This is a genomic window from Hespellia stercorisuis DSM 15480 (genome assembly GCF_900142165.1).
GTDB classification, from domain to species: domain Bacteria; phylum Bacillota; class Clostridia; order Lachnospirales; family Lachnospiraceae; genus Hespellia; species Hespellia stercorisuis.
The window spans coordinates 1-57,179 of sequence record NZ_FQZY01000028.1 but is presented as its reverse complement, the minus strand read 5'-3'; the positions used below and the strand labels follow the sequence as shown (position 1 = coordinate 57,179).

Below are 57,179 nucleotides of genomic sequence, written 5' to 3'. Positions count from 1 at the left end.
AGATATGTCCTTTCGAAAATATCTGTGTCGCGGAACTGTGAATGTCCTTGCGGAAAGTACCATGATCGCAATTGCTCATAACATCAATAAACTTCACAGAAAAATACAATCCGGTAAAATAGGACAGCATTTATTTGAACTTAAAACAGCATGATTTTTGAACTATCAAAATTCAAAACAACCTTTTCATAGAAGGTCTGGTTCAAGTACGCCCAAAAATCAATATGAATCAGAAATGGAATAAAAAGGACATTTCTGTAGGAAAAAAAGAGCTGCGCACCGCTGAATTTAATCAGCTAGTGCGACAGCCCCTTTTTTTCTTGCTGTGATTTGAGATACATGGTAGAATAACAGAGATGACTATAACGAAAATGGAGTGTGAAATAAAGTTGAAAACATTAATGATGACAATTACAAAAGAGATGGAACAGGCCTTTGAACAGGCAGGCTACGATAAGAAGCTGGCGAAGGTGACATTATCCAACAGACCTGATTTATGTGAGTATCAGTGCAACGGAGCGATGGCAGGTGCGAAGCTGTATAAAAAAGCACCGATTATGATTGCAAACGATGTGGTAGGACAGCTGAAGGAGAACCCGTATTTTGACAGTATTGAAGCGGTGAATCCTGGCTTTATCAATATCAGTCTTGCAGCACAGCCACTGGCAGACTATCTGAATGAGCTGGGGCAGGATTCAAATCTGGGACTGGAAACCGCGGAGAACCCGAAGACCATCATGGTGGATTACGGCGGACCCAACGTGGCGAAGCCCCTTCATGTGGGACATCTCAGATCTGCAATTATCGGGGAAAGTGTAAAGCGTATCGCGAGAAAGATGGGGCACCAGGTGATCGGCGATATCCATCTGGGAGACTGGGGCTATCAGATGGGACTGATCATTACGGAGTTGAAGAAGAGACAGCCGGAGCTGCCTTATTTTGATGAGTCGTTTGCAGGGGAATACCCGGCAGAGGCGCCGTTTACCATCGGGGAGTTGGAGGAGATATATCCCACAGCCAGCGCTTACGCGAAAGAGGATGAAGAATACAGGAAAGAAGCATTGCATGCGACGTATTTGCTGCAAAATGGTCACAAAGGATATACAGCAGTTTGGAAACACATCATGCAGGTTTCGGTCACAGACCTGAAAAAGAACTACGCGAATCTAAACGTTGATTTTGACCTCTGGAAGGGGGAGGCAGATGCCCAGAAATATATTCCGGACATGGTAGAACGCCTGAAGAGGGAAGGCTATGCACATCTTGATGACGGCGCTCTTGTGGTGGACGTCAGAGAAGAGACGGATGCAAAGGAAGTACCGCCCTGTATGATTCTGAAGTCCGACGGAGCGGCACTCTATGACACGACGGATCTTGCGACGCTCGTGGAGCGCGAGGAACAGTATCAGCCGGACGAAGTCATTTACGTGGTGGATAAGCGGCAGGAACTGCATTTTGTGCAGGTGTTCCGCTGCGCGAAGAAAACGGGGATCGTAAAGCCGGAGACTTCATTGAAATTCCTTGGTTTCGGAACCATGAACGGGAAGGACGGAAAGCCCTTTAAGACAAGAGAGGGTGGCGTGATGCGTCTGGAGAATCTGATTCGCGAGATTGACGAGGAGATGCTCAAGAAGATCACGGACAACCGGACAATCTCAGAGGAGGAGGCGGAGGCGACCGCGAAGGTGGTAGGACTCGCTGCAATCAAATACGGGGATCTGTCCAATCAGGCCTCCAAGGACTATGTCTTTGATGTGGATCGCTTTACCTCATTTGAGGGGAATACAGGACCGTATATTCTATACACGATTGTGCGAATCAAATCCATTTTAAATAAATATCAGGAGACTGGGAACAGTATAGAAGGTCTGAGAATGCACGCGGCGGGAAATGACAGTGAAAAAGCGCTGATGTTGGAGGCGGTAAAATACAATGAGGTGATTGCAACTGCATTTGAGGAGATTGCACCGCACAAAATCTGCGCATATATTTACGATCTGGCAAATGCATTCAACAAGTTTTATCATGAGACAAAGATCCTTGCGGAGGAGGATGAAGAGAAGCGTAAGAGTTATGTTGCATTGTTGATCACAACAAAGGATATTCTGGAATCCTGTATTGACATGCTTGGTTTCGGCGCACCAGAGCGCATGTAAAATCTGGATATTTCCAGACAGCTCATCGCTCCTGTTGTGCAAAGCATCAGATGGCGGGTGGTATGCTGGCTTCGGAATGGAGAACAGCAAGGAGAGTATGGCATGCGAAACAGCAGATGGCTAAATGATCACTTTAAGATAATTCTGACCGTACTGACAGCTTTGGTGGTGATTCTGGCAGTGTTGAACTGCTGGTTTGTATCATACGTGGAATCGGCAGATGGTGAAGCGGAAAAAATTGTTCGTGAAACCCGGGAAAACGCAGATGGAATGCAGGTGGAAGAGAGCGAGAGGGTGAGCTCTGATTGTATTCGGACGGAGGCCAGTGCGCAGAAGATTCCGGACAAGGTCAGTCTGGCTGTAAAAAGTATTGATCAGCTCCCAGAGCTTCCGACGGGGTGCGAGGCGGTGTCATTGACGATGCTCCTGCAGTATTATGGGTTTGATGATCTGGAAAAAACGACCATTGTGGATGATTATCTCGAATACAGCGAGGATAATTTTGCAGAAGGATACGTGGGAGACCCATACAGCTACGAGGGTGCAGGCTGCTATGCTCCTGGGATTGCAACCACGGCAAACAATTATCTGACAGAGGAAAAAGCAACGCAGAAGGCATTTGTTATATCCGGTGCTGATCTGGAGAAGCTTTATAACTATATTGCGGACGGAGATCCGGTGCTGGTGTGGTGCACAATGGGACTTGGCGAGGCACTTCCCACAGACAGCATCTGCGAGTACGAAGGCAGAGAATATACCTGGTACGAGGGAGAGCACTGTGTGGTGCTCAGTGGATATGACCGGAAGGCCGATACGGTGTGGGTCAATGATCCCCTGGAGGGGCTGTTGGAATATGATGCGGGAGAATTTACAAAATCCTACAAGGCATTGGGCGAGATGGCGATTGTGATCAAGTAGAAGTTTATGAATCACTGCAGAAAAGAAATGCGGGAAAGGGATTGTGAGTGTCCGCTTTACGCATATAAAAAGAATGGTACGGATAAAATGCCGGAACCATTCTTTTTGGGTTTTATAAAAAATTTTAAATTATGCGGTCGCCAATTTTATCTCCCACGGTACATTGGAAACAGGGGAGAATTGTTTATACTTTTTTTAGTTGCAAGAAAAGTCACATGGAAGTACAATGAGTAGTAATGCAGGAATGGTGTGGAAGGAGAATATTACACATGGAACAAAAGAACAAAAAGGGCAGTTTCTGGAGATTATTCGGCCCTCTGATATTATATTGGGTAGTCGGTTTTGCAGCGGAGGTTGTCGCGGAAGTGGCAATTCTGGGCGGGAAAATTCTCTCGGAGATGGATTACAAATCAATGTTGTCGATGTCAGAGACGGAGATGACCTCTTATCTAAATGAAATGATTGTGAAGATGTACAGTGTGCTGTCGCAGCATATAATGGAAATTACAGCGTTTACGGCACTCGCTTGCATCCCGCTGTCACTGTACTTTATCTTGAAGGACAGAAAAGAAGAAAAACTGACAGGGGCCGTGGCGATGGTGCGGGAACCGCTCTGGAAATATATTGCGGTGGCAGGACTGGGAGTGGTGCTGTGTCTGGGGCTGAATAATATTCTGAACATGGTGGATGCAGTCTTTCTTGACAGCAGCTATGCCTCTACAGGAGCGTCGATGTATCAGTCCAGTCTTCCGATGCAGCTGCTCTGTCTCGGCCTGCTCAGTCCGATATCGGAAGAATTGATTTACAGGGGGCTATTGTACAAAAGATACCGTGAGGTGGGAGGCGTTGGGCGTTCCATGATGTACTCGGCCATTTTGTTCGGATTTGCGCACTCCGGCTCGATCCAGTTCATTTACGCGCTGATTCTGGGTGCATTTCTGGCTTATGTCTATGAGAAGTATGGCTCGCTGCTTGCACCGATTCTTCTTCATGCGGCGGCGAATATCACGGCTGTGATCGGGACAAAAACGGATCTGTTTACGTGGATGATGGCGAATCCGCTTCGAATGGGTGGAATTACAGTGGCCTGTGCATTTGCGGGCTCATGCATATATGTATTTATGCGGGGAATAGAATCTAAGGGACCAAAGATAGAAAAAGAGGTATTGTCAGACAATTAAAAGAAGTGTCCATATAATGGAAACTATCAGACAATTTTAGAAAATTTCTTATTTACAAATGATTTATCTTGTAGTATAGTGGAAAAAGAAATTCGATAGAAAGGATAGTGGATATGGACAAAAGAATAGCGAATGAACCAGGGCTGTACCGTTCCCGGTTCGAACATGATAACTGCGGTATTGGTGCAGTGGTCAATATAAAGGGTGTAAAAAGCCATGAAACGGTAGCGAATGCATTGAAGATCGTAGAAAATCTAGAACATAGAGCCGGCAAGGATGCCGAGGGTAAGACAGGAGACGGAGTAGGAATCTTATTACAGATATCCCACAAGTTTTTCTCTAAAGTCTGTGAACCTCTCGGCATCTTTTTACGTTCTGAGAGAGATTACGGAGTGGGAATGTTTTTCTTCCCCCAGGATGAACTGAAGAGAAATCAGGCGAAAAAGATATTTGAAGTGATTGTGGAAAAAGAGGGACTGAAGTTCCTTGGCTGGAGAGAAGTGCCGGTACATCCGGAGGTGCTCGGGTCGAAGGCGCTGGAGTGTATGCCGTGTATCATGCAGGCATTTATTGAGCGCCCAAATAAAATCGAGAAGGGAATTGACTTTGACCGCAGACTGTATGTGGTACGCCGCATTTTCGAGCAGAGCAGTGACGATACCTATGTGGCATCCCTGTCAAGCCGCACGATCGCATACAAAGGAATGTTTCTGGTAGGACAGCTGCGCCTGTTCTTTGGTGACCTGCAGAGTGAGGACTATGAGTCGGCGATTGCACTGGTGCACTCCCGTTTCAGCACGAACACGAACCCGAGCTGGGAGAGAGCACATCCGAACCGGTTTATCGTCCACAACGGTGAGATCAATACGATCCGTGGAAATGCAGACAAGATGAGAGCCAGAGAGGAGACCATGGAGTCAGAGTGTCTGAAAGGTGAGCTCCATAAGGTGCTTCCGGCAATCAACACATCCGGTTCCGACTCCGCCATGTTGGACAATGCGTTGGAATTTATGGTGATGAGCGGAATGGAGCTGCCGCTGGCAGTCATGATTTCCATACCGGAGCCGTGGGAGAACAACCGCAGCATGTCACAGAACAAGAAGGATTTTTATCAGTACTATGCGACGATGATGGAACCGTGGGACGGACCGGCATCGATCCTGTTCTCAGACGGAGACTGCATGGGTGCAGTGCTGGATAGAAACGGACTGCGTCCATCCCGCTACTACATTACATCGGATGATAATCTGATTCTCTCCTCTGAGGTGGGCGTGCTGGATATCGATCCGACGAAGATTCTGGTGAAAGAACGTCTCCATCCAGGAAAGATGCTGCTTGTCGATACCGTTCAGGGAAAAGTGATTGACGATGAAGAACTGAAAGAATATTATGCGAACAAACAGCCGTACGGCGAGTGGCTGGACAGCAATCTGATTCAGCTCAAGGAACTGAAGATTCCGAATAAAGATGTTCCTACTTATACAAAAGAGGAGTGCATCCAGCTGCAGAAAGCATTCGGATACTCTTACGAAGACGTGAAGACTTCGATTCTGACTATGGCGCAGAATGGTGCGGAGGGAATCGGGGCCATGGGTATTGACGCACCGCTGGCCGTGCTGTCACAGAAGCAGCAGCCGCTGTTTGGATATTTCAAACAGCTCTTTGCACAGGTGACGAATCCGCCGATTGATGCGATGCGTGAAGAGGTCATCACATCCACCACCTACTATGTGGGAAAAGACGGGAATCTTCTGGAAGAAAAAGAAGAAAACTGTAAGATGCTGCAGGTAAATGATCCCATTCTGACGAACACGGATCTGCTGAAGATTAAGAACATGAAGGTGCCGGGATTCAAGGTGGCTGAGATTACCACGACGTATTATAAGAATACCAGTCTGGAAAAGGCCATTGACTACCTCTTTATCGAGGTGGATCGGGCAATTCATGAAGGCTCGAATATCCTGATTTTATCGGACCGCGGTGTGGATGAATATCACGTTGCAATCCCGTCTCTGCTGGCGATTTCCGGACTGCAGCAGCATCTGGTCGGCACAAAGAAGCGGACATCGGTGGCTGTGATTTTAGAGACTGGAGAGCCGAGAGAAGTTCACCATTTTGCTGCACTGCTCGGATATGGCGCCTGTGCAGTGAATCCGTATCTTGCGCATGAGTCCATCAAACAGCTGATCGAGAGCAACATGCTGCACAAGGATTACTATGCGGCGGTGGATTCTTATAACGATGCGGTGCTTCACGGAATCATCAAGATCGCATCCAAGATGGGAATCTCCACGATTCAGTCTTATCAGGGGGCCAAGATTTTTGAGGCAATCGGTTTGAAGGAAGAATTTATCAATAAATATTTTACGGATACGGTCAGCCGTATAGGCGGAATCGGAATCGAGGAAATTGCGAAAGACTACACCGAATTTCATTCACAGGCATTTGATCCGCTTGGACTGCAGGTGGATATGTCTCTGGACAGCGTGGGACGCCACAAGGCAAAAAGCGGCGGGGAGGAGCACCTCTATAATCCGCAGACAATCCATATGCTGCAGCAGGCTACAAGACGCGGAGACTACGATATGTTTAGAAAATATACGGAGATGGTCAACGAAGAGGGCAGAGACATCAATCTGCGCGGTCAGCTGGACTTTAGTTATCCGAAGAAAGGAATCCCGATCGAAGAGGTCGAGAGCGTGGATGCAATTGTCACCAGATTTAAGACAGGTGCCATGTCCTATGGATCCATCTCCAGAGAAGCACATGAGACATTGGCACTGGCAATGAACCAGCTCCATGGAAAGTCGAACAGTGGTGAGGGTGGCGAGGATATCGAACGCCTTGACAGCGACCGGTGCTCCGCAATCAAGCAGGTTGCCTCCGGACGTTTTGGTGTGACCTCCAGATATCTGGTCAGTGCGAAGGAGATTCAGATCAAAATGGCACAGGGCGCAAAACCGGGTGAAGGCGGACATCTGCCGGCGGGAAAGGTATATCCGTGGATTGCCAAGACCCGTCATTCCACGCCGGGTGTGGGGCTGATCTCTCCACCGCCGCATCATGATATTTATTCGATAGAGGATCTGGCGCAGCTGATCTATGACTGCAAGAATGCCAATAAGGATGCGAGAATTTCCGTGAAACTTGTCTCGGAGGCAGGAGTCGGCACGGTAGCGGCAGGAGTTGCCAAAGCAGGTGCAGGTCTGATTCTGATCTCCGGCTATGATGGAGGAACCGGCGCGGCGCCGAGAAGCTCCATTCACAATGCGGGACTTCCGTGGGAGCTTGGTCTTGCGGAGACGCATCAGACTCTGATCCAGAATGGACTGCGGGAATGTGTGCGCATCGAGACGGACGGAAAGCTGATGAGCGGCCGTGATGTGGCAATTGCTGCAATGCTCGGAGCGGAAGAATTTGGATTTGCCACGGCACCACTGGTGTCGATGGGCTGTGTGATGATGAGAGTCTGTAATCTGGATACCTGTCCGGTCGGAATTGCGACACAGAATCCGGAGCTCAGAAAACGGTTCGCGGGCAAACCAGAGTATGTTGTAAACTTCATGCGGTTTATCGCAGAGAACCTGAGAGAATACATGGCAAGACTGGGTGTGAAGACAATAGATGAACTGGTCGGCCGTACCGATCTGCTGAAGGTGAGAGATGTGGCAAACTCAGACAGAGCGGCAACGCTGGATCTGAGCGGCATTCTTTACAACCCGTATCTGAAATCAAAGAAGGGAATGACATTTAACCCGAAGAAAAAATACGACTTTAAGCTGGAGACGACACTGGATGAGAAGGTGCTCTTAAAGCAGCTCATGCCTGCTCTGGAGAAGAAACAGAAACGAAGTCTTGAGATTGATGTCAGCAATGTAAACCGGACCTTCGGAACTATTTTCGGATCCGAGATCACAAAGCGTTATCCGGAGGGGCTGGATGAAGATACTTTTGTGATCAAGTGCAAGGGTGCCGGCGGACAGTCTTATGGCGCATTTATCCCGAAGGGACTGACACTGGAACTTACCGGTGACAGTAATGACTATTTCGGAAAAGGGCTTTCCGGCGGAAAACTGGTGGTATGCCCGCCGCAGGGGATCCAGTTCAGACAGGATGAAAACATCATCGTTGGCAATGTGGCACTCTACGGTGCAACCAGTGGAAGTGCCTATATAAATGGTGTCGCAGGAGAGCGGTTCTGCGTGCGTAACTCCGGAGCGACTGCAGTTGTCGAGGGAGTGGGAGACCACGGCTGTGAATACATGACCGGCGGACGTGTGGCAGTTCTTGGTAAAACCGGAAAGAACTTTGCGGCAGGTATGAGCGGCGGTATCGCTTATGTACTGGATATGGATAGTGAGCTGTATAAAAAGGTCAATAAAGATATGGTAAATATCGAGAAGGTGACGGAGAAGTTTGATGTGATGGAACTGAAGAATATGATTCAGGAGCATGTCGCTTATACGAACTCTGAGCTGGGAAAAGAAATTCTTGATCACTTTAAGGATTATCTTCCGAAGTTTAAGAAAATCATTCCGGAGGATTACGAGAATATGCTTACGGCGATTCTTCAGATGGAAGAAAAGGGTCTGAGCAGTGAACAGGCAAAGATCGAGGCATTCTATGCAATAAAAAACGGTACGCTCCCGGCAGTTTCACACGGGCGTGCAAGATAAGGAGGCGAATAGAAAATGGGAAAACCAACAGGATTTATAGATTATAAAAGACAGGATAAAGCAGCAGAAGAACCAAAGAAAAGAATCAAACATTTTCGTGAGTTTCATACGCCTCTGCCGAAGGAAGAACAAGAGCTCCAGGGGGCGAGATGTATGGCGTGCGGAGTTCCGTTCTGCCAGTCCGGACAGATGATCTCCGGGATGGCGAGCGGGTGCCCGCTCCACAATCTGGTGCCGGAGTGGAATGATCTGATTTATCACGGAAACTGGGAGGAGGCGTATTATCGTCTCATCAAGACGAACAATTTCCCGGAATTTACATCCCGTGTCTGCCCGGCACTCTGTGAGAAGGCATGTACGTGCGGTCTTCACGAGGATCCGGTATCGACGCAGGCAAACGAGTATGGCATTATTGAAAGTGCGTACGACCTGGGATATGCGAAAGCGAGAATCCCAAAGGTGAGAACAGGCAAGAAGGTTGCCGTGATCGGCTCCGGCCCTTCTGGGCTTGCCGCAGCAGACCAGCTGAACAAGCGCGGACATCTGGTGACGGTGTTTGAGCGGGATGATAAGGCGGGGGGACTTCTGCGCTACGGTATTCCGAACATGAAGCTGGAGAAACAGGTCATTGACCGCAAGATCGCAATCATGGAAGAAGAGGGCGTGGTGTTCAAGACCGGCTGTAATGTGGGGAAAGATATCAAGGCTTCTTCTATATTAAAAGAGTTTGACCGGGTGATACTCACATGCGGTGCATCAAACCCGAGGGATATCAGGGCAGAGGGACGCGATGCAAAGGGAATTTACTTCGCAGTGGATTTCCTGAAATCGACAACGAAGGCTCTCTGGGCCAACAATATGGAATTGAAAGACGGCACGTACATTTCCGCAAAAGGAAAGCGCGTGATGGTCATCGGTGGAGGGGATACCGGAAACGACTGCGTGGGAACCTCCATGAGACATGGTGCAAAATCCATGCTCCAACTGGAAATGCTGCCCAAGGCACCGGATGAGAGAGCGGAGGACAATCCATGGCCGGAGTGGCCGAAGGTCTGCAAGACGGATTATGGACAGGAAGAGTCGGCGGCGGTGTTCGGCCAGGATCCACGTGTCTATACGACCACCGTGAAGGAGTTTGTGAAAGACAGCAAGGGGAATGTGTGCAAGGCAGTTCTGGTGAAGCTGGATTCAAAAACTGATGAAAAGACCGGACGAAAGATGATGGCAGAGGTTCCGGGAAGTGAATATACAGTGGAAGTCGATCTTGTGCTGATCGCAGCCGGATTTCTGGGCAGTGAGAGTTATGTCACAAAAGCATTTGGCGTGGAGGTCAATGAGCGGACAAATGTTGCTACAAAAGACGAAGAATACGAGACAAATGTAAAAAATGTGTTTGCGGCAGGCGATATGCACCGGGGTCAGTCACTGGTTGTCTGGGCTATCCGCGAAGGCCGGGAAGTGGCGCGGGAAGTGGATTTGAGCCTAATGGGTTACACCAATTTATCAGTCCAGTAATTATGAAAAAATTATGAAATGTTACAAAAATATTAAATAATTGTTGAATTATGATGATAAATCCTTTATACTGTACAAGACAAGGGATACATTTTTGAAATAAATGTTGAAAAGGCACAGGAAATGGTGTATGCTCAAACTATATATGTGGGGGCGTATAAATAATATAGTATAAGGATGGGTGACCAAATATGAAAAGAAGTATAGTAAGAGGTCTTGTTGCAGTGGTTGTTACAAGCTCTTTAATCGCAACGCCGGTTTTTGCAACAGACGCTACGACGGGCAGCTTGGAGAGTCAGAAGGCAGCAGCTCAGAGTCAAGTGAGTGATTTGCAGACACAGTTGAACACAATTATTGGTAACTTGAATGATTTAGAGATTCAGGGGCAACAGAAGGCAGATCAGATTGCACAGGCGCAGACAGAATTAGAGCAGACCCAGCAAAAAGAAGCGGAACAATATGAGAGTATGAAGCTTCGAATCAAATACATGTACGAGGATGGCAATACAACGGCCATCGAGAATATTATTTCATCCGGTTCCTTCACAGAGATGCTGGAGCAGGTTGAATATGCAAATTCAATCAGTACATATGACCGTAACGCTTTGAACGAGTATCACGAGACAGTTCAGCAGGTCAGCGATATGAAGTCAACATTGGAAGATGAGCAGGCACAGCTTGAGGAGATGGAGACAGAATATCAGGCACAATCAGAAGAACTGAATACGATGATCACAGAAAAAAGTGCAGAGGTTTCAAATCTTGACGGCATGATTCAGGCGGCAGCGGCTAAGGCGGCGGCAGAGGCAGCAGCGAAAGCGGCAGCAGCGCAGGCAGCGGCAGCAACACAGGTTGCAAGTGCACAGACAACAACGGCACAGACCGGGGCTGGACAGGCAGCAGCAACGCAGCCGACAGCAGATACTCCGGCGGCAGCAACACCGGCAGGTGAGACTCCGGCACCAGAAGCACCGACACCGGAAGCACCGGTAGCGGAAACTCCGGTCGATGACGGCGGTTCATATAATCCAACTCCAGAGCCTAGTTATGATGGGGCAACCGGAAATGCGATTGTAGACCGTGCATATGGTTGGGTTAACAATGCAGAGTACGTATGGGGGGCATGCTCTCCTGGAGCGTTCGACTGTTCTGGATTTGTAAGCTACTGTCTGACAGGTGCATATTCCCGTCTTGGTACGACGTATACGTTCCTTGGATGGCAGCAGGTAAGTGATCCGCAGCCTGGAGATGTTGCGGTAAATGCAAACCACTGTGGTATCTATATCGGTGGAGGTCAGATGATTCATGCGGCTACAGAGGGAGTCGGAGTTATCGTAGGACCGGTACAGGGCGGAATGATCTTCGTGCGCTATTAAGAAAATAAAATAAATTCTACAAAAGATAAAAGCATCCGGATGGTCAGTCGATCATCCGGATGCTTTTTTATGTAATACGAGGAAAGTTCTCTGAACTTTCCTCGTATTACATAAAAAACCTCCGGGGGATGCGCGAAACTCTTTGTTCTGGAAATGTTCTGGGGCGTTGAAAGGCGATTTGCAGAGTGTTATAATGAAAGAACAGTAATGGGTCAGTGAGAGAAGAAGCATGCCGGCGGCAACGGGCGGGAGATGTGAGGAGTGGAAAGATTATGAAAATTGCATCGTTACAGTTGAAGGTATACAGGGAAAAAGAAAAGAACCTGGAGCAATTGGCCGAGTGGATGAAGTGTGAAAAATTGCAGGACGTGGATATGGTGACACTTCCGGAGATGTTTACCTGTCCCTATCAGACGGAATTGTTTCCGCTATATGCCGAGAAGGAGGGCGGACCATCCTGTCGCTTTTTTTCAGATCTGGCGAAGAAGTATGGGATTTATCTGTCAGCCGGAACCATACCGGAGGTGGATGAAAACGGCAGAATTTACAACACCGCATATGTATATGACCGAACCGGAAATCAGATTGCAAAACATCGGAAAATGCATTTGTTTGACATTGACATTCAAGATGGTCAGACATTTCGAGAGTCGGATACCTTGTCGGCGGGAGATGAGGTCACGGTGTTCGACACAGAGTTCTGCAGGATGGGAATCTGTATCTGCTATGACCTGCGTTTCCCGGAACTGGCCGGGCTGATGGCACAGGAGGGTGCGAAGGTGCTGCTTGTACCGGCGGCGTTCAATATGACAACAGGTCCGGCGCACTGGGAACTGCTGTTTCGACAGCGGGCGGTGGACAATCAGTTCTATACCATCGGCACGGCGCCGGCGAGAGACATGGGGGCAGAGTATCATTCCTGGGGACATACGATCGCGGTGGATCCGTGGGGGACGGTCGTACATGTCTGCGGGGAGGCAGAACAGATACAGATCACAGAAATCAATCTGGAACTGGTAGATAAGATCCGGCGGGAACTGCCGCTGCTTCGCCATCGGCGCGGGGATGTCTATGAGGTGAGAAAGCGGTAAAGCATGGGGGACAAGGCAGAACGGCAGTTGTAAAAGGGGAGATAAAAGGCATAGATAAAATGTACAAATAAAAAGCGCAGAACAAAAAGAAAGGGTGAACGGTATGAGGAATCATGAAGTGACTACGGTACAGGAGCTGCTGGATGAAAACGGGGAACTGCGGGAGCCGGGATGGTCCAGAAGGATGGTACAGCAATATCACAGAAGCCAGGTGAAGGCGCCGGGATTCCGTATCAAGGAGTGGGACTATTATCTTGTACTGAACCAGGAGTTTGCAGCTGCATTTACCATATCGGATGATGGATACATTGGATTGCAGTCGGTTTCTATCCTCAATTTTAAGGAGGGATGGGAGCACACAAACACCGTATTGAATCCATTTCCAATGGGCAGAATGAAGCTGCCGGAATCCTCTGTAAAGGGGCATGCGGCCTATAAGGACAAAAATCTGCAGATATATTTTCTAGTAAAAAAGGGAAACCGAAGGCTGGTGTGCAAATGGAAAAACTTCTATCAGGGCAAGACTTTTCAGTGTGATATCACCTTGGAACAGCCGGAGATGGACACCATGGTGATCGCTACACCATGGAAGAAAAAACATGCATTTTACTACAACCAGAAGATCAACTGCATGCCAGCATCCGGAACCATGACATTTGACGGGAAAACGTATACATTTTCACCGCAGACGGATTATGGAACACTGGACTGGGGCAGAGGTGTGTGGACGTATGACAACATGTGGTATTGGGGATCTGCAAATGCCACGGTCAATGGGAAACCGTTTGGATTCAATATTGGATACGGATTTGGCGATACATCGGCCGCAACAGAAAATATACTTTTTTATGATGGCGTCGGCCACAAGCTGGACGATGTGACGTTTCATATTCCGGAGGACGATTATCTGGCACCATGGACATTTACTTCCAGTGACGGGCGGTTCGAGATGGACTTCAAGCCGGTGCTTGACCGGGCGGCAAAGACATCAGCGGTGCTTATCGTGACGGATCAGCATCAGGTATTTGGACACTTGAGCGGAAGAGCGGTCCTAGATGACGGGACGGTTCTGGAACTGAAGGATGTGATGTGCTTCGCAGAGCAGGTACACAACCGATATTAGCGTAAGCATTTCTGTACATGAATATCCGATTAGGAAAAGCCAGTGAAATGGGTCAGTAAAATGACTGAAAATCCTTGCAATGCCTGCAATCCTATGCTATACTAACAAGGTCGCAAAAAAACACGTATGTGGTTATCTTCGATGGTGCCGAAACGATCAAGCTCCGGTTTCGAAGTATATACAAGCATACGGAAGTCAAAAACCAAGAGGAGGAAATAAGCATGAGCGTTATTTCAATGAAACAATTATTAGAAGCAGGTGTTCATTTTGGACATCAGACAAGAAGATGGAACCCTAAGATGGCTCCTTACATCTACACAGAGAGAAACGGTATCTACATCATTGACTTACAGAAATCAGTAGGAATGGTTGACGATGCTTACAATGCAATCTCTGACATCGCTGCAAACGGTGGAAACATCCTTTTTGTAGGAACAAAGAAACAGGCTCAGGATGCAATTAAAGCAGAAGCAGAGCGCTGTGGAATGTTCTATGTAAACGAGAGATGGTTAGGTGGAATGCTCACAAACTTCAAGACAATTCAGAGCAGAATCAAACGTCTGAAAGACATCGAGAGAATGTCAGAAGACGGAACATTTGATGTACTTCCTAAGAAAGAAGTTATCGAGCTGAAAAAAGAATGGACTAAGTTAGAGAAAAACTTAGGTGGAATCAAAGAGATGAAGAAAGCTCCAGATGCAATCTTCGTTGTAGATCCTAAGAAAGAAAGAATCTGTATTCAGGAAGCACACACACTTGGTATTCCGTTGATCGGTATTGCAGATACAAACTGTGATCCGGAAGAATTAGATTTTGTAATTCCAGGTAATGATGATGCAATCAGAGCTGTAAAATTAATCGTGTCCAAGATGGCAGACGCTGTAATCGAAGCAAACCAGGGAATGGGCGGAGAAGAAGCTTACGCAGAAGAGGCAGAAGCAGCAACAGAAGAATAATATAAAACATACATGGGACAGGAAAAGTTCCATTGGGGACAGGCCGAAGTGCAATTGGGGACGTAGCATAATTGCAACTTTGCTACGTCCCCAATTGAGGTTTAACCTGTCCCCAATTATAGGAGGATAATACAATGGCAGTTACAGCTAAAATGGTAAAAGAATTAAGAGAATTATCAGGTGCCGGAATGATGGATTGTAAGAAAGCTCTTACAGAGACAGACGGCGATATGGATAAAGCTATCGAATTTCTTAGAGAAAACGGTATCATGAAAGCAGCAAAGAAAGCTGACAGAATTGCAGCAGAGGGTCTTTGCAAAGTATTAGTTTCTGACGACGAGAAGAAAGCTGTTGTAGTGGAAGTAAACGCAGAGACAGATTTCGTTGCCAAGAATGAGAAATTCCAGACTTACGTTGCACAGGTTGCAGAGCAGGCTATGGATACAACAGCAGCTGACATCGAGGCATTCCTTGCAGAGGGATGGAAGTTCGAGGAAGGCAAGTCTGTACAAGAAGCTCTTGCAGGACAGATCGCTGTTATCGGTGAGAACATGAACATCAGAAGATTTGAGCAGGTTTCAGAGGAGAACGGTTTCGTTGCTTCTTACACACATATGGGTGGAAAAATCGGCGTTCTTGTAGATGTTGAGACAGATGTTGTCAACGACGAGATCAAAGAGATGGCTAAAAACGTTGCTATGCAGGTTGCAGCTATCAAACCTGAATACACAAGCAGAGCAGAAGTTGATCCGGAATACATCGAGAAAGAGAGAGAAATCCTTACAGCAGCAGCAAAACTCGAGAAACCGGATGCAAATGACAAGATCATCAGCGGTATGGTTATGGGCCGTGTAAATAAAGAATTAAAAGAAATCTGTCTGTTAGATCAGGTTTATGTAAAAGCGGAAGACGGAAAACAGTCCGTTGGAAAGTATGTTGAAGAAGTAGCGAAAGCTACAGGTGCTAAGCTTTCAATCAAAGCTTTCGTTCGTTTTGAGACAGGCGAAGGTATCGAGAAGAAAGAAGAAGATTTTGCAGCAGAAGTTGCAGCTCAGATGGGTAAATAAGCAAAGTTTTCAATACAATTTAAATATCAAATATTAAAGGCTTCAGAAGCCTTATAAACACAGTATTCTCTAGTGATTATAAGGTTTTTGGGGTCTTTTTCTTTTCCTCAGTATTTTAACAGCAACACCGCAAATGCGGCTGCCAAAAGCACCAATATCCAAATGACGCTGACGAGAAGCGCGGGAACAACAATAAAAGACGGGCTGCTTACCACTTCCCGAATTTAAAAAGTTGGTAAAAAGGAAACTGGAAAATGCGTCTGCAAGCCCAAATCTTGCATATTCCCGGACACATCCGGCAATTGGATAAAGAACAGCCATACAGTTAAACGCGGCCAGATATGAAATCACTTTCGCTGCAAAAATACTTTTTCTGGCGTGCCCCGCAGATACCTCCTGCGTGATGGTACGGCTTGAAAATTCCTGCCCCAGAATCAGTGCAAGAATACTGGCAACAAAAATCAGCAAAAAAGGTGGAATCATAAACCATGCCGTTAAATATGTCAGAAAGAGAAGCAGCACCGCCAGGGCGAATGTGGAGCGGCTGATAGGAACAGGCTATCGAGAAAGAGCAGGAAAAGAACTGACATAGTTCTCCATTTATATCATCTCTTAGGAATTAGTGTTGGACACATCTCTAAAATTAACAATTAATGCAACAACAATTCCAATTGTGGTATCAATGATACGATTTCCAGCGAAGCTTACAGGGTTTATATCTCCGGCATGTGTAACCGTAACGCAGAGAAATACCACACACATCAGAAAAGTGCCTTTTTCTTGATGGAGCCACAGCGAAATTTGAATGATAGGAATAAGCAAAACGGATAGTACCGCATAGCGTATCAAGATAACTGAGAAGTGATACACATATTGCTCAAATATCAGAAACAGCAGTCCACAAAAGCCACCAAGGATTGTCGCAATTTCTCTGTTCTTGGCAGTTTGTAAGCTCTCATGCTTGTTACGCTGCATACAGAGGATTGCTGCAATCGCAGCGTAAAACGGAACACCAGCACCTCGTACTGTGTCAATAAAAAAGCATACATAAACGGCAATAACTGTTTTCCAAATCCGTCTACCTATTTTGATAGGATGCTTTTTCATATTTTCTCATAAGTCCCCTTTAATGATGCTTGTGCTAAAATGTGTCCGTCCATTGCGCGGAATAATTCATTCAGGAAAAATCCAGTCTGCAATTCCAGTAAATGATCCAAAGCATAAACGTGAAGCTCGTAGATATGTGCCTGATCAGGCGGAGCCATCCCACCGTAAAAGCAGGAAAGTTCTTTACTCTGATTGTTGCCCTGAATACTTGTCCAGCTATTGCAGCCCTGTATGAAATCATGGGCGGTCTGGCTTTCGTTTTCAGCCAACTCTGTCCTGGTAATATTAGCTGCCAGCCAGTGTATCCAGGTAAAGCCTCCGGTCACAGGATAAGCATCTTTGTCCTCTAATACTAGGGCAAAAGAAACGGTACCAGTTGGCACATCTGTAATAGTGACAGGCAGAGAATAGGTAGAAACCCCATTTTCATTAAAGTCTTTTCCTCTGCCGCCAAAGCAATCCTCGATCTTTCCATTTGTGATGCCATTACTTGAAATCAACATAAATAAAATACCTCCATATGGTTAAGACAATGTTGTATGTTTTCAACATCATAATAACCGCATGACGGTAAAACGTAAATTACCCACTTTTTTGTTGGTATCATTCCGGAACAACACCTCTATGGAATTTGACGGCAGGATAAAGCCTTAGAAACTTGGTTGCCCATTGTTCTTTTCATTGAGTTAGGAAATGAATTGCGTTATGATATTGTACGAGGAAGTGATGAATATGAAATTGAGAGAAGAATTTACCTGTCCGTTGGAACTTGTTCACGATATGATCAAGGGCAAATGGAAACCCATTATTCTATGGAGACTTCGGCTAGGGCCAACTTCATTAGCAAAATTAGAAAAAGACATTGATGGTATAACACAGAAAATGTTACTGGAACATTTAAATGAGTTAATAGAATACAGATTTGTAGCAAAGAAATCTTTTGAAGGTTATCCGCTTCATGTGGAATATTCTTTGACGGATGGACCGGGGTATGAATTGCTGGCAGCATTGAAAATAATGCAGCATATCGGAATAGAATACCTCAAAGCACAGGGCAAGGAAAGCTTATTAGATGAAAAGGGGGTTGTGCCAGAATAATACCAACAAAAAAGTGGGGAATTGTATCCATTGATAAGATAGGGATAACGATAGAGGAGTATATAGCAATTTTAACAGCAGCAGTCAATCGGACTACTGCTCATTGTGCGTTAAAGATAAGGATTCTTGTATTCCGGGCACAGACAGTTTTCACTCCAGGTCATCATAGTTTGCAATACCGGGATGAAGCTTTCACCAAATTCCGTCAAAGAGTATTCTACTTTTGGAGGGATTTCTTTATAGATTTCCCGATGTAAAAATCCATCACTTTCCAATTCCCGAAGTTGTTTGGTCAGGGTGGATTGAGTAATGCCGTCAAGCCTTCGCATCAGTTCCCCAAATCTTTGAACCTTGTAAAAGCATATGTACCATAAAATCAGAATCTTCCATTTTCCACCAATTACAGACTGCAATTTACTCATGGGAACACAGCGGGCAATGACGGTTTCGTTACTAAATTTGTTATCAGCCATAATTAAATCACTCCTTTTTACGAATTATAATCCAGACTGTATATAAAATCAAGATACTGTTATTTAATGAACATAGTATGAAAAATAATACTACTACTAAAAAAAGACAGTACTTGTGGACAAAAAATCAATGAGTTATTTTAGAATTGTAACTTATCTATAAATTATAATTTTGGAAAGGAAGAAATGATTATGCACTATACAGGAACGATTTGGAGACCACCATATGAAGCTTCTTCGCTGTTGCTGGAGGTGACGGCAGGCTGTACTCATCATAAATGCAAGTTCTGCACCTTATATGATGATATTCCCTTTCGGTTTCGTATGTCACCCATAGAGGACGTTGAAGCGGATTTAAAGGAGGCAAAGGCACAATTTCGATTATGGGAGCAACATAAAGTAATAAGGACCTTTTTGACAGGTGCGAATCCCTTTGTATTGAAAGCCGAAAAGCTGATAGAGATTGCCAGACTGGTTAAAATGTATTTTCCGGAGAATGAGAGCATAGGTTGTTTTTCAAGAGTTACAGATATTACCTTGAAATCTGATGAAGAACTTAAGGAACTATCAAATGCCGGATATGATGGGCTAACTATTGGGATTGAAACAGGAGACGATGAAGCACTTCAATTTATGAATAAAGGATATGCATCCTCAGATATTATTACACAGTGCAGGCGGCTTGAACAGGCAGGGATTACTTATAAATTTTTCTATTTGACGAGTATTTCCGGCGCGGGAAATGGCGAGAAAGGGGCAAAAGAGACTGCTAAGATATGCAATCAAATCCACCCGAAGCTGATTGGTGCAAATATGCTCACTATTTATCCAAATTCGGAGCTTTACCAGGAGATACAAAAAGGAAATTGGAGCGAGGAAGGGGAGCAGGAGAAATATCGGGAAATCCGGACATTGATTGAGAAATTGGATATTCCTGTTGAGTTCGCTGCATTAGGAGCGTCCAATGCGATTCCTCTAATCGGAACATTACCAAAAGATAAGGCGAGACTGCTTCGCATACTGGATGATATTATTCAAAATGTGAGTGAGGAAGAGCTACAGGAATATCGCAGGCAGCTCCGACATTTATAGAGCGGGAGGGATTATTTTGCATTTTACGGGAAGGACATGGAGACCGCCTTATGAAGCGGACTCCTGTATTATAGAACTTACAAGTGGCTGCACTTATCATAAATGTCATTTTTGCAGTCTCTACAGGGATGAATCATTTCATTTGACATCGTTGGAAAAATTTGAACAGGATCTGGATGAAATCAAGCAGCATCAGCCAAATGCACGGCGTATTTTTGTGACAGGAGCAAATCCATTTGCAATAAGCTATGAAAAGCTGAAACCATATGTATTGACAGTTCGGGATTATCTGATCAAGTGCCAGACAATCGCTATGTTTGCCAGTATTCGGGATATCAAGAATAAAGAGGTATGGCAATTAAAGAAACTGCGGGCGATGGGCGTGAATGGATTGAGTATCGGAACAGAAAGTGGAGATGATGATACATTGCTGATTGCAAATAAGGGATATACTTCGCAGGATATAGTGGAGCAGTGCCAGAAATTGGATGAAGCAGGGATTGAATATTACTTTGTCTATATGACCGGATTGTCAGGAAAAGGTGGAGGATATCGAAATGCAGTTAACAGTGCCCGGCTTTTTAATCAGCTCAATCCATATTTCATTTCCATTGATTCTCTGACATTGTTTCCAAATACGATATTATATCAGATGGAAAAAGGAGGTCATTTTATTCCAGCCGGAGAAAAGGAACGACTACAGGAACTGCAAGTATTTATCAAAAATCTACAGATTCGAATACATTTATTTGCAAATTCAAAATCTAATTTCTATCCATTGCTTGCATATCTTCCAAAAGAAAGAGATAGTATTGTGGCAGAGATACAGTATGTCATAAATACATTTACTGAGGAAGAAATGCAGAAATACAGGGATGATCTGAAAGCGTTATAAAATATAAATTTGGAGCAGAAGGGAAGTGATTTATTTGGGAAAGTATTGATTCTGTCATTTGAAGATGAAGAAACAGACGTGATGCATGATACATTATCAATGATGAACGCACCTGAAAAGAAACATTATGTTTTGAAAGATAAATATCAGAATGAGATCATCATTTCACAATTTAGCTGTCAATAGGAGTATCAGGCTGGTATATCAAAGTGGAAATGAAGTAAAATTGACTTTTACAGAATTTTCTTTTCGAAATAGTTTGAGATTGGACGATACTATCGCCTCGGCACAGCCTGAACAGAAAGGTACTAAAGATGGATGTCTCTGCGAGTATATTATTGTATATTTCGGGTGATTGTATGTGATCGAAATGAAATTTGAATTTTAGTAGTATTTTACTTCAAGTCAAGTTGGCCTGAGGTACTTTGACACACTTGCATTATTCGAGATAACGAAATATAATAGTGACATTGGAGGTGCAGGCTATGAATTACATGACGCTGAAAGAAGCAAGTGCAAAATGGGGTATCACACCCCGGATGATAAACTACTACTGTGCCAGAGAGCGAATTCCCGGTGCGATTAAAATTGCTGCGGTATGGGTGATTCCAAAAGATGCGGAGAAACCCATAGATCGACGAGTAAAGAAGCGAGGTGATGGTAGTGATACAGATTGCAATATGTGACGATGAAGAAGCGGCTGTATTTCTACATGAAGGTATAGTGAAAAAGTGCCTGCAAGAAGGTGGTATCGGTCATAAAATTACTACTTACATGCACAGCGACAATCTGCTTTATGATATTACCGAAGATGGTTTTTTCTATGATTTAATCCTGCTGGATATTGAAATGCCCAATATGTCTGGAATGGAAATCTCCGAAAAGATAAAGCCTTATCTACCAGGTGTAAAAATTATTTTCATCACTTCACACCTCGAATATGCGATTGACGCTTTTGAACTTTCTATCTTTCGATATGTCCCAAAGAACAATCTTGAAAGGCGACTGGTGACAGCAGTTACCGATGCGGCGAAATTGATTGAACTTGAAGCTGGGCAGGAATACACTATACAGACAAGCAGCCGATTAGAACGAATCCCTTATAAAGCTATCTGCTATATTCAGCGTGATGGAAAAAATGCCAGCATTGTTTCCGATGCTGGCGTGTCAAAGGTCAGAAAAAGTTTGCAGCAAGTCTATGACGAACTGAACGCACAGGAATTTATCTTTATTGATCGTGGATGTATTGTGAACATTATCCAGATAATTAAAATCAGTGACGGAATGGCAGCCTTAAAAAATGGAGAACAGCTTCCAATCAGCCGTTCCCATTTGCAGAAAGTAAAGCAGGAAATCAATAGATTTTGGGGGGCGCATATATGACGGAATGGTATAAAATAGTTTCTTGCTTTTTCACGAATGAAATACAACTGCTGCTCGGCCTTTGTCTTGTGGCAAAGCTGTTGAATTTCCCAAAATTGAATAAAATCGCTGTGTTGCTCTCTACTGGTGGCAGTGTACTTATCACGTGGGCTACCATACTTGCACTTCCCCAATTTTACCTTGTCGGAATTGAAATCGGCCTCTTAATTACAATGGTTTGTTACCTCTATCGTGAGCAGACAAGAATTTGTGTGTTTCTGATTTTTTTCTACGAAATAGCTATAGCGTTATGGGAGTTTCTTATTTCGGCGGGGCTTGCTGTTTGGCTTAAAGACGCTCGTTTTATAGATACCGTAACCGCAGAATATATGCTCGCCGTTTGGATCGTGCGATTGCTTATGCTTGGCATTTTCTGGCTGGCAAAGAGGAACGGAAAGATAGCACGCAAAGAAGCTGTTCGGATGTTCTCTGTAATCTCTCTTGCTGGAATGTTTGGAGTAATTGTGTTATCAGAGCAAAAAAGAATTCTCTTGAGTGATGACCGCCTTACTACATGGATCATACTGTCACTGCTTTTGATGATGGCTATTTTGTTCTTTACACTAAGTAGACAACACGAAATGGAAAAGGAGATTGCCAGATTAAAGGAAGAACAGGCGGAATTATTGGAACGGGATTATCGGGCACTCAATAGAACCTATACTTCTAATGCCAAGCTGTATCACGATATACACAACCACATTGAAGTATTGCACCGTTATTTGAAACAGAGAAAAACAGACGAAGCTATTCAATATTTGGAGGACTTGTGTTCTCCTGTTTGGGAATTGACACAGGAAAATTGGACCGGTGATGAAGCAATCGACTATCTAATCAGTAGTAAAATGTCCTTTGCCAAGCAGCAAAATATTAGAACCAAGATAAACATTGAATTTCCCCGGCATACCAATATTCGTAATGTTGATCTGACAGCAATTTTAGGGAATATGTTAGACAATGCATTGGAGGCTGCTATAGTTACTACGGGAGAATTACGCTTTATCAATTTGACAATTCGGCGTATCAACAATATGCTTATTGTCAAAGTCGAGAACGGTTTCGCAGAAAAGCCTGTTATCGCTGGCGGAACATTGCAGACTTCAAAATCTCAAAAGGCTCTACATGGCTGGGGACTAAAAAGCGCACTTTCCGCTGCGGAACGTTATGACGGAATTATCAAAACCTCTTTCGACCAACATATTTTCCAAACTGTGGCAACCTTATCCTACCACGCCGTATAAATTTTAAAGAAGTAAAAAGGCAGACTGCTCAATAGGCAGCCAGCCTTTTTTGGGGTCAAAAACATACCGATTATGGACCGTGCCGCATAAAGGACTTGCCTTTGATACCATGTATATGTGTAAACAGGATTATCAAACATGTAACAGTATAGGAAAAGCAGTATGTTGAATGAACGTATTAGAAATTTACAATCTAAAAAAAGTCTATGGGAATGACAAAAACACGAGTTATGCACTGAATGACATTACATTTTCCATGGAAGGTGGAGTGTTTGGCTTGTTGGGGCATAATGGCGCAGGAAAAATCACCTTGGTGAAAGGTGTTCGTGAATTTGATGGACAAAACAATACCGATTGTGGACACTTCCGCATGACGTTGTTTTTTGGAGTACGATATAGCCGTATCAATATAACAAATACACACAAATTTGAATGGAGGTTTTATTTATTATGCGTCATTTTTATTTTCGTTTGGCTTTAGGTATTGTCTGGTTGATTGCTGCTATTGTCAGTGGTGTTAACGCCAATATCCCTTTTACAGTTCTGTATGTCGTGCTGGGAATTGTGTTCCTGTATTCTGCTTATTCCATCTGGAAGAAAGAGAAAGACAATCGGAGGTGATACCATGAGTGGCCTTAATCTTCTTGCTCTCAAAAACTTGAGTGTGTGGTATGTGCCGGGAAATCCAGTGCTTTCCGATTTTTCCGTTGAGCTTGGAATGAATGAAGTGGTTGGGCTGATTGGATTAAATGGTGCTGGAAAAACGACCTTTATAAAAACGCTTTCCGGGCTGATTGACCGTTTCCAAATTACAGAGGCATTGTGGAACGAAAAGCCGTTCTCTTTCCGTGATAAGGCATTTAAGCAGATTCGTTATACTGTACTCGCAGAAGAACACTCTTTTCAGTACTTTACATTCCGTGAATATTTGTCTTATGTGGCAGCTTCTTATAAAAGGACGCTACCGGATGTTTCCAAGTTGGTGCATGGATTTCATTTTGAAGAATATACGGATTACCTCTTAAAAGAGTTGTCGACCGGCAATCTGAAAAAAGCATATTTGATAACTGCGTTTGCCTTATGTCCTAGTCTGTTGCTGTTGGACGAGCCAGTAAACGGCCTTGATTTTCAAAGTACCGAATACCTATATCAGCTTATGGAAAGCTACAAAGAGCATGGTACAATCCTGTTTTCCTCGCATATTTTGGAGAGTATCTGCTTGACCTCTGATCGAGTACTCGTATTGGAACAGGGGAAAATCAGACAGTCTTTTCTTGGTAAAGAGATTGAAGCTGAAAAAATACGGGAGGTACTTGCTCTTGAAAAATAGTCTAAAAGCATTCTCAAAACAGTTTTTTGGCGGAAAATATGAACAAATAGGGAAAAGTGTGTCGGCTTGCGTTATCCTGTTCTGCTCTTTGCGCGCAGCTGAAATCCAGTTGGTAATTTCACCGTTTATTTTATTCGTTACTTCCACAATATTTACCGCTGGTGCGATGTGGCAGGCCTTAAATTCTTCTCACAATGCGGAAATGCTGCAGGGCTTTTTTCTGCTCCCTTTTGATAATAATCGGCTTACAATGGCATATGCGCTTGCATTTAGCGGCCATACCCTGATAACTAAAACTGCATTGATCTGGGCCATTTTCTTTGCTATTTCAAAACAGAGTGCAGTACAAATCGCGACAGCGCTATTCTGTGGTTGTAACGCCTGTTTTCTCACAGTTGCAATTTACACGTTACTCGAAAAGAAAAAGTGTTGGGTAGCAGGATCGTGGGTGATTTGCATCCTTGGCATAATGCTTTCAATCAGGCTACCGGAAATCGTTTTTGGAATTGTGGCGGTTAGTTTTGGAATTGCGATATGGTATCTGCACAATGTTGATCCATATACTTTTTACCGTCCGATTTGTGTTGGGGCAATCATCCACTATACGAACAAAAAGGGCAGCATCTACATTTACCTACTGCGGTATCTATTTACAAACAAAAGTTACCTTGTCAATAAGGTTGGTTTGGCGGCGGTTGCCTGTTTTCTGCCAATTTTTCTAGGGCAGTTTGAGGGGCTGAACATCAAACCAATTGGGTTTGCTATTCTATGCCTGAATACGCCGATTTGCATTTTGATTTCTTGTGATCCATGTCTGGAACAGGCCGTTAGAATACTTCCGGAACAGATTATCCGTTTTTATGGCTGTTACTGGCTGTTTATTTCAATCATTCATGTAGTAGTAAGCACCATTTATCTGTGCAGCTGGCAAGTTTTTAATGGAAATATAGCCATTTCGGATTTTCTGATTTCAGTAATGTTTGCTCTACAGAGTGCCCTTTTATCTGTACTTTTAGAATGGCTACACCCTATTCGCAACTGGAAAATTGAGAGTGATTTATGGCACCATCCCAGAAAGTATGTTGTACCGGCATTGATGATGTTAATTGCAGTCTTTGTCAGTATATGGCCACCGTTGCTCTGGATTTGGCTTTGTATCTTGCCATTGGAATGTATAGGACTGATATGTATCACAAGGAGAATTTGAAGATGAAGAAGAGAAAACATTACCTGGATCGAAAAAGATACGTGAAAAGGTGGTGCGAGTGGCAATCGAAGCTTTTACCTATGCTGTGTGGAATGGGCTTGGTGGATTCTATATCATTTTGTTGAGCGCATAGGTACTGATTTGCCTTTGCCATTGATTTATGTTATAATATGAGACAAATATATATAATGCAAATAAAAGAACCGTCTTTTGAGAAGGGCTTTTGGTATTGCACTGTGTGGTGCTATATGAAAAAGCTCTTCTTTTTTATTGGTTGCGAATACGAGTAGAAGGAGTGAATGAAAGATGATCCAATTTGAACACATTTCTAAGAGTTATGGAAAAACACCAATCCTCAAGGATCTTAACTTTACCATCCCAGATGGACAATTTGTGGTGCTGATAGGTCCATCCGGCTGCGGAAAAACCACCACAATGAAGATGATCAATCGTCTGCTGGAACCCGATACCGGAAGTATATTTATTGATGGTAAAGACATCCAATCTGAGGATAAGGTATCTCTGCGCCGCCATATCGGCTATGTTATTCAGCAGATCGGTCTCTTTCCCAATATGACCGTAGCACAAAATATATGTGTCGTTCCCCGGCTGTTGAAATATGATAAGGATAAGTGCGATGAGATTGTCACAGATCTTCTTAAAATGGTAAAAATGGAGCAGTATGCGGATAAGTATCCTTCAGAACTCTCTGGCGGTCAGCAGCAGCGTATCGGTGTGCTGCGTGCACTGGCGGCTTCTCCACCCATTGTACTGATGGATGAGCCGTTCAGCGCTTTGGATCCAATGACGCGAGAAATTCTTCAGGACGAAATCAAGAATATACAGCAGAAACTAAACAAAACGATTATCTTTGTCAGTCATGATATGGACGAAGCTCTGAAGCTGGCAGACATTATCATCTTTATGTCGAAGGGAAAAATTGTCCAGATAGCTTCTCCTGAAGATATGTTAGAGAACCCTGCCAATGAGCTCGTACGTGATTTTCTCGGAAAACACAGCTCTGAATCACAGGAATCTTCTGCGATAGAAAGCTTTATGCGTACGAGTGTCCAAAGCATGCGCAAGGATCGTGGTGTAAGAGAATGTGCTGAGCGTATGGCGCGATATAGTGTAGATACGCTTCTGGTAATTGACGAAGAGAAACATTATTTAGGAACTGTTTCCATCGGTGATATTCGTCATTGGGGAAAAGAATTGACCAGTATTGAGCCATTGATTCGTCAAACGGCCAGAACGGCACGGATAGGTGATGATGCAAAAGAAAGTTTCGATTATCTTCTCGATTCCGAGGTTAATGCCAGCTATGTAGTTGTTCTCAACGAAGATGATACGATCGCAGGACTTGTGACCAAAACCAGTGTGGCACGGTCGGTAGCAGAAACCTTATGGGGGGATGTGAAATGATGACTCTTATTCATGACTATGGCAGCATGCTGCTGAAAGCCATCGGTGTTCATACGATATATGTGCTGGTTGCTGTAGTGATTGGTTTTGCGTTTGGACTGCTGTTGGGGGTCCTTCTTTCACGTGTTCCGAAATGGTCCGGTGTGATTCTGCCTGTTCTCTCCATTTTTCAGACGATACCGGGTCTTGCGTTTATTGGCATCCTGTTTATCTGGTGGGGAGACACCTACGCTACCGTTATTGCGGCACTGAGCGTATATGCGATGTTCCCGGTCTTGAAAAATACTTATACCGGCATTCTTGAAGTGGAAAGAAAATATGTCGAAGCTGCGAAGGGCTGCGGAATGTCTTCTTTTCAAACATTGACAAAAGTGGAGCTGCCTCTGGCGATGCCCACCATCATTGCAGGTCTTCGGATGTCTGCTATTTACACGGTTTCCTGGGCAGTACTGGCTGCTATGATCGGGAAGGGCGGATTGGGAAATTTCGTCTATCAGGGCGTGTCTTCCAATAACAACACACTGATTCTTTTGGGAGCAATCCCTTCCGCACTTCTGGCAATTGCTTTTGGTGCGGTCATCGATTATCTGCAAAAGAAGGTTACGCCTCTCGGGATGAGAAGGGAGGCGGGAAAATGACCTGGTCATTGATTTGGGAACATTTATTTATTGTACTGTCAGCCAGTATTCTGTCTATTGTCGTGGGATTACTGTTGGGAATCTGGGCCTATGTATCAAAGCGATTCAGAGGAACGATTCTGCGAGTGGTGGATCTGCTGCAAACGATCCCTTCGCTGGCGTTATTGGGTATGATCATGGTAGTACTGAATCCGGGCAAGCTGACGGTTATCATTGGTATCACCCTGTATTCGCTGCTTCCCATTGTGCGAAATACCTATCTTGGACTGCAGGAGGTAGATCCCGGTATCAAGGAAGCGGCGCGGGGGATGGGGATGAGTAAATTCTATCGGCTTTTCAGGGTGGAAGTTCCATACGCGTTTCCGACCATGTTTACCGGTATTCGTATTGCTGTGGTCAATGCAATCGGCACTGCGGTATTTGCCGCTTTTGTCGGAGGCGGCGGTCTGGGTGGCGTGATTACCCAGGGGATTCGCATCTCCAGCATGAAGATGATCTTGTCTGCTACTGGTGTCCTGATGGTGATTGCCCTGATTCTGGATCTTTTGATGGGGTGGTTTGAAAAACAAATGAAAAAGAACAAGAAGGACTCCAGGAAAATGTGGATACCAGCGGTGGCTCTTCTGGCGGCATTTTGTATGTTGCTGCCATATGGACGGGGAAATACCGGCGACCTGATGCTTTATGACGGCGACTATTCCGAGACGCAGCTCATGCATCACATGATAAAAATGCTGGTAGAGGATCAAACAGACCTGGATGTTACGATTCAGGATCAGATGTCTCAGGTAAATAACTTCAATGCCCTTAAGGGTGATGGGCATACCTGTGATCTGATGGTCTCTTATGATGGAACATTGTTGACTACATTTTTCCATCAGGACCCTGCCGATGTGCCGGAAGGTAAGTCGATCTATGACTATGTAAACAAGGTGGCAGCCGAAGATTATGACATGCGCCTGCTCAGTAAATTGGGATTTGATAACACCTACGCCGTAGCCGTACCCCAGGCTGTTGCAGATAAATACAATCTGGAAACCGTCAGTGATCTGGTACCTGTGGCGAAGGAGCTGTTATTTGGAGCAGAGCAGGGATTTTTCACTGTAGAGGGCAGTATGAAATATACTCCCTTTGTAGAGTTTTACGGGTTGAAGTTCAAAGACGCAATTCTCGTAGATCAGGGGCTGAAATATACGGCTGTGGAAAACGGAAGTTTTGATGTCACTGTGGTCTATGCCACAGACGGGTTGAACCGTAAAGCAGGGCTGAAGATCCTGGAAGATGACCAGGGCTTTTTCCCGGATTATAACGGTGCATTCCTGGTTCGAGAGGAAGTATTACAAAAGTATCCCGAACTCGAACGTATTCTGAATCAGTTAGCAGGGACGATTTCCACAGAGCAGATGGCGGAGCTGACCTATCAGGTCGATGTTGTTGGGCGTTCTGTTGATGAGGTTGCCGGTGAGTTTCTCTCCGGCTTGAACCTGACTTAATCTGTCAGCTTCAAGTGACATAAATGAATTTGCCTGATGGTGGATTATATAAATAGAAATCTATATAATGGAACAGAAAGGCAGGGTGGGCTATATGAAACTTGAAGAAAAGTTACAGATATTGAGAAAGAAGAATGGATATTCACAGGAACAACTGGCAGATAAATTGGGAACAGCGCGGCAAACAATAAGTAAATGGGAGAACGGGCTGGCAATTCCAGAATTGAATGGATTAATATTATTAAGCGAATTGTATGGTATTCCAATTGATCGGCTGGTCAAGGACGATGATCGATGTAATGTGCGGCTCTGTGATCATTCAGACAGAAACATAAGTGAAATGATTTCTTTCTTGATCTGTGCAAAAAAGAATACGTATGCAGCGAATAAAAATGAAGATGTTTCATCAAGAATGAAGTCACATGATTTTAGTTATTGCGATCAGGGATATAAGTATCTTGACAGCTATTTGGGCGGAGAAAAATTCTTTGGTTCAGAGGTAGTTTGGCATCAGGACGATCCGATTTGGGGGATGAACTATACCGGACGGATAACGGGAGAACATTTTAACAGTGATTTTCTCAAAGAAGCGTTATTAAATGTGCCATATGAAATTCCATATCGGGGACCTGAAATTTTTGCAAAGGGAGATTATCACTATCATTGCAGGGTTGAGGGTGAATTTATTTGGTATCAAGGATATGAAGAAATATTTTATCAGGAAGAGAAGATATATGAGTGTTGTTTTCATGGAGGAATGATTGAATAATGGGAGCAATAGAAAAAAAGATTTTGACGAAAGATTATCTGACAAAATCAAATCTGCCTGCAAGTGATTACGTGGTAAATCCCTACGTCGGCTGTCCCCATGCTTGTAAATATTGTTATGCCAGATTTATGAAACGATTTACCGGGCATACGGAGGCGTGGGGAGATTTTATAGATATAAAGTATTGCAATAAACCAATTAATTTGAAAAAACTGAAGGGCAAGTCATTATTTTTATCATCGGTGACAGATTGCTATAATCCATACGAAAGTAAGTACGGTATTACCAGAAATATTTTGGAACAACTTGTAGATGCCGACTGCGAGATTACTATTTCAACAAAGTCTGATTTAGTTGTCCGTGATATTGATATCTTAAAAAGGCTGCCACAACTTAAAGTGGCACTTTCATTAAATACATTAGATGAACAGTTCAGATCTGATATGGATAAGGGCAGCACAGTCCTCCAAAGGCTGAAGGCAATAGAACAGCTACATGAGGCTGGAATCTACACAGTATTATTTATGTCACCAATTTTTCCATATATTACTGAATGGCAAAAAATAATGGAAACAACGGAAAATATAGTGGATGAATATTGGTTCGAAAATTTAAATTTGCGAGGGGCTTATAAACAGACGATCCTTTCTTATATTGATCAACGGTATCCAAATCTATCAAATGAGTATTCTGAAATATACATACATAAGGACAATGCATATTGGGCAGATTTGGCAAAAACGCTTCATGAATACTGTGAAAAAGCACAATTGAATTATGTGAACTTTTTTTACCATGATGAACTTGTGAGACAAAAGATGAATAAAAACAGTTAGGTGCATTTTTTTTGTTCCCGTTGCAGATTACTAGAGAAGGGGATATAATCGGCTTAAAAGCAGAAGTATAATCCCCGCTTTATGGAGGCGAAAGATGAGGATCAGTGAAGTAAACGAGAAAACACCAATATTGATACAGCAACTGTTGGAAGTGTGGGAAAAATCTGTCAGGGCAACGCATCTGTTCTTATCGGATAATGAGATAAAGAATATCAAAGAGTATGTGCCACAGGCATTAAGCGAAATTGCTCATTTGGTCATTGTGGAAGATGACAGGAACTATCCGGTTGCTTTCATGGGAGTAGAGGACGATACTCTGGAAATGCTGTTCGTCACGCCAGAAGAAAGAGGCAAAGGTCTGGGGAAATCTCTGATTCAGTACGGGATTGAAAGATATGCGGTCAAAAAACTGACTGTTAATGAGCAGAACCCTCAGGCAAAAGGATTCTATGAACGTATGGGCTTTCACGTTTACAAAAGAACAGATCATGATGAGCAGGGGAATGATTATCCGCTCTTATACATGAAACGTCAATAAATAGCTTATTTGTAAAAAAGTATTGTTTTAACGAAAAAACAGGGAAGTTTAGACTCCAATGTGAGGATATATATTGAGATGCAGATATTTCATAGAGAGAAGCCGCTTCGGAAGGAGTGGCGCAGATTAGAGGAAGAGGAAAAAAGATTCCTCCGTTCCCACAGCGAAAAAAGAGAGAACATTCTGAATCAGAAGCTGGATGGCAACGTGCCGTCCGGACTGCAGAGTATGCTTGATACAGCATTTGAAAAGGCTTTTGGCCTCATATTCGAAAAGGGCACCGGCGTGATTGAGAAAACGTATCATAAAGAAAAGCTGGAACAGGATTATCGGGTGCGTGAGTATACAGCAGACATAAAGCAGGATGCAAAATCCCTGCGGTCTTTTTCGAAAAAATCGAAGGGGGAAGGAACAAAGAACCTTCTGGTGTCCGGTGTGTCAGGAGTCGGGATGGGAGTATTGGGGATCGGGATTCCTGATATTCCGGTATTTACAGGAATGATTCTAAAAAGTATTTACCAGACGGCTCTGCATTATGGGTGCAGGTATGACACAGAGGAAGAGCGATACTTTATTCTTCTGTTGATTCAGGGGGCTCTGTCTTATGGAGAGCAGTCAGAAGAAATAGAGGAGAAGATTAATACGTTCATCTGCACTGAAAGTTGTCCGGCAGATTATGATGAAAAGGAGCAGATCGACAGAACTGCGGGAACACTTTCCAGGGAATTGTTGTATATGAAATTTCTTCAGGGCATTCCGGTTGTCGGCATCGTAGGCGGAATGTATGATGCGGTGTATATGAAGGAGATTATCAGATATGCAGATTTGAAGTATAGACGTAGATTTCTGAATGGAAGATAAAGAGGAAAAATCGGAAAGAAACAGGAGCAAAAGAATGAAGATAATTGCACATATTTATACGGATTTTCCGACAAAATTTGGAATCCCGCGCCAGAGTGGTCTGGTGGAGGAGCTGAAGGGGAAAATTGTATTTGAACCGGAGTATCGAAACCCGGAGGCGGTCCGGGGACTGGAGGAATATTCTTATGTCTGGCTGCTGTGGAAATTCTCAGAATCGAAAAGAGATCACTGGGCTGCGACAGTGAAGCCACCGAGGCTTGGAGGAAAGAAACGGGTGGGGGTGTTTGCCACCCGGTCGCCTTATCGCCCCAATGACATCGGACTATCCAGCGTCAGACTGGAGCGGGTGGAGCAGAATACAGAGCTGGGACCTGTGCTTTTTGTCGCGGGAATTGATCTGATGAACGGCACACCCATTTACGATATCAAGCCCTACATCCCACATGTGGATTCCCACCCGGAGGCGGTTGGCGGGTTCGCAGACCGTACCAGAGAATATGAGCTGGAGGTGGCGTGTGAAGAGCATTTTCTACAGTTACTTCCGGAGGAGAAAAGGGCAGCAGCCATCAAAGTACTCAGGCAGGATCCGAGACCTGCATATGATGCGGATCCGGAGCGGATCTATGGGGTGGCTTTCGCCGGATGGGATATACGATTTCGGGTGAAAGGGCGTTTGCTTACGGTATGCGAAATAGTGGCACTTAGTTAAATTTATATCATACGAAAGTGCCCGCGATATCTTGACATTTCATATATTATCGGATATCATTGAATCGGCATATATAGGTGTGCCTAAAGGGCTAAAAACAAGGGGAGAACCTTCCGGTTCTCTCTAATTTGTTGGAATAGAATAAAAAGCCCACGGAGGATGAGATGAGAATAATAATTGTCGGGTGCGGCAAAGTCGGAAGAACAATTGCGGAGCAATTGAGTGAGGAGAATCATGACATTGCTGTAATCGATCCAAATGGAGTAGCAATTCACGATGTTACGAATAACTTTGATGTTATGGGAGTTGTGGGAAATGGTGCGAGTTATAATGTACAGATGGAAGCGGGCATTGAGAATGCAGATATTCTGGTCGCTGTAACAGGCTCGGACGAATTGAATCTTTTGTGCTGCCTGATTGCGAAGAAGGCAGGTGACTGCAGCACGATCGCGCGTGTGCGCAATCCTATGTATAATAAGGAAATTAATTTTATTAAAGAAGAATTGGGTCTTTCCATGACCATCAATCCGGAGTTTGCGGCGGCAACCGAGATTTCCCGGGTTTTGAGGTTTCCATCTGCAATTAAAATTGACACGTTTGCAAAAGGAAAAGTAGAATTACTCGAATTTATTATAAACGAAGATTCCATGCTCCATGATATCAGTGTGGCGGACGTTACAAAAAAAGTTAAATCTGATGTACTGATCTGTGCTGTGAAGCGCGGTGATGAAGTGGTTATTCCAAACGGCTCATTTATGCTGAAAGAGAATGATGTGGTCAGCATTGTCGCATCACCGTTAAATTCAGGCAGCTTTTTCAGACAAATCGGCGTGCAGACGCATCAGGTGCACAACGCCATGATTGTCGGTGGCGGAACGATCGCATACTATTTGTCGGAGATTCTTCTGGCGATGGGTATTGATGTGACGATTATCGAGAAGGACAGAGAGCGCTGCGAACAGCTGAGTGAATTACTGCCGAATGCGGTCATTATCAACGGTGATGCCACAAATCAGGATATTTTGATAGAGGAAGGCATTGAGCACTGCGAGTCTTTTGTATCTCTGACCGGAATTGACGAGGGAAACATATTCCTTTCACTTTTTGCCAGAAATCGCTCAAAAGCAAAGATTGTGACGAAAATCAATCGGATTTCCTTTGATGATATTATTCATACCTTTAATCTGGGAAGTCTGATCTGTCCTAAATTCATTACTGCGGAATATATTGTACGTTATGTGCGTGCTATGCAGAATACGATTGGAAGTAATGTGGAGACGCTGTACAGAATTGCAGACAGCGATGCGGAGGCACTGGAGTTCAAAATCCGTGAGAACACGCCGCTTGTCGGAATACCTCTGGAAGAATTATCCCTGAAGGACCATCTGCTGATCGCCTGTGTGAGCCGTAACAGGAAAATCATTATTCCAAATGGTAAGACTCAGATCGCAGTGGGGGATACCGTTATTGTTGTCACTACACAAAAGGGCCTGCAGGATATCAAAGACATACTGAAAAAGTAATGGAGAGAGACAGATGAATTATTCGATAATACGTTATATTCTTGGATGGGTTTTGACGTTGGAATCCATATTTATGCTATTACCCTGTGTGGTTGCAGTAATCTATCAGGAATCTGCAGGATATTCGTTCCTGATTGTTGCGCTGATCTGCTTTGTGCTTGGAACGCTGATAATCAGAAAAAAGCCAAAAAATCAGGTTTATTTTGCAAGAGAAGGATTTGTTACAGTTGCATTGAGTTGGATTGTTATGAGTTTTTTCGGGGCACTTCCGTTTGTGATAAATGGCGATATCCCGAATGTTATCAATGCGCTGTTTGAAGTGATTTCAGGTTTTACGACGACCGGTGCCAGTATTCTGACGGATGTGGAGGCGCTGAACCGCTGCAGCCTGTTCTGGCGCAGTTTTACACACTGGATCGGCGGTATGGGTGTATTTGTGTTTTTGCTTGCGATCCTGCCTATGGCCGGTGGCTACAACATGCATCTTATGCGTGCGGAAAGCCCGGGACCATCTGTTGGAAAGCTGGTGCCCAGGGTCAAGGACACCGCGAAGATACTGTATCTGATTTATATTGTGATGACCGTGATTGAAATTATTCTCCTGCTAGCAGCGGGAATGCCGGTGTTTGATTCCTTTACTACCGCGTTTGGTACGGCGGGTACTGGTGGTTTCGGCGTAAAAAACAGCAGTATGGCAGACTATTCGGCACAGATACAGTGGATTGTGACGATATTTATGATTCTGTTTGGAGTGAATTTTAATGCATACTATATACTGCTCGGAAGGCATAAAGGAAATGTTTTCAAAATGGAAGAGCTTAGATGGTATTTCGGAATCATTGCAGTCAGTATCGGAATCATTACATTTAACATAAGCGGAATGTTTGAAAATATTTTTACATCGCTGCGGCATTCCGCATTTCAGGTTGCGTCGATTATCACAACAACCGGTTTTGCGACCACAGACTTTGACCAGTGGCCCCAGTTGTCCAAGACACTTCTGGTAATCCTCATGTTTATCGGGGCATGTGCGGGCAGCACCGGAGGTGGAATCAAAGTGTCCCGTATCGTAATCCTGTTCAAGACAGTAAAGCAGGAGATGGGATATTTTGTGCATCCGAGAAGTGTTAAAGTGATTAAGATGGATGACAAAGCGCTGGACAAGGATACGGTGAGAAGCGTGAGCGCATTTCTTGTGACTTATGTGATCATATTCGGTGTATCCATGACAATTCTGGCATTTGACAATCTGGATATGACGTCGAATTTTACGGCAATTGCTGCGACATTCAATAACATTGGCCCGGGATTAGAACTTGTCGGACCGACTGGCAATTTCAGTATGTTTTCTCCATTGGCAAAGTGTGTTCTCATGTTTGACATGCTTGCTGGCCGTTTGGAACTGTATCCGGTACTGTTATTGTTCACGCCTTCTGTGTGGAAACGGAAATAAGGGTTAGGTTAAATAAAATATTTGTTTACAGATATTCATTGCAGATGAATATCACTTACAAAAAAGAAATCCCAAAAGTGAGAGGGGATTTCTTTTTTTGTTTATATAAATACAGCAAAAGAGTGTGAATAATACAAAAATGAGAACCTTTCTCAACAAGAGCTGTTAGTGTTGAATAACCCAACAGGTATAACTATAATTGAGAGATCACCAGATGGAAGTGAGCGGTAAGCCGAGGAGAGATATCAGCGATACCGTTCATTATAGAATAAGGAGGACGAAAGATGAGCTTTGATTGGAAAAAAACAGCATTATTTGTAGGGGGTACTTTATTCGGAACAGCCGGAATCAAAATCTTATCCAGCAAGGATGCAAAGAAAATTTATACGAATGCAACGGCAGCTGTGCTGAGAGCAAAGGACTGTGTGATGCAGACAAGCACGAAGATTCAGGAGAATGCGGAAGACATTCTTGCGGATGCAAAAGAAATCAACGAGAGCAGAACTGAGGAATCTTTTGGCGAGGCGACACCGGAAGAAGTATAATTTATTCATAGTGCGGCAGCGCTGTTTTTACCTGCGAATTTAAGAGGACGCAGATTTATGAAAACAATAAAGCAGATCATCGGTATTTTCTTTATGGTTTTCGAAAGTAAATGAAAGAGGAAAAAATGGAATTTACAATCAAACATGAGACGAAAAGAAGGATGCGAATCAGCACAAAGCAGTCAAGAATGACGTATTATCAGGCGGATATGCTTTTATATTATCTGTATGAACAGGACAGTGTGTCGGATGCAAAGGTATATGAGCGAACCGGAGATGCGGTGATTCTATATACGGGAAACAGAAGCGCGGTGATTGAAGCGTTGCTGGCATTCTGCTATGATGATGCGGCGAATGCGGCGCTGGTGCCGGATCATACCGGGCGGGAGCTAAACGCAGAATATCAGGAAAAACTAATCAGCAAAGTCGTGTTCCGAATTGGGAGCAAGATACTTCTGCCCGGTTCGCTTCGTATGCTTTATGTAGGAATACATTCTATAAAATATATTCTGAAGGGAATAAGATGTCTGGCAAAACGTAAGCTCGAAGTATCGGTGCTGGACGCCACGGCAATTGGAGTTTCACTCCTGCGCGGAGATTTTGGTACAGCAGGCTCCATCATGTTCCTTCTGGGAATCGGCGAGACGCTGGAGGAGTGGACACATAAAAAATCAGTGGATGATCTTGCCAGAAGCATGTCGTTGAATATTGACAAAGTGTGGTTGAAGAAGAATGACACCGAGGTTTTGGTGAAGATCACGGATATCCGGGAAGATGATGAGATCCTGGTACATATGGGAAATATTATCCCGCTGGACGGCATCGTAGCATCGGGGGAGGCCCTGGTGAATCAGGCATCCCTGACAGGGGAGTCGGTATCTGTAAAAAAAGAAGCGGATGCATATGTGTATGCGGGAACCGTTGTGGAGGAGGGAGAGCTTACCGTTTGTGTCAAACAGATATCCGGCTCCACAAAGTTTGAGAAGATCGTTACCATGATCGAAGAATCTGAAAAATTAAAATCCTCTCTTGAGGGAAAGGCGGAGCATCTGGCAGATGCGCTTGTCCCATATAGCTTTGCCGGGACCGTGGCGACCTATCTGTTCACGCGGGATGTAACAAGGGCACTTTCTGTCCTCATGGTCGATTTCTCCTGCGCACTGAAGCTTGCGATGCCAATCGCAGTTCTCTCGGCGATGAGAGAGGCAGGGACTTATCACATTATGGTCAAAGGTGGAAAGTATCTGGAGGCGATAGCCGACGCAGACACGATTGTTTTTGACAAGACCGGTACCCTGACAAAGGCCCAGCCCACGGTTGCACGGGTGATTGCGTTCGACGGGAATGAGGAACGCGAGATGCTCAAAATCGCAGCCTGCTTAGAAGAGCATTTCCCGCATTCCATGGCAAATGCTGTGGTAAATGAGGCGAAGAGACAAAAACTGTCACATGAAGAAATGCATTCCAATGTACAGTACATGGTTGCGCATGGCATTTCGTCAGAAATCAATGGAAAACGCGCTGTGATCGGAAGCGCACACTTCGTGTTCGACGATGAGAACTGCAGAATACCGGAGGCGGAAGCAGAAAAATATGCATCTTTGCCAGAGGAGTATTCCCATCTTTACCTGGCCATGGACGGAGTGCTCTGCGCCGTGATCTGCATTGAGGATCCGCTTCGCGAGGAGGCAGGTCCAGTCATGACATTGCTGAGAGAGGCCGGGATCAGTAAAATTGTCATGATGACGGGGGACAGTGACCGAACTGCGAAGGCAATTGCAAAGAAAGTAGGAGTGGACGAGTATTATTCCGAAGTCCTTCCAGAGGACAAGGCAAAATTTGTGGAACGGGAAAAGAAAAAAGGACGGAAGGTCATCATGGTCGGAGACGGTATCAACGATTCTCCGGCACTGTCGGCGGCAGATGTGGGGATTGCGATCAGCGAGGGAGCCCAGTTGGCCAGAGAAATCGCAGACATTACCATTTCTGCAGATAACCTCAATGAACTGGTGACACTAAAGCGAATCGGTAACGGGCTGATGCAGCGGATCCGCAGAAATTACCGATTCGTGATCAGCTTTAATTTTTGCCTGATTCTTCTCGGCGTCGGCGGCATCATTCCACCGACGACATCTGCATTGCTGCATAATTCATCGACGCTGGGAATCAGTCTGAGCAGTATGAAGAATCTCCTGTCGTAGAAAAATTGTCATTAATAGAACAGAATCCTTTCTTTCGGGGCAGCCCGGGAGGAGGGGTTCTGTTTTTAGGTTTCCGACAAACTCTTGTTCGAATACTATTGACAAAACAAACATGTGTTCGTATAATAAGAGAGAAGCAAGAGAGGGGGCTGTGGAATGCAAATCATGGAGAAGCTGACAATGTATGACAAGCTGAGTATATTGACAGACGCAGCAAAGTATGATGTGGCATGTACTTCAAGCGGAACTGCGCGGAACGGGGATGGAACAGGGATTGGCAACTGCAGCCAGTCAGGAATCTGCCATAGCTTTTCTGCGGATGGGCGCTGCATTTCCCTTCTGAAGATTCTGTTTACCAACGAGTGCATTTATGACTGTAAGTACTGCGTGAACCGCTCTTCGAATGACGTAGTGAGAACGTCATTTACACCGGACGAGATCTGTGAACTGACGATGGAATTTTACCGCCGCAACTACATAGAGGGGCTGTTCCTGAGTTCTGGCATTGTAAAAAGTCCAAACTATACTATGAGCCTGATTTATGCGGCACTGTACAAGCTTCGTCACACCTGTAACTTTCAGGGATATATCCATGTCAAGGCAATCCCTGGCACAGAGGAGGGGCTGATACACAGAATCGGGTTTCTGGCGGACAGGATGAGCGTGAATATGGAACTGCCCACCGCGGAGAGTCTGCGTCTTCTGGCACCTCATAAGACGAGAAAGAATATTCTGACGCCCATGCGCCTGGTGCAGAACAGAGTGAACGAGAATAAGCAGGAGATTGCACTGGCGGGGAAGGCCGGGAACCTCGCCCGGTTCGTTCCCGCCGGACAGAGCACACAGATGATCATCGGGGCGACGCCGGAATCGGATTTTCAAATTATTAAGGTGGCGGAATCACTCTACCAGAAATTTGATCTGAAGAGAGTTTTTTATTCTGCCTTTATTCAGGTCAACGAGGACCGGAATCTCCCGGCGGTGACAGGGGAAGGGCCTCCGCTGCTGCGGGAGCACAGACTGTATCAGGCAGACTGGCTGCTGCGCTATTATAACTTCGCAGCGGATGAACTGCTGGATGAGAGCAATCCGAATTTTAATGTATTGCTGGATCCGAAGTGCAATTGGGCATTGAAGCATCTGGAGTATTTTCCGGTGGAGGTGAACCATGCAGATTATAATACACTGCTCAGAGTGCCGGGAATCGGGTATCGTTCCGCAAAGCGGATCGTACAGGCGAGGCGGATGGGGATCCTCCGGTTTGAAGATCTCAAAAAGATCGGAGTTGTACTGAAGCGCGCCCTGTACTTTATTACATGTGAGGGAAGGCTGATGTATCCGGTCAGACTGGAGGAGGACTACATTTTGAGGAATCTTCTGAATGTGAGGGACAGCGTGCCGGATTCCGTTGCTAATATGAAGTTTCAGCAGATCTCTTTGTTTGATGATGTGCGGTTTCGAGAAGAACAGTTTCAGGTACTGCCGGGAGAGAAGCGCACGGAGGCAGAGCGTATATTGGGGTAGGTGATGGTAGAATGATAAGAAAAGTTTACATTTGTAATGATAGTCTGACCGGAATTTTTTCCGCAATTTATGATGCGTGGAAGGAGGGGAAGAGTGGGCAGGAGGTTGGAATCGCCTTGCGGGGGCATCTGGAGAACCGTCTTTTCTGTGAATACACGGAGGTGAGCGAATCAGAAAAGAAATCGGTGGCGGTAGAACGGATGATAAAGAAGAATCTGGGGTATGATACTTACTGGGACATTTATCACGCACTCCTCGCGGATGACTGTGTGAAAGCGGATGCGGTACTCGGAGCAATGCTGGCCGCCAGAAACATCCCGGACAGCAGGAAAATCATGACGTACTTAAGTCATCCACAGGTGGAGAAGGTGTTTGAACTCAGCCGCAGCGTGGCGAATGAAGCACATCTGTTTACCGGATTTGTTCGTTTCTGCGAACTGGAGAATGGAATTTTATTTTCGGAAATCTCGCCGAAAGCACAAGTGCTGACCTGCATCGCGGATCACTTTACGAATCGTTTCCCGCAGGAGAATTGGATGATTGCGGATAAGACACATCACATGGTCCTTGTACACGAGGCAGGGAGGCACTGGATTCTTGCACAGAATCAGAAACTGGATGAGGAACAGGTCCGAAGAACATCAGAAAAAGAGGATACGTATGAGACGCTGTGGAAGAATTTTTGTACGACAATCTCCATCGAAAACCGGGAGAACCCGTCTCTTCAAAGAAGCCATATTCCAAGACATTTCCAACAAGATATGGTAGAATTTGACAAATGAGAACGATTTCACGCACATATTTTAGCAAAAATAACTATTGACGCAGAACAGATTATAGTGCAATAATACACTTAACCTGAAGCAGAGGATCCTAGTTCAGGTTAAGAAAAGGGCTGTTCTTGTTTAAGGTTTAGAAATACGGAAAAGAGTACAAATAAACCCATGAAAGGAAGTGTTGGCAATGGAACATCAGAAACAGATTAAGTTGAAACCGGAAGAGGTTCATGATTTTGTTCGGACTGCTGAACAATGCGATTTTGATATCGATGTATTTTATAACAGATTCATCGTTGATGCGAAATCCATTCTGGGCGTATTGAGTTTGGATTTGACGCAGAAACTGACAGTGGCATATGCGGAAGCAGATGCAGGATTTGAGAATGCAATCCAGAAATATTGTGTGGCATAGTGGATTGCGAACATCCGCTAGGACATCTGGCAGACAGCATGAGAGCTGTTCATCGTAATGAGCATAATGAATAGAATAATATATCTTGAAAAGAGAAGTGAAAGATCACTTCTCTTTTTGTCTTTTTTCATACCGTATTAAGTGGTATGATAGAAAATGACGGATACAAAGAAGTACGAGAGGAAAACAGAAACATGGATGAGAAACAGCTGATTAAAATCTCTGTCCGCAATCTGGTCGAATTTATTCTGCGGGAGGGCGACATCGACAATAGAATAGCCGGAGGGACAGACAAGGACGCAATGCAGCTGGGCAGCAAGATTCATAGGAAGATTCAGCGGCGGATGGGAGCAGATTACCATGCGGAGGTCGCGTTGAAGCTTCTGATTCCCTATGATGTGTTCGACATACAGGTTGAGGGACGGGCGGATGGAATCATCACCGGGGATACCGTGGATACAATTGACGAGATCAAGGGGGTGCTGAAGGAACTTGCACTGATCGAAAAACCGGTTCCGGTACATCTGGCGCAGGCAAAATGCTATGCATATATCTACGCAAAGCAAAACCAGAAGGCAGAGATGAAAGTTCAGATGACGTACTGCCAGATGGAGACGGAAGAAATCAGGCAGTTTGTCAGCCAATTTACGGTCGGAGAGTTGGAGGAGTGGTTTCTTGATGTGATTCACCGGTATGAAAAGTGGGCCAGATTTCAGGTGGAGTGGAAGGAAAAACGCAATGCCTCCATCCGCCAGGTAGAGTTTCCTTTTTCTTACAGAGAGGGGCAGAGGGAGCTGGTTACATCGGTCTACAAAACAATGCTGCGCAGGAAAAAACTTTTTATCCAGGCACCCACTGGGGTCGGGAAGACGATGGCAGCGGTTTTCCCTGCTGTGAAAGCTGTGGGGGAAGGACTGGGGGAGAAGATTTTTTACCTGACAGCAAAAACCATTACGAGAACGGTTGCAGAGCAGGCGTTTGAGACGCTGAAGGAACAGAATCTGCGTCTCAAGGTGATTACACTGACTGCAAAAGAAAAAATATGTTTCTGTGAGGAGACGGACTGCAGCCCGGAGTCCTGTCCCTATGCAAAGGGGCATTATGACCGGGTGAACGATGCAGTGTTTGACATGATTACATCCACGGATGATATGAGCAGAGTATCTCTGGAAAAACAGGCGGAAAAATATCAGGTCTGTCCGTTTGAGATGGCGTTGGATGTGTCACTGTGGGTGGATGCAGTGATCTGCGATTATAACTATGTATTTGATCCAAATGCCCATCTGCGCCGCTTCTTTTCCGAGGGAGGCAGGGGTGACTATTTGTTCCTGATCGATGAGGCACACAATCTGGTGGAGCGGGGACGGGAAATGTACAGTGCGTCACTGTATAAGGAAGATATCATGGAGGTGCGCCGTCTTGTAAAGAATGAAGATGCAAAACTTTCAAAGCGTCTGGAGGAATGCAACAAGCTGCTGCTCGCACTGAAACGGGAATGCGAGACGTATCAGGTGCAGGAGAGTGTTGGTCACTTGATTCTGAAGCTGATGAACGCCATGGGAGAGATGGAACGGTTTCTGGAAGAGCATCAGGGGGAAGAGGTGCGGCAGAAGGTGCTGGATCTCTATTTTGAGGTACGCATGTTTGTGACGATCCATGATTGTCTGGATGAGAATTATGTGATTTATACGGAGATGGAGAGAAACGGGCATTTCAAATTAAAGTTATTCTGTGTGAATCCGGCTGTGAATCTTCAGCAGTTTCTGGATCAGGGGAACAGTACAGTCTTTTTTTCCGCAACGCTGCTTCCAATCAATTACTATCGGCTGCTGCTGAGCACGGATCCTGATGATTATGCAATCTATGCACAATCGACCTTCTCCCAGGAGCAGAGGTTATTGCTTCTGGGAGTGGACGTGAGTACGAAGTACACCCTTCGGAGTCCGCAGATGTATGAAATGTATGCGCAGTATATTCTGGATGCCGTCCGTGCGAAAAAGGGAAATTATATGGCATTTTTCCCATCTTATCTGTTCATGGAAGAGGTCTGCAGCCGTGTCCTGGCACAGATACAGGGAAACCGGGAGATGGAATGCATCATCCAGTCCCAGTACATGAACGAGGAGGCGAGGGAACTATTTTTGGAGACCTTCGAGGAGGAACGGGACAACAGCCTTGTTGGGTTCTGTGTGATGGGAGGGATTTTTGCGGAAGGAATAGACCTCACGGAGGACAGGCTGATCGGTGCGTTTATTGTGGGAACCGGACTGCCGCAGGTCTGCAATGAGCGGGAGATCCTAAAGAACTATTTTGACGGGAAAGGAATGCGTGGATTTGATTATGCCTACCTGTATCCGGGCATGAATAAAGTACTGCAGTCGGCCGGAAGAGTCATCCGGACAGAGGAGGACCGCGGGGTCATTCTTCTTCTGGATGAGCGATTCCGGGGGAGGCAGTACCGCAGTGTGTTTCCGCGGGAATGGGAAACATGTGATATTTGTAATCTGGGTGGGGTGCAGAAAAAACTGGCGGATTTCTGGAATCAGGAAAAATAGCCCAGAAATTCTTTCATGGCACCGGAGATGGGGAGCCGTTCGTTGTATGCAATCACCAGCTCCCGGTGTGGCAGTTCTTCTTTTGTCTCAACAATGAACAAATCCCTGGATTTGTGTGGGAGACAGTAGTCGGGAACGAAGGCAATTCCAAGACCGATACTGGCCAGATCAATCAGCAGATCGTTGCTGCTCAGCTCGATTTCCGGAACCAGATCCAGCTGATGCTGCTGGAACAGGCTGTGGAGAAATTCGCTGGTGGTGCTGCGGTTGTCCAGCATGAGAATCGGAAATTCAGACAGCCGTTCCAGACTGATCTTCTGATTTTGGAGTTCCGCAAAGGTGTGGTTCGCGACAAAAACGTCGTGAAACGGCTTGATCTTCTGGATTGAGGATACATTGCTGAGTGCCGTGTTCGGTGAGTTGACGACAATCAGATCTACTTGTCCGTTCTCCAGCAGTTCCACGCACTTGATGGAGGTCTGGTTGGTAACTTTAATGTGTGTGGTTGGAAATGCTTTGTGAAATTTCTTCAGGTACGGGACGAGAAAGTAGCGGCAGATGGTATCGCTCGCGCCGATACGAATCTGTCCGCCGGTTGAGGAGGATTCCATCAGCTGGGTTTCCCCGCGGCGAATCAGATTCATGGCAGGTTCAATATGGCGGAACAAAATCTCCCCCTCGGGTGTCAGCTGGACTTTTTTTGTGCTCCGGATGAACAGGGTCTGATCTAATTTACGCTCCAGAGTCTTGATGGACTGGCTGACCGCAGACTGGGAGATGAATAATTGTTTGCTGGCCTCTGAAAAACTCAGTGTGACAGCGACATGGTAAAATACTTTATATAATTCGTAATTAACATCCATATATTAGGCCTCCTAATAAATAATAATTGTATTATAAGCGATTATAAGCGATTGGTCAAATAAATGATTGGATTTTTAGCATTGTGCTATTATAATATATCTGTAGAGGAAAAAAGAGAGAAAGGAAACCGGTGTGCCTGCTGACATTGAGGATGCCTGCGGTGAAGTGAATGCGAGAGAAGATACAGGGCATACTGGCGGTGATAGCATCGCTGATGTGTATTGTGGCACTGCTGATCACGAGCTTCGAGGCTGCAATTTATGGAAATTATGATTACTATGAGAAGGAATATAAAAAATACGACGTCATGTCGGAACTGAACATGGATATAGAGGACGTGATGGATGTGACGCATGTGATGATGGCGTATCTTCGCGGAGACCGGAAAGATATGGTTGTCTATACCGAGATTGACGGGGAGAAGGGTGTAGAGTTTTTTAATACGCAGGATAAGATGCATTTTTATGATGTGAAAAATCTGTTCCTCGGTGGTTTAAAACTGCGCAGGAGCTGTCTGCTTATCCTGGCTTTTCTGCTGGTGATATTACTGCTGTCAAAAACAGACTGGAAGTTTGTCTTTCCGCGGGCGTTTCTGGCAGGTCTTGGACTGGCACTGGCGGCGACCATCGTTCTGGGGGTTATCTTTGCAATTGATTTTACGGCTGCATTTACAAAGTTTCACGAGATGTTCTTCACGAATGATCTGTGGGTGTTTGACCCCGCGACGGACTACATGATCCGTATGCTGCCGGAGGGGTTTTTCTCGGATATGGTGATTCGCATCGGGAGCATTTTTATTGGAAGTATACTGCTGTTGACCGGCGGAAGTGTTTATATGGTTCGAAAGACAAGGAGGTGTGAGGAATAAGGGGCTGCCGTGAGCATTGCAGCGAAAGCAACGACTGATAAGAAAGACTTATAAAATGATTTAGAGATATTAATTATGCTAATGAAAAGAAATGTGATATGATGATAGCAAAGTAACATAACCAGCAAATCACTAAGAAGCTCTGTCGTTCCAAACGGCAGATGACATGAACGGAGGATATTATGAGCAGTGTAAGACGGGTATATGTCGAGAAAAAACCAGAATTTGCCGTACAGGCAAAGGAATTAAAGCATGAATTAAAGAGCTATCTTGGCATCGGGACGATCACAGGAGTACGGGAACTGATTCGTTATGATGTGGAGAATATCAGCGAGGAGTCATTTGGCAAAGCGTGCAACGGAATCTTTGCTGAGCCTCCGGTCGATGTGCTCTATCACGATACATTTCCGTCAAATGACGGGGACAGAATCTTTTCGGTGGAATACCTGCCGGGACAGTTTGACCAGAGAGCAGACTCAGCAGTGCAGTGTGTGCAGTTTATCAAAGAGGATGAGCAGCCGGTCATCAGAACAGCAACCACCTATGTGATTGAGGGTGCGGTAACAGAGGACGAGTATGAAGCTATCAAAAACCACTGCATCAACCCGGTAGATTCCCGCGAGACAGGCATGGAGAAGCCGGAGACACTGGTGACTGTATTTGAGGAGCCTGCGGATGTGATCATCTTTGACGGCTTTGCGGATATGGCGGAGGACAAGCTGAAGGAATTGTACGGTTCTCTGGGACTTGCCATGACATTCAAGGATTTTCTGCATATTCAGAAATATTATAAGGGCGAGGAGCACAGAGATCCGTCCATGACAGAGATTCGTGTGTTGGATACCTACTGGTCAGATCACTGCCGTCATACTACATTCTCCACAGAGCTGAAGGATGTGACATTCGGTGAGGGCGACTACAGAGAGCCGATCGAAAACACATATAAGCAGTACCTGAAGGATCACAGCGAGATTTTTGCGGGCAGAGAGGACAAGTTTGTCTGCCTCATGGATCTGGCGCTGATGGCTATGAGAAAACTGAAAAAAGAAGGAAAACTCGCTGACCAGGAAGAGTCGGACGAGATCAATGCCTGCAGTATCGTTGTTCCAGTTGAAGTGGACGGCGTGGAGGAAGAGTGGCTTGTGAACTTCAAGAACGAGACCCACAACCATCCGACGGAGATTGAGCCATTCGGTGGTGCTGCTACCTGTCTTGGCGGTGCGATTCGTGACCCGTTGTCTGGACGTACTTATGTATATCAGGCGATGCGCGTGACCGGAGCGGCGGACCCGACCGTGTCCGTAAAAGATACCCTGAAAGGAAAACTTCCGCAGAAGAAACTGGTCCGCAGTGCAGCCCACGGCTACAGCTCTTACGGAAACCAGATCGGTCTGGCAACAGGTGCGGTCAAAGAAATCTATCATCCGAACTATGTGGCAAAACGTATGGAGATTGGTGCGGTTCTCGGCGCAGCTCCGAGAAGAGCAGTAAAGAGAGAGCATGCAGAGCCGGGCGATATCATCATCTTACTGGGTGGGCGTACCGGGCGTGACGGCTGTGGCGGAGCGACAGGTTCTTCCAAGGTTCACACAGAGGAATCCATCGAGACCTGCGGCGCGGAGGTTCAGAAGGGAAACGCGCCTACAGAGCGTAAACTGCAGCGTTTATTCCGAAGAGAAGAAGTCAGCGGATTGATCAAGGTCTGCAATGATTTCGGTGCCGGCGGCGTGTCCGTGGCAATCGGAGAGCTTGCACCGGGACTTCGTGTAGATTTAGATAAAGTGCCGAAGAAATACGCTGGCTTGGACGGAACAGAGATCGCAATCTCTGAGTCCCAGGAGCGTATGGCTGTTGTGGTAGACAAAAAAGACGTGGAGGAATTTTTAGGCTTTTCCAAAGAAGAGAATCTGGAAGCTGTGGAGGTTGCTGTTGTGACTGAGGAGCCGAGGCTGGTACTGTCCTGGAGAGGAAAAGAAATCGTAAATATCTCCAGAGCATTTCTGGATACCAACGGTGCACATCAGGAGACCACCGTTGCCGTTGATATTCCAAACAAGGCGGACAGCATTCTCGTGAGGGAAGAAGTCGGGGATGTGAAAACGAAATGGTTAGAGACTCTGAAGGATCTGAACGAGTGTTCCCAGAAAGGTCTGGTAGAGATGTTCGATGGCTCCATCGGCGCGGGCTCGGTGTTCATGCCTCATGGTGGGAAGTATCAGATGACAGAGACCCAGGCAATGGTTGCCAAGCTTCCGGTACTGACCGGCAAATGCGACACCGTTTCCATGATGAGCTTTGGATTTGATCCGTATCTGTCAAGCTGGAGCCCATATCACGGTGCCGTGTATGCGGTATTGGAATCTGTGGCGAAGATTGTCGCAGCAGGCGGAGACTACAGCAAGATCCGTTTTACCTATCAAGAATATTTCCGCAGAATGACGGAGGATCCGTCCAGATGGAGCCAGCCGTTTGCAGCACTTTTAGGTGCCTATGACGCACAGCTCGGATTCGGCCTGCCGTCCATCGGCGGAAAGGACAGTATGTCCGGAACCTTCAACGAGATCGATGTGCCGCCGACACTGGTTTCCTTTGCGGTGGACATCGCAAAAGAAAAAGACATCATCACACCGGAGTTCAAGACGGCGGGAAGTAAGCTGGTATGGCTGCGCGTGGAGAAGGATCAGTATGATCTTCCGGTATATACACAGGTGATGGAGCAGTACGGTAAATGCAGAGAAGATATCCAGAACGGCAACATCGTATCTGCTTACGTGCTCGACAGAAACGGTATTATTCCGGCAGTCAGCAAGATGGCATTCGGTAACGGAATGGGTGTAAAATTAGAGGCAAATGTGGACGAGAGAGATCTGTTTGCACCGGCATTTGGTGATATTATCGCGGAAGTTCCTGATGGAAAAGTGGGAAGTCTTGCCATTACATATACAGTAATCGGTGAAGTGACAGACGATGCAATATTCTCCTACAAGGATACTGCAATCAGTCTGGCGGAGGCAAAGGAAGCATGGACCTCTACGCTGGAGAAGGTATTTGCGACGGTTTCTGGCGAGGAAGAAAAAACAGCCATCGAGACCAGACTTTACGATACAAAAGACGTCCATATCTGCAGTCACAAGATTGCACAGCCGACGGTATTTATTCCGGTATTCCCGGGAACAAACTGTGAGTATGACAGTGCGAGGGCGTTCCAGAGAGCTGGCGCGAAGGTAATCACAAAGGTATTTAAGAACATGGATGCAGCGGATATCCGCGACTCCGTGGCAGAGTTTGAGCAGTCCATCGGACAGTCTCAGATGATCATGTTCCCAGGTGGATTCTCAGCAGGCGATGAGCCGGACGGATCTGCAAAGTTTTTTGCAACGGCATTCAAAAGGTGTCAGCATAGCAGATGTTATGACTGCAGGCGGCAATGGAATTGACAGAGAGATTACAGACGGAATAATCGAGGGCAAGAATTATCCGAATCACACAGCCATTGAGTTTTATGAACATTACAAAGAAGACATCCGGTTGTTTGCAGAGATGGGATTTAAGTGCTTCCGCACATCTATTGCATGGACAAGGATTTTTCCAAACGGTGAAGAAACAGAACCCAATGAAGAGGGTCTGAAGTTTTATGATGACATGTTTGATACCTGTCATTCATACGGGATTGAACCAGTGATTACGTTATCACATTTCGAGATGCCGTTCCATCTGGTCAAAGAATATGGGGGGTTCCGCAATCGAAAATGCGTTGAGCTTTTCGTGCGGTTTGCAAAAGTATGCTTTGAGCGTTACAAAGATAAAGTGACTTACTGGATGACCTTCAATGAGATTAACAATCAGGCAAATTACATGAATGACTGGGCACCTTTTACAAACTCAGGTATCATGTACAAAGAAGGAGAAGACCGGGAAGAGATTATGTACCAGGCAGCACACTATGAACTGGTTGCATCAGCGCAGGCTTATCAGATCGGCAAAGAAATCAATCCGAACTTCCAGATTGGCTGTATGATTGCCATGACACCGATCTACCCATATTCTTGTAAGCCGGAGGACATGATGATGTCCGTGTCAGCAATGCAAAAGCGTTTCTGGTTTGCTGATGTCCACGTAAGAGGACATTACCCGAATTATATGAGGAAATATTTCGAAAGGAAAAATTTCCACCTAGACATTACCCCGCAGGATGAAATAGACTTATCTAAAGGATGTGTGGACTATATTGGCTTCAGCTACTATATGTCGTTTGCTGTGAAACACGAGGCAGACAACAAAGAGTACGATTACCATGAGGAAAGCGCATTTACGGACAACCCTTATATCACCAAGAGTGACTGGGGATGGCCGGTGGATCCGGTGGGACTCCGGTATTCGCTGAACTGGCTTTATGACAGATATGAGCTGCCACTGTTCATTGTGGAGAATGGACTGGGTGCATATGATAAGATCGGAGCGGATAACATGATACATGATGATTACCGTATCGACTATCTGAAGGCACACATTGAATCTATGAAGGAATGCGTAGAGCAGGACGGCGTGGATGTAATGGGCTATACCCCATGGGGCTGTATCGATCTTGTATCTGCTGGAAGCGGAGAGATGGAAAAACGCTACGGATTCATCTATGTAGACAAGGACAATCAGGGGAACGGAACCTTGGCGAGAAGCAGAAAAGAAAGTTTCAGCTGGTTCCAGAACGTGATCCGAACCAATGGAGAAGAGTTATAGGAGGGAAAGAAAATGTTAAAAATCAGATTATTTTGTAACCAGGGAATGTCAACAAGCCTTCTGGTCAAAGCGATGATCAAAGCTGCAGAGGAAGAAGGAACAGAAGTGGATATCATGGCATATCCGGCAAATGAGATGGACGCGCGTATCGAGGGGATTGACTGCGCACTTCTCGGACCACAGGTAGGTTACCTGAAGTCAAAAGCGACAAAAACCTGTGAAGCAAAAAATGTACCGGTTGATGTAATTCCGATGCAGGACTATGGAATGTGCAATGGCAAAGGCGTACTTGCATTTGCAAAAAAATTAGCTGGTAAATAAAGACAGGAAAGAGAAGAGAGGAAAAAGGGAACTATGAAAGAATTTTTAAATGACAAAGTAGTGCCAAAAGTAATGGCATTTATCAACACGAAAGCAATGCAGGCATTGAAAGACGGTTTACTGTATTCTATGCCGATGATGATTATCGGATCTGTATTTTTGCTGATTGCAAACTTCCCATATACACCGTTTGCAAACTGGCTTGCAGAAGTTGGGGTAACACCAGTATTGAATCAGGCATATGGCTCAACATTTAACATGATGGCACTGATCGCTTCTATCGGTATCGCGTATACATACGTAAGAAATGAAGGATACCAGGGAATGCCGGCCGGAGTAATTTCTCTGTGTACATATCTAATTATGCAGCCTTCAGAGGTTGTTGCTGAATCAGGAGATACAGTTGGAGTTATCTTCAAGGACTGGACAGCTGGAAAAGGAATGATCGCAGCACTGCTTCTTGGTCTGATTGTTGGATGGATATATTCTATCTTCATGAAAAAGAACATTGTTATCAGAATGCCTGCAGGCGTACCGGAAGGTGTATCCAATGCATTCGTAGCATTGATTCCAGGTGCAGTTATTATCATCGCAGCAACGATTCTGTACGCAGTTGTAAACCTTGTAGGTGACACAACTCCAATCGAATTGATCTACAGAGTAATTCAGACACCACTTCAGGGTATGACAGATTCACTTGGCGGAGTAGTTCTTATGGGACTTATGGTGCCATTCCTCTGGTTCTTTGGTATTCATGGTTCTTCTATTGTTGGTGGTATCATGGGATCTATGCTTACAGCAAACTCTGCAGCAAACCAGGAAATCCTTGATGCAGGAAAAGAACTGACACTCGCTAACGGCGGACACATTGTTACACAGCAGTTCTTTGATCAGTTCATGACAGTAACAGGAGCAGGTATCACAATCGGTCTTGTATTCTTCCTGGCTTTCTTCGCAAAGTCACAGCAGTGCAAACAGATCGGTAAACTTGGAATCGCACCAGCATTCTTCAATATTAACGAGCCAGTACTGTTTGGTATTCCAGTTGTATTGAACCCGATTATGGCAGTACCGTTCTTCCTGATGCCTGTAATCTCAGGACTGATTGAGTACTTTGCAATCTACATCGGACTCTGCCCAATGTACGGCGGTGTTATGGTTCCTTGGACATGCCCACCGATCATCTCAGGATTCCTGATTGGCGGATGGAGAACAGCATTGTTACAGACGGCTATTTTAGTACTGACATTCTTTGTATACCTGCCGTTTATCCGCGTCATTGACAAACAGTATGTAAAAGATGAAAAGGCAGCAGCAGTTGCAGCAGAAGCAAAATAATAACGTCGGTTTCAGGCGTAAAGCAAAATAAATAGAATTGAGGAATGTAATATGGACGAGATGGAATTAATTTGTTTTCAACTTATTACCAGTGCAGGAACTGCAAAATCATATTTCATCGAAGCAATCCAGAAAGCAAAAGAAGGATTGTTTGATGAGGCACAGGATCTGATCGATCAGGGTGACGAGATGTTAAAGACAGGTCACGGACCTCACACTGATATGGTGCAGAAAGAAGCAGCTGGAGAGAGCGTACCGTTGTCATTGATTCTGATGCATGCAGAAGATCAGATGATGAGCACAGAAGTGTTCAAGATTCTGGCAGAGGAATTTATTGAATTATACAAAAAGCTTTCAACAGAGAAATAAGTAAATAAGAAGTCAGATGGTTACTGTTCACACGCAAGCTTGACACCTGCTGTCAAGCTATGCGCCAATCAAGTAAATATAACCATGAGCCGGTCCCATCATCAAAGATGATTTTAAAATGGATTGGCGACGTTACTGGAACAGATTTATCTGTGAACAGTAACGTCAGGAGAAGATGCTCACTGCTACGATTCATGTGGTGGTGGACATCTTTTCTTTTTAAAGATATTATATGAAGAGGAGACTATACGAAACGTAGTTTCGTATTTGGAATGTCTCCGATGACCTGTCGCGGAGCGCATGCGAGAGGGCATTACATGTTGAATTAGGAGGAGACCATATGAAACAGTATTTTGCGGTAGATATCGGTGGAACAGCGGTAAAATGGGCAGTGATTACAGAAGACAATCAAATCCAGAAAAAAGGAGAGTTTGCAACGCCATATGACGGTGCTGAGGCGCTGGTAGAAGCGGTTGCCAGAACGCTGGAGGCGCAGGAAGAAACATTCACTGGAATCGGCGTGAGTGTGCCGGGGACAGTTCCGAATGATCCGGATGGAATCATCTATGGCGGCGGAGTCCTTACATTTCTGGATAAGGTGCCGTTTGGGAAGATGCTGGGCGAGCGCTGCAATCTTCCATGTGCTGTCGAGAATGATGGAAAGAGCTGTGCACTGGGAGAATACAGTGCAGGGGCATTGCAGGGGAGCCATACTGGAATTGTGCTGGTTCTCGGAACCGGCATCGGCGGCGGAATCGTGATTGATGGAAAGATATTTAAAGGTGCTCACAGCTTCGCTGGAGAGTTCAGCTTTATCTGTGCAGATCCGGAAGTGGGATTGATGGAAGGAAACGAGTTTGGTAAGTCCTGTGGATGGAAGACTGGCTTACAGACGCTGATTCTGAAAGAAAAACAGCTTTCACTGGATACAGAGGCGGACGGAAAGCAGCTGTTTGAATGGATCAACAGTGGGGATGAAGCCGCAATGAGAGGACTTCGGTCATTCTGCAGAAGACTTGCACTCCAGATCAATAACCTGCAGGTGATTCTTGACCCGGAGGTAGTGGCGATTGGCGGCGGAATCAGTACGCAGCCGGTCTTATTCCGGGTTTTAAAGGAGGAAATGGACCTCATGTATGAGAAGACCCCATGGAAGCATATTCCGGTTCCAAAGGTCGTAAAATGTGAGCATGGAAATGATGCAAATCTCCTGGGTGCTGTTTACCAATGTATGAAAAAAATGCAGGAAAAATAAAAAATAAAAAAATGCAAAAAAGTTGTTGACATTTGGCGAGTTTTAATAGTATAATAGCAAAGCGGGTTCGAGATACGGACCCACTACCCAAGGGATCTTAGCTCAGCTGGGAGAGCACCTGCCTTACAAGCAGGGGGTCACAGGTTCGAGCCCTGTAGGTCCCATTTACACAGAATATTCTGCGATTTAGCAGATATGGATGTGTAAAAAAGATTCGTGGCTGGATAGCTCAGTTGGCTAGAGCACACGGTTCATACCCGTGGTGTCGCTGGTTCAAATCCAGTTCCAGCTACTTACGAAAAGGAAGTCTGTTTAACAGGCTTCTTTTTTTATATGTGCGCCCAGCAAAGCTGGACCACACTTACCGGTGCAAATCCGGTCACGGTAATTGCCAGTGAGCCGTGTAGCCAAACTCGGTGCGTTGTAGTAATGCAGGGTGCTAAGCGAGTGTATGCTTACGGACAATCAAGAATCAAAACACGTCTTACAAAAGATGGGCGGGTATCGTGCTCTTTCGGTAGTAATGGAGCTGCTTTTGTGTTAGAATCATAGTATCTGTTTAATGAGGAACTGCAGGCGGCAAAGCGGATGCAGGTGAGCGTTTTGCCAATTACGAATCGGAAAACAATACAGACAGGAGGAAATGAAATATGAGTTCAAAGTCAAAAAATATGCTTCGGGTTGTGGTGGGGATATATCTGATATATCTGGGTGCTTCAATGATAAAAGATGTCTTCGCGCAGAGACCGGATTACGCGTCACTTCTGATACTTGCGGGGGCGGTCTTTGTTCTGGTCGGAGCATTTTTTGCATATAAGTCGTTTCGCGCTTATCTGGCAGACCAGAAGGCAGAACGGGAAGAGGATGCAAGAATAGCCATGGAGGCGGAGCGGGCTGCAAAAGAGGAAGAGCAAGTAAAGAATTCACAAAGTGATTTGATAAATCCGGAAGAAAGTTCGAAAAATCCTGAAGAAGACCAGGCAGAGACAGCGGAGAAGGGAACCATTGTGGTAGACGGAATTGCGGAGGCTGGAAAAAAATCTGAGTGTGAGCATGCGGATGGAGAGTCAGAGGCTGCCGCTTCAAAAAAAGAATAAAAAACGGATCGAATCAGACATAATAAAGGAAAAAGGAAGGCAGGAAAGAAAGATGCGGGTAGGAATGGGATATGATGTTCATAAGCTGGTGGAGGACCGGGAATTGATTCTGGGCGGGGTTACGATCCCTTATGAGAAAGGACTGCTTGGTCATTCGGATGCAGATGTTCTGCTCCATGCAATCATGGATGCACTGCTCGGTGCGGCGGCACTGGGAGATATCGGAAAGCATTTTCCAGATACAGATCCGAAATATAAGGGAGCATCCAGTATTGCGCTGCTCGAACAGGTCGGTGCGCTTCTGGACGAGCACATGTTTGTGATAGAGAATATTGATGCGACGATCATTGCACAGCACCCGAAGATGGCACCTCATATTATGACTATGCGCCAGAACATTGCGGATACACTTCAGATCGAACTGGATCAGGTGAATGTCAAGGCGACGACGGAGGAGGGGCTTGGGTTTACCGGAAACGGGGAAGGGATTTCCTCGCAGGCAATCTGTGCATTGGAAAAAATAACGAATTACAGCAGCTTTGATGTGGCACCGGAAACACGTGACTGTGCCTCCTGCGGCGGATGCTGCAGAAATGGCAGAGAATAAATAATGGGGCGGATTGCTGCTGAATGGAAAGAAGAAAGAATATGGAGCTTCGGAAGTTAGAGAGAGAAGAACATGGCCTGACAAGGCAGCTGTGGGAAGATGTATTTGTGGAGGACACGAAAGAATTTCTGGATTATTACTATACGGTGAAAACTGCAGATAATGAAATTTATGTGGTGGAGGATCAGAACAAAATCCGGGCGATGATTCATCTGAATCCCTATAAATTATGGGTGGAGGATAAAAAAATAAAGTCGGACTATATCATTGCGGTTGCAACGGAGGAGGCCTATCGGAGAAAGGGCCTGATGGGGCAGCTGCTCAGAAGGACGATGCGGGATATGTATGACAGAAAAGAAGCGTTCACGTTTCTGATGCCGGCAGCGGAGGCAATTTATACGCCTTATGATTTTCGCTTTGTATTTGATCAGAAACAGATTTCTATCTGCGGGGAAGATGGAGAAAAAAAGAAACTGTCTCTGAGAGAGGCAGAGTGTGAGGACGCGAAAAAACTATCCGGGTTTGCAAAAAAGCTCTTGAAGGAACGCTATCAGGTTTACGCGGTCCGAAATAAAAAGTATTATGAGACCATGATCCGCGAGCAGCGCAGCGAGTGCGGCGGTGTGAAGATGGTGATGTCCAAAAAGGAGCTGGTCGGTTTTTTTGCCTATGCCAGGGAGGAAAACTACGAGATCAGAGAGCCGCTCTTCCTGCCGGAATACGAAGACTGCCTGACGCAGACGGTTCAGGAGCTGACAGGGGACGCATCCTGCAGGACAACGGTATATGGTGCGGATCACTGCGGGGGTGAGGCCGAGGGGCATCCGATGATCATGGTGCGCATTCTGCATTTGAAGACTCTGCTGGAAACATTGCGGCTGAAAGAGGATGTAGAGCTGCATTGTTCATTTGCAGTCATTGATACGTTTCTGGAAGAGAATACCAGAATCTGGAGTCTTTGCCATGAAAAGGGCGAGGAGCAGATTATGCTGGGCGAAACGGAGGATTCAGACGGTGTATTCACCATCGCAGCGTTTACGAGTTTTCTGTTTGGATATAAAACACTGGATGAGGTGGAACGTGAGGAAGGGGTAATCCTGACAGACCATCTGCGCGGTGAATTGGGAAAAATAAGACTTCTGAAGGATGTGTTCCTGAATGAAGTGGTCTAAGGAAAATATGGCTGGAAAATATACGGAGTATAAAATCCGCCAGCGTTGAGGAATAAAAACTTTTCGCAATAAAATAACCAGAATCTAAGCAGGAGTACCTCTTGTGCGGTAAAATATAAGTAACAAATTTTTCGCACAGGAGGTTTTTACGAATGACAAAGAAAGAAAAACGTGAACGAAAGAAACAGGACCGTGGAATAGTTGATTTTATGATGGTTGCAAATCATTTCTTTCATTATTTACAACAATGGATCTCGGAAATGAATGATCCAAGAGATTCAAGTTACATCACGTATTCGCAGACTGATCTTGGGTATATGGCGATTCTCAAAAATATCTGCGGACAGCATACAATGAGAGAAATGG

The 57,179-nt window shown here is 45.2% G+C and carries 50 protein-coding genes, 2 tRNA genes and 1 pseudogene; 49 read left to right on the top strand and 4 right to left on the bottom strand.

Translation table 11 applies throughout. The features are described from left to right. The first annotated feature begins 401 nt into the window (after nt 1–401). From argS to BUB85_RS21175, 11 genes are all read left to right on the top strand, one after another. A complete protein-coding gene (gene argS, locus BUB85_RS10705) occupies nt 402–2,156 on the top strand; it encodes an arginine--tRNA ligase (protein WP_408607082.1) in 1,755 nt (584 codons plus the stop codon). A gap of 102 nt (nt 2,157–2,258) precedes the next feature. Next, nucleotides 2,259–3,074, top strand: a complete 816-nt coding sequence (locus BUB85_RS10700) for a C39 family peptidase (protein ID WP_073109927.1) — start codon at nt 2,259–2,261, stop codon at nt 3,072–3,074. Between the two features lie 269 nt (nt 3,075–3,343). Continuing rightward, nucleotides 3,344–4,255 carry a CPBP family intramembrane glutamic endopeptidase gene (locus tag BUB85_RS10690; RefSeq protein WP_073109920.1) on the top strand — a complete coding sequence of 304 codons (912 nt, stop codon included), beginning with the start codon at nt 3,344–3,346 and terminating at the stop codon, nt 4,253–4,255. Between the two features lie 113 nt (nt 4,256–4,368). Continuing rightward, entirely contained in the window at nt 4,369–8,931 is a 4,563-nt protein-coding gene (gene gltB / locus BUB85_RS10685; protein ID WP_073109915.1) for a glutamate synthase large subunit, read from the top strand. A 15-nt stretch (nt 8,932–8,946) separates the two neighbouring features. Further along, nucleotides 8,947–10,446 carry a glutamate synthase subunit beta gene (locus BUB85_RS10680; protein ID WP_073109908.1) on the top strand — a complete coding sequence of 500 codons (1,500 nt, stop codon included), beginning with the start codon at nt 8,947–8,949 and terminating at the stop codon, nt 10,444–10,446. Between the two features lie 191 nt (nt 10,447–10,637). Next, a complete protein-coding gene (locus BUB85_RS10675) occupies nt 10,638–11,822 on the top strand; it encodes a coiled-coil domain-containing protein (protein ID WP_073109902.1) in 1,185 nt (394 codons plus the stop codon). A 272-nt stretch (nt 11,823–12,094) separates the two neighbouring features. Further along, entirely contained in the window at nt 12,095–12,913 is an 819-nt protein-coding gene (locus BUB85_RS10670; protein ID WP_073109895.1) for a carbon-nitrogen hydrolase family protein, read from the top strand. A 103-nt stretch (nt 12,914–13,016) separates the two neighbouring features. After that, nucleotides 13,017–14,036: a DUF2804 domain-containing protein gene (locus BUB85_RS10665; protein ID WP_073109888.1), complete on the top strand. Its 1,020-nt coding sequence runs from the start codon at nt 13,017–13,019 to the stop codon at nt 14,034–14,036. A 221-nt stretch (nt 14,037–14,257) separates the two neighbouring features. Further along, a complete protein-coding gene (rpsB, locus tag BUB85_RS10660) occupies nt 14,258–14,992 on the top strand; it encodes a 30S ribosomal protein S2 (protein WP_073109881.1) in 735 nt (244 codons plus the stop codon). A gap of 134 nt (nt 14,993–15,126) precedes the next feature. Then, complete coding sequence (tsf, locus tag BUB85_RS10655; protein WP_073109876.1) at nt 15,127–16,059, top strand: translation elongation factor Ts; 933 nt, start codon at nt 15,127–15,129, stop codon at nt 16,057–16,059. 403 nt (nt 16,060–16,462) lie between these two features. After that, nucleotides 16,463–16,651, top strand: a complete 189-nt coding sequence (locus BUB85_RS21175) for a hypothetical protein (protein WP_143160700.1) — start codon at nt 16,463–16,465, stop codon at nt 16,649–16,651. 20 nt (nt 16,652–16,671) lie between these two features. Here the strand turns inward: BUB85_RS21175 and BUB85_RS10645 are convergent, their stop codons facing one another. After that, nucleotides 16,672–17,166, bottom strand: coding sequence for an FUSC family protein (locus BUB85_RS10645; RefSeq protein WP_073109870.1), 495 nt, complete (start codon nt 17,164–17,166; stop codon nt 16,672–16,674). After that, nucleotides 17,163–17,669, bottom strand: coding sequence for a YbhB/YbcL family Raf kinase inhibitor-like protein (locus tag BUB85_RS10640; RefSeq protein WP_073109864.1), 507 nt, complete (start codon nt 17,667–17,669; stop codon nt 17,163–17,165). The genes BUB85_RS10645 and BUB85_RS10640 overlap by 4 nt, the downstream gene beginning before the upstream one ends. 229 nt (nt 17,670–17,898) lie before the next feature. Here BUB85_RS10640 and BUB85_RS10635 point away from each other — a divergent pair, with 229 nt between their 5' ends. Beyond that, complete coding sequence (locus BUB85_RS10635) at nt 17,899–18,264, top strand: winged helix-turn-helix transcriptional regulator (protein ID WP_073109951.1); 366 nt, start codon at nt 17,899–17,901, stop codon at nt 18,262–18,264. A gap of 110 nt (nt 18,265–18,374) precedes the next feature. Here BUB85_RS10635 and BUB85_RS10630 read toward each other — a convergent pair whose 3' ends face one another. Next, nucleotides 18,375–18,737: a winged helix-turn-helix transcriptional regulator gene (locus BUB85_RS10630; RefSeq protein WP_073109858.1), complete on the bottom strand. Its 363-nt coding sequence runs from the start codon at nt 18,735–18,737 to the stop codon at nt 18,375–18,377. A gap of 192 nt (nt 18,738–18,929) precedes the next feature. On the opposite strand from BUB85_RS10630, the gene BUB85_RS10625 reads away from it, so the two are divergent. The 24 genes from BUB85_RS10625 (at nt 18,930) to BUB85_RS10510 (ending at nt 44,185) form a co-directional block, all read left to right on the top strand. Further along, nucleotides 18,930–19,829: a radical SAM protein gene (locus tag BUB85_RS10625; protein ID WP_073109852.1), complete on the top strand. Its 900-nt coding sequence runs from the start codon at nt 18,930–18,932 to the stop codon at nt 19,827–19,829. 16 nt (nt 19,830–19,845) lie between these two features. Continuing rightward, on the top strand, nt 19,846–20,724 hold the full coding sequence (locus tag BUB85_RS10620; protein ID WP_073109849.1) for a radical SAM protein: 879 nt from the start codon (nt 19,846–19,848) through the stop codon (nt 20,722–20,724). Between the two features lie 485 nt (nt 20,725–21,209). Next, entirely contained in the window at nt 21,210–21,410 is a 201-nt protein-coding gene (locus tag BUB85_RS10615) for a MerR family transcriptional regulator (protein ID WP_073109846.1), read from the top strand. Continuing rightward, nucleotides 21,388–22,107, top strand: a complete 720-nt coding sequence (locus BUB85_RS10610) for a LytR/AlgR family response regulator transcription factor (RefSeq protein WP_073109948.1) — start codon at nt 21,388–21,390, stop codon at nt 22,105–22,107. The genes BUB85_RS10615 and BUB85_RS10610 overlap by 23 nt, the downstream gene beginning before the upstream one ends. Continuing rightward, on the top strand, nt 22,104–23,387 hold the full coding sequence (locus BUB85_RS10605) for a sensor histidine kinase (protein ID WP_073109843.1): 1,284 nt from the start codon (nt 22,104–22,106) through the stop codon (nt 23,385–23,387). The genes BUB85_RS10610 and BUB85_RS10605 overlap by 4 nt, the downstream gene beginning before the upstream one ends. Nucleotides 23,388–23,556: 169 nt before the next feature. Further along, nucleotides 23,557–23,868 carry a P-loop NTPase family protein gene (locus tag BUB85_RS10600; protein WP_073109840.1) on the top strand — a complete coding sequence of 104 codons (312 nt, stop codon included), beginning with the start codon at nt 23,557–23,559 and terminating at the stop codon, nt 23,866–23,868. Between the two features lie 144 nt (nt 23,869–24,012). Next, complete coding sequence (locus tag BUB85_RS10595) at nt 24,013–24,717, top strand: ATP-binding cassette domain-containing protein (RefSeq protein WP_073109838.1); 705 nt, start codon at nt 24,013–24,015, stop codon at nt 24,715–24,717. Then, complete coding sequence (locus BUB85_RS10590; protein WP_073109835.1) at nt 24,707–25,924, top strand: hypothetical protein; 1,218 nt, start codon at nt 24,707–24,709, stop codon at nt 25,922–25,924. Before BUB85_RS10595 ends, BUB85_RS10590 begins: the two co-directional genes overlap by 11 nt. 306 nt (nt 25,925–26,230) lie before the next feature. After that, nucleotides 26,231–27,349, top strand: coding sequence for a betaine/proline/choline family ABC transporter ATP-binding protein (locus tag BUB85_RS10585; RefSeq protein WP_073109833.1), 1,119 nt, complete (start codon nt 26,231–26,233; stop codon nt 27,347–27,349). Continuing rightward, nucleotides 27,346–27,987, top strand: coding sequence for an ABC transporter permease (locus BUB85_RS10580; protein ID WP_073109829.1), 642 nt, complete (start codon nt 27,346–27,348; stop codon nt 27,985–27,987). The genes BUB85_RS10585 and BUB85_RS10580 overlap by 4 nt, the downstream gene beginning before the upstream one ends. Then, on the top strand, nt 27,984–29,480 hold the full coding sequence (locus tag BUB85_RS10575; RefSeq protein WP_073109826.1) for a glycine betaine ABC transporter substrate-binding protein: 1,497 nt from the start codon (nt 27,984–27,986) through the stop codon (nt 29,478–29,480). The genes BUB85_RS10580 and BUB85_RS10575 overlap by 4 nt, the downstream gene beginning before the upstream one ends. Nucleotides 29,481–29,574: 94 nt before the next feature. Further along, nucleotides 29,575–30,249, top strand: coding sequence for a DUF5680 domain-containing protein (locus BUB85_RS10570; protein ID WP_073109945.1), 675 nt, complete (start codon nt 29,575–29,577; stop codon nt 30,247–30,249). After that, entirely contained in the window at nt 30,249–31,085 is an 837-nt protein-coding gene (locus BUB85_RS10565) for a radical SAM protein (RefSeq protein WP_073109823.1), read from the top strand. The genes BUB85_RS10570 and BUB85_RS10565 overlap by 1 nt, the downstream gene beginning before the upstream one ends. Nucleotides 31,086–31,179: 94 nt before the next feature. Next, the gene (locus tag BUB85_RS10560; protein ID WP_073109820.1) at nt 31,180–31,623 is read left to right on the top strand and encodes a GNAT family N-acetyltransferase; all 444 of its coding nucleotides are present in this window, start codon (nt 31,180–31,182) and stop codon (nt 31,621–31,623) included. A gap of 78 nt (nt 31,624–31,701) precedes the next feature. Then, a complete protein-coding gene (locus BUB85_RS10555) occupies nt 31,702–32,484 on the top strand; it encodes an EcsC family protein (RefSeq protein WP_073109816.1) in 783 nt (260 codons plus the stop codon). Nucleotides 32,485–32,518: 34 nt separating this feature from the next. Continuing rightward, complete coding sequence (tsaA, locus tag BUB85_RS10550; RefSeq protein ID WP_242945403.1) at nt 32,519–33,193, top strand: tRNA (N6-threonylcarbamoyladenosine(37)-N6)-methyltransferase TrmO; 675 nt, start codon at nt 32,519–32,521, stop codon at nt 33,191–33,193. A gap of 164 nt (nt 33,194–33,357) precedes the next feature. Beyond that, the gene (gene trkA, locus BUB85_RS10545; protein WP_073109810.1) at nt 33,358–34,716 is read left to right on the top strand and encodes a Trk system potassium transporter TrkA; all 1,359 of its coding nucleotides are present in this window, start codon (nt 33,358–33,360) and stop codon (nt 34,714–34,716) included. Nucleotides 34,717–34,729: 13 nt separating this feature from the next. Next, nucleotides 34,730–36,169 carry a TrkH family potassium uptake protein gene (locus tag BUB85_RS10540; protein WP_073109807.1) on the top strand — a complete coding sequence of 480 codons (1,440 nt, stop codon included), beginning with the start codon at nt 34,730–34,732 and terminating at the stop codon, nt 36,167–36,169. 284 nt (nt 36,170–36,453) lie between these two features. Continuing rightward, on the top strand, nt 36,454–36,714 hold the full coding sequence (locus BUB85_RS10535) for a DUF6110 family protein (protein ID WP_073109804.1): 261 nt from the start codon (nt 36,454–36,456) through the stop codon (nt 36,712–36,714). Between the two features lie 125 nt (nt 36,715–36,839). Beyond that, complete coding sequence (locus BUB85_RS10530; RefSeq protein WP_073109802.1) at nt 36,840–38,915, top strand: heavy metal translocating P-type ATPase; 2,076 nt, start codon at nt 36,840–36,842, stop codon at nt 38,913–38,915. Nucleotides 38,916–39,071: 156 nt separating this feature from the next. Further along, nucleotides 39,072–40,439, top strand: coding sequence for a putative DNA modification/repair radical SAM protein (locus BUB85_RS10525; protein WP_073109798.1), 1,368 nt, complete (start codon nt 39,072–39,074; stop codon nt 40,437–40,439). A 14-nt stretch (nt 40,440–40,453) separates the two neighbouring features. Then, the gene (locus BUB85_RS10520; protein ID WP_073109942.1) at nt 40,454–41,221 is read left to right on the top strand and encodes a TIGR03915 family putative DNA repair protein; all 768 of its coding nucleotides are present in this window, start codon (nt 40,454–40,456) and stop codon (nt 41,219–41,221) included. 181 nt (nt 41,222–41,402) lie between these two features. Then, nucleotides 41,403–41,630: an HPr family phosphocarrier protein gene (locus BUB85_RS10515; RefSeq protein ID WP_073109795.1), complete on the top strand. Its 228-nt coding sequence runs from the start codon at nt 41,403–41,405 to the stop codon at nt 41,628–41,630. A 194-nt stretch (nt 41,631–41,824) separates the two neighbouring features. After that, nucleotides 41,825–44,185: an ATP-dependent DNA helicase gene (locus BUB85_RS10510; RefSeq protein WP_073109938.1), complete on the top strand. Its 2,361-nt coding sequence runs from the start codon at nt 41,825–41,827 to the stop codon at nt 44,183–44,185. On the opposite strand, the gene BUB85_RS10505 is transcribed toward BUB85_RS10510, so the two are convergent. Then, complete coding sequence (locus BUB85_RS10505) at nt 44,173–45,048, bottom strand: LysR family transcriptional regulator (protein ID WP_073109791.1); 876 nt, start codon at nt 45,046–45,048, stop codon at nt 44,173–44,175. The genes BUB85_RS10510 and BUB85_RS10505 overlap by 13 nt on opposite strands. Nucleotides 45,049–45,218: 170 nt before the next feature. Here BUB85_RS10505 and BUB85_RS10500 point away from each other — a divergent pair, with 170 nt between their 5' ends. From BUB85_RS10500 to BUB85_RS10445, 13 genes and pseudogenes are all read left to right on the top strand, one after another. Then, the gene (locus BUB85_RS10500; RefSeq protein WP_073109788.1) at nt 45,219–45,917 is read left to right on the top strand and encodes a TIGR01906 family membrane protein; all 699 of its coding nucleotides are present in this window, start codon (nt 45,219–45,221) and stop codon (nt 45,915–45,917) included. Nucleotides 45,918–46,099: 182 nt separating this feature from the next. Beyond that, nucleotides 46,100–49,315, top strand: a pseudogene (locus BUB85_RS10495) (phosphoribosylformylglycinamidine synthase); the annotation flags it as partial. Next, on the top strand, nt 49,263–50,654 hold the full coding sequence (locus BUB85_RS10490; protein ID WP_084534007.1) for a 6-phospho-beta-glucosidase: 1,392 nt from the start codon (nt 49,263–49,265) through the stop codon (nt 50,652–50,654). The pseudogene BUB85_RS10495 and the gene BUB85_RS10490, both read left to right, overlap by 53 nt. A 12-nt stretch (nt 50,655–50,666) precedes the next feature. After that, nucleotides 50,667–50,975 (top strand): PTS sugar transporter subunit IIB, encoded by a 309-nt coding sequence (locus BUB85_RS21725; protein ID WP_084534006.1) that lies wholly within the window; start codon nt 50,667–50,669, stop codon nt 50,973–50,975. Between the two features lie 33 nt (nt 50,976–51,008). Next, nucleotides 51,009–52,313, top strand: coding sequence for a PTS sugar transporter subunit IIC (locus tag BUB85_RS10485; RefSeq protein ID WP_073109785.1), 1,305 nt, complete (start codon nt 51,009–51,011; stop codon nt 52,311–52,313). A 51-nt stretch (nt 52,314–52,364) separates the two neighbouring features. Next, nucleotides 52,365–52,682, top strand: a complete 318-nt coding sequence (locus tag BUB85_RS10480; RefSeq protein WP_073109782.1) for a PTS lactose/cellobiose transporter subunit IIA — start codon at nt 52,365–52,367, stop codon at nt 52,680–52,682. 340 nt (nt 52,683–53,022) lie between these two features. Next, complete coding sequence (locus BUB85_RS10475) at nt 53,023–53,937, top strand: ROK family protein (protein ID WP_073109778.1); 915 nt, start codon at nt 53,023–53,025, stop codon at nt 53,935–53,937. A 91-nt stretch (nt 53,938–54,028) separates the two neighbouring features. Further along, nucleotides 54,029–54,101: transfer RNA gene (locus tag BUB85_RS10470), tRNA-Val, on the top strand. A 54-nt stretch (nt 54,102–54,155) separates the two neighbouring features. Further along, nucleotides 54,156–54,229, top strand: a tRNA-Met gene (locus BUB85_RS10465). Between the two features lie 358 nt (nt 54,230–54,587). Beyond that, nucleotides 54,588–55,034 (top strand): YgaP family membrane protein, encoded by a 447-nt coding sequence (locus BUB85_RS10460; RefSeq protein WP_073109775.1) that lies wholly within the window; start codon nt 54,588–54,590, stop codon nt 55,032–55,034. 52 nt (nt 55,035–55,086) lie between these two features. Further along, entirely contained in the window at nt 55,087–55,641 is a 555-nt protein-coding gene (gene ispF / locus BUB85_RS10455) for a 2-C-methyl-D-erythritol 2,4-cyclodiphosphate synthase (protein WP_073109934.1), read from the top strand. 23 nt (nt 55,642–55,664) lie between these two features. Beyond that, nucleotides 55,665–56,813, top strand: a complete 1,149-nt coding sequence (locus BUB85_RS10450) for a GNAT family N-acetyltransferase (protein ID WP_084534005.1) — start codon at nt 55,665–55,667, stop codon at nt 56,811–56,813. Nucleotides 56,814–56,965: 152 nt separating this feature from the next. Continuing rightward, nucleotides 56,966–57,179: transposase family protein (locus BUB85_RS10445; protein WP_143160673.1), on the top strand; the 214-nt coding region annotated here is incomplete at its 3' end.

Bases quoted from the DNA above. Each gene is read 5' to 3' on its own strand.
- argS (WP_408607082.1), top strand. From the start codon at position 402: ATGATGACAATTACAAAAGAGATGGAACAGGCCTTTGAACAGGCAGGC.
- BUB85_RS10700 (WP_073109927.1), top strand. From the start codon at position 2,259: ATGCGAAACAGCAGATGGCTAAATGATCACTTTAAGATAATTCTGACC.
- BUB85_RS10690 (WP_073109920.1), top strand. From the start codon at position 3,344: ATGGAACAAAAGAACAAAAAGGGCAGTTTCTGGAGATTATTCGGCCCT.
- gltB (WP_073109915.1), top strand. From the start codon at position 4,369: ATGGACAAAAGAATAGCGAATGAACCAGGGCTGTACCGTTCCCGGTTC.
- BUB85_RS10680 (WP_073109908.1), top strand. From the start codon at position 8,947: ATGGGAAAACCAACAGGATTTATAGATTATAAAAGACAGGATAAAGCA.
- BUB85_RS10675 (WP_073109902.1), top strand. From the start codon at position 10,638: ATGAAAAGAAGTATAGTAAGAGGTCTTGTTGCAGTGGTTGTTACAAGC.
- BUB85_RS10670 (WP_073109895.1), top strand. From the start codon at position 12,095: ATGAAAATTGCATCGTTACAGTTGAAGGTATACAGGGAAAAAGAAAAG.
- BUB85_RS10665 (WP_073109888.1), top strand. From the start codon at position 13,017: ATGAGGAATCATGAAGTGACTACGGTACAGGAGCTGCTGGATGAAAAC.
- rpsB (WP_073109881.1), top strand. From the start codon at position 14,258: ATGAGCGTTATTTCAATGAAACAATTATTAGAAGCAGGTGTTCATTTT.
- tsf (WP_073109876.1), top strand. From the start codon at position 15,127: ATGGCAGTTACAGCTAAAATGGTAAAAGAATTAAGAGAATTATCAGGT.
- BUB85_RS21175 (WP_143160700.1), top strand. From the start codon at position 16,463: ATGGTACGGCTTGAAAATTCCTGCCCCAGAATCAGTGCAAGAATACTG.
- BUB85_RS10645 (WP_073109870.1), bottom strand. From the start codon at position 17,166: ATGAAAAAGCATCCTATCAAAATAGGTAGACGGATTTGGAAAACAGTT.
- BUB85_RS10640 (WP_073109864.1), bottom strand. From the start codon at position 17,669: ATGTTGATTTCAAGTAATGGCATCACAAATGGAAAGATCGAGGATTGC.
- BUB85_RS10635 (WP_073109951.1), top strand. From the start codon at position 17,899: ATGAAATTGAGAGAAGAATTTACCTGTCCGTTGGAACTTGTTCACGAT.
- BUB85_RS10630 (WP_073109858.1), bottom strand. From the start codon at position 18,737: ATGGCTGATAACAAATTTAGTAACGAAACCGTCATTGCCCGCTGTGTT.
- BUB85_RS10625 (WP_073109852.1), top strand. From the start codon at position 18,930: ATGCACTATACAGGAACGATTTGGAGACCACCATATGAAGCTTCTTCG.
- BUB85_RS10615 (WP_073109846.1), top strand. From the start codon at position 21,210: ATGAATTACATGACGCTGAAAGAAGCAAGTGCAAAATGGGGTATCACA.
- BUB85_RS10605 (WP_073109843.1), top strand. From the start codon at position 22,104: ATGACGGAATGGTATAAAATAGTTTCTTGCTTTTTCACGAATGAAATA.
- BUB85_RS10600 (WP_073109840.1), top strand. From the start codon at position 23,557: ATGAACGTATTAGAAATTTACAATCTAAAAAAAGTCTATGGGAATGAC.
- BUB85_RS10595 (WP_073109838.1), top strand. From the start codon at position 24,013: ATGAGTGGCCTTAATCTTCTTGCTCTCAAAAACTTGAGTGTGTGGTAT.
- BUB85_RS10585 (WP_073109833.1), top strand. From the start codon at position 26,231: ATGATCCAATTTGAACACATTTCTAAGAGTTATGGAAAAACACCAATC.
- BUB85_RS10580 (WP_073109829.1), top strand. From the start codon at position 27,346: ATGATGACTCTTATTCATGACTATGGCAGCATGCTGCTGAAAGCCATC.
- BUB85_RS10575 (WP_073109826.1), top strand. From the start codon at position 27,984: ATGACCTGGTCATTGATTTGGGAACATTTATTTATTGTACTGTCAGCC.
- BUB85_RS10570 (WP_073109945.1), top strand. From the start codon at position 29,575: ATGAAACTTGAAGAAAAGTTACAGATATTGAGAAAGAAGAATGGATAT.
- BUB85_RS10565 (WP_073109823.1), top strand. From the start codon at position 30,249: ATGGGAGCAATAGAAAAAAAGATTTTGACGAAAGATTATCTGACAAAA.
- BUB85_RS10560 (WP_073109820.1), top strand. From the start codon at position 31,180: ATGAGGATCAGTGAAGTAAACGAGAAAACACCAATATTGATACAGCAA.
- BUB85_RS10555 (WP_073109816.1), top strand. From the start codon at position 31,702: ATGCAGATATTTCATAGAGAGAAGCCGCTTCGGAAGGAGTGGCGCAGA.
- tsaA (WP_242945403.1), top strand. From the start codon at position 32,519: ATGAAGATAATTGCACATATTTATACGGATTTTCCGACAAAATTTGGA.
- trkA (WP_073109810.1), top strand. From the start codon at position 33,358: ATGAGAATAATAATTGTCGGGTGCGGCAAAGTCGGAAGAACAATTGCG.
- BUB85_RS10540 (WP_073109807.1), top strand. From the start codon at position 34,730: ATGAATTATTCGATAATACGTTATATTCTTGGATGGGTTTTGACGTTG.
- BUB85_RS10535 (WP_073109804.1), top strand. From the start codon at position 36,454: ATGAGCTTTGATTGGAAAAAAACAGCATTATTTGTAGGGGGTACTTTA.
- BUB85_RS10530 (WP_073109802.1), top strand. From the start codon at position 36,840: ATGGAATTTACAATCAAACATGAGACGAAAAGAAGGATGCGAATCAGC.
- BUB85_RS10525 (WP_073109798.1), top strand. From the start codon at position 39,072: ATGCAAATCATGGAGAAGCTGACAATGTATGACAAGCTGAGTATATTG.
- BUB85_RS10515 (WP_073109795.1), top strand. From the start codon at position 41,403: ATGGAACATCAGAAACAGATTAAGTTGAAACCGGAAGAGGTTCATGAT.
- BUB85_RS10510 (WP_073109938.1), top strand. From the start codon at position 41,825: ATGGATGAGAAACAGCTGATTAAAATCTCTGTCCGCAATCTGGTCGAA.
- BUB85_RS10505 (WP_073109791.1), bottom strand. From the start codon at position 45,048: ATGGATGTTAATTACGAATTATATAAAGTATTTTACCATGTCGCTGTC.
- BUB85_RS10500 (WP_073109788.1), top strand. From the start codon at position 45,219: ATGCGAGAGAAGATACAGGGCATACTGGCGGTGATAGCATCGCTGATG.
- BUB85_RS10490 (WP_084534007.1), top strand. From the start codon at position 49,263: ATGAGCCGGACGGATCTGCAAAGTTTTTTGCAACGGCATTCAAAAGGT.
- BUB85_RS21725 (WP_084534006.1), top strand. From the start codon at position 50,667: ATGTTAAAAATCAGATTATTTTGTAACCAGGGAATGTCAACAAGCCTT.
- BUB85_RS10485 (WP_073109785.1), top strand. From the start codon at position 51,009: ATGAAAGAATTTTTAAATGACAAAGTAGTGCCAAAAGTAATGGCATTT.
- BUB85_RS10480 (WP_073109782.1), top strand. From the start codon at position 52,365: ATGGACGAGATGGAATTAATTTGTTTTCAACTTATTACCAGTGCAGGA.
- BUB85_RS10475 (WP_073109778.1), top strand. From the start codon at position 53,023: ATGAAACAGTATTTTGCGGTAGATATCGGTGGAACAGCGGTAAAATGG.
- BUB85_RS10460 (WP_073109775.1), top strand. From the start codon at position 54,588: ATGAGTTCAAAGTCAAAAAATATGCTTCGGGTTGTGGTGGGGATATAT.
- ispF (WP_073109934.1), top strand. From the start codon at position 55,087: ATGCGGGTAGGAATGGGATATGATGTTCATAAGCTGGTGGAGGACCGG.
- BUB85_RS10450 (WP_084534005.1), top strand. From the start codon at position 55,665: ATGGAAAGAAGAAAGAATATGGAGCTTCGGAAGTTAGAGAGAGAAGAA.